This is a genomic window from Variovorax sp. 05L425 (assembly GCF_056397705.1).
Genome location: NZ_JBFTNY010000028.1, coordinates 1 through 56,909 on the forward strand (window position 1 = coordinate 1; position 56,909 = coordinate 56,909).

The following is a 56,909-nucleotide window of genomic DNA, read 5'->3' on the forward strand; positions in this document are numbered from 1 at the left end:
CCTCATGGTCCTCGAATCCATGAAGATGGAAATCCCCGTCGTCGCCCCCGAAGCCGGCCGCGTCGTCGAGATCCTCATCGCCGAAGGCGCTCCCGTGCGTGAAGGCCAGGACATCGCGGTCTTCGAAGAGGAATGAGCGCCGTGAAGAAGGCCGCCGCTGACATGCAGACCAGCTACGGCGCGGAAGGCGAGGCGCTGTCCATGCGCGCTTCATCCGCCGGTCGCCAACTGATGACACTCGCCGAGCAGATTGCCGAGCGCATCTCCCTGTCGATTGCGACCGGCGAATACGCACCCGGCGATCGCATTCGCGAGGAGGCGATTGCCGACCAGCTCGACGTCAGCCGCGGCCCCGTCCGCGAAGCATTGCGCATCCTGGAGCGCGACGCCGTGGTGCGCATCCAGCCCCATCGTGGCGCGCACGTCACGCAGCTCAGCATCAAGGAGGTGGGCGATCTGTTCGAGATTCGCCGTGACCTGATCGGCTCGATGGTCCGTCGACTTGCCGCTCGCGATGACGACCTCATGACCGCGATCGACACCGGCGTGTGCGAACTCGAGGCCGCGGCCAACGGTGCCGTTGGGGCCGACGCCTATCTCGCGATCAGCAATCGACTCGGTCGCCTGCTCGCCGACGCCTCCCGAAATGAGCGCCTCGCGGAGATCCTGGGTTCGCTGGCCCGGCAGACGCGCCGCTACTCGATGCTCGGCCTCGCGAGCGCCGCGCGGCGCGAGGAATCGGCGCGCACTTGGCGCTCGATGGTGAACGCGCTGAAGGCCGGCGACCCGAATGTCGCGGCCGATGCCATCGAGGACCTGATCGAGGCCCTGCGACGCGAAGCCATCAGGCATTTGCAGGCAGCCGACCTTCCAACACACACAAAGGATTGATTTCCATGAGTTCCGAACGAATCGCAGGGCACGCCCTGTCCTGGGCAGCGACCCAGTTCCGCGACCGGCCCGCCGTGGTCTTTCGCGACCGCAGCTACAGCTACACGCAGATCGAGCGGCGCAGCAACCAGCTCGCCAACACGCTCATCGGCCTGGGGCTGATGCCTGGTGAGCGCCTCGCGGTGCTGCTGAACAACTCGGTGGAGAGCATCGAGGCCCAGTTCGGTGCCGAAAAGGCCGCACAGGGCTACGTGGCCCTGAACGCGCGTCACACGGTGCGCGAACAGGCCGGCATCCTCAACGATGCGGGCGCTTCGGTGCTCATCGCGGGCGCAGAGTTCCGCGAATCGGTGCAGAAGGTTCGCTTGCTCGTGCCGTCGCTGCGCGTCGTCATCGGCGTGGGTTGGCAGGACGCCGACGTGCTCGACTACGACTTGCTGCTCGAGCGTGCAGCGGACCGTGCACCATGGCTGAAGGTTCCGGCGAACCTGCTGCTGCGTATCGCCTACACGTCGGGCACGACGGGCCAACCGAAGGGCGTGGCCTACAGCATCGAGCGCTTCGAGGCACGTCTTGCGAACCATTTCGCCGCGATGGAATATGGCCTTGGCATCGACGACGCGATGCTGCATGTCGGCCCGCTCACCCACGCGGCCGGTGTGCACCTGCTGCCGTGCTACCTGCGTGGTGCACGCAACATCGTGGCCGATCGCTTCGATGCCGAAGAAGTGGTGGCACAGATCGCCAGCGATCGCATCAGCCAATTGATGGTCGTGCCCACCATGCTGGGCCGCCTGCTCGAGGTGATCGTCGCCAACCCCGCGGCAGACCTGTCCGCGCTGCGTCGGGTGCACTACGGCACGGCGCCCACGCCGACAAGCATGGTCCATGAGGCCTTGGGCCGGCTGGGCCCGATCCTGCGCCAGCAATACGGCATGACCGAGGCCGTGCAGCCCCTGTGCGTGCTCTATCCGCACGACCACCTGCAGGACGACCAGCCCTCTGAACGCGTCACCTCGTGCGGGCGGCCGACGATGAACGTCGACATCACCGTGCGGGACGCCGATGGCAATCCCCTGAAGGCAGGCGAAGTCGGCGAGATCGCGATCGCGCATCGCGGCATCGGCGAAGTCGCGTTCTGGCGTCGTCCCGACCTGGAGCGTGAATCCATCCGCGACGGCTGGTACTACAGCGGCGACCTGGGTCGCTTCGACGACGAAGGCTTTCTCTACATCGTCGGCCGCAACAAGGACATGATGATCAGCGGCGGCTTCAACGTCTATGCCCGCGAGGTCGAGGACGCCCTGCACACGCACCCGGCCGTGGCCGAAGTGGCAGTGCTCGGCCTGCCGGATTCCGAGTGGGGCGAGGTGATCGCGGCCTTCGTGGTCCGCCGCCCCGGAGAAACGAGCGATGCCGACGCGCTCGCCCGGCACTGCGCCGAGCAGATCGCCGGCTACAAGAAACCGCGCGTGATCGAGTTCGTCGACGCGCTGCCGCGCAACCACGCCGGCAAGGTGACCAAGAACGACCTGCGCGATGCGTGGCTGGCAGGCCATCCCCAAGGTATCCAAGGAGCAACTTCCAAATGAACACCACACAGACGACAAAGACGACACAGACGGCGCAGCCCGCAGCGGGCGAATGGGCCGAGGACCTGGACGAACTGGCGCAGCGCCGCGTCATCGCGCACGCGCTCGGCGGCGAGGAGCAGGTGGCGCGCCATCACGCGCAGGGCAAGCTCACGGCGCGCGAGCGCATCGACCATCTGCTCGACACCGGGAGCTTCAACGAGATCGGCGCGCTCGCCGGATCGGTGAAGTACGGCGCGGATCGCAAGCGCGAGCAGTTCACCCCCAGCAACGCCGTCGTCGGCATCGGCAAGATCGACGCACGGCGCACGGTGGTCGCGGCCGACGACTTCACGATCCGGGGCGGCTCGTCCGAAGGGTCGGTGTCGGAGAAGTGGATCTACGCCGACCGCTACGCCTGGGAATACAAGCTGCCGCTCGTGCGCATGATCGACAGCGCAGGCGGGAGCGTCAAGCTGCTCGACAAGCTCGGCCACACCAAGATCCCGGGCTACCCGATGCTGCCGATGACGCAGCTGCTGGGCGTCGTGCCCGTGGTCGGCATCGCGCTCGGCGCCTGCGCCGGATTGGGCGCCGTGCGGGTCGGCGCGGCGCACCTCGCCATCATGATTCGCGGCAAGAGCCAAGTCTTCGCCGGCGGTCCGCCCGTCGTCAAGCAGGCGCTGGGCATCGACATCGACAAGGAGTCGCTCGGCGGCTACGACGCAATGCACCGCTACAGCGGCGCGGTGAACTTGGCCGTCGATACCGAAGAGGAAGCCCTGCAGGCGACGCGGCGCTTTCTTTCGTACCTGCCTGGCAACGTATGGGAGCAACCGCCGCGCGTGGTTTGCGACGATCCGGCCGATCGCTGCGACCCGTGGCTCAACCAGGCGATTCCGGCGGACAAGCGCAAGGTGTTCCAGGCGCGCAAGATCCTCAAGGCCATCTTCGATCAAGGCTCGCTGTTCGAGATGTCGCCGGATTTCGGCGGCTCGACGATCACTTGCCTGGCCCGGTTGAACGGACACGCGGTCGGCGTGATGACGAACAATCCGATGGTGATGGGCGGCGCGCTGACACGCTCGGCGGCCTTGAAGATGGCGCGCTTCGTCGATTTCTGCGACACCTTCCACCTGCCGATCGTCAATCTGGCCGACCAGCCGGGCGTGATGACTGGCGCCGACGCCGAGCGCGAAGGCACGATCTCGGCGGCGTTGCAGGCGATGCACGCCATCGAGCAGTCGGGCGTGCCTTGGCTTGCGATCGTGCTTCGCCGTTGTGTGGGGTTGGCCGGCGCCATGTTGAGCCCGTTGCACGGGCCTTCGGGCACCTCCTTGCCGAACCGCTATGCGTGGCCCTCGGCGCGCTGGGGCTCGATCCCGGTGGAGGGCGGCGTTGCCGCGGCCTACAAGAAGGACATCGCTGCCGCCGAAGATCCGGTCGCGCATCGGCTCGACCTCGAGGCGCACTATCACGCGATCTCGTCGCCGATGCGCACGGCCGAACGCTTTGGCGTGCTCGACATCATCGAGCCCGCGATGACGCGGCCGCTGCTGTGTTCCTGGGTCGAGGACGCTTACCGGGCGACGAGCCGGCAGCTCGGCCCCGTCGGTCGCACGATGCGCTGAAGCAGCGGCGCACGGTGACGCAGCAGGAGAGCAGGCATGCCGACGCAACTCGACAGCGCAAAGAACCTGCTGCGCTGCGCGGCTGGAGAATCGATCAGCGCGGTTACAGTGCATGGCGTGATTCGATCCGCCCCTGCCAATTTGTTGTCTGCCGGAGGATGTCGATGCTCAAGCCTGGTTCGAGGCGCTTCGCTGTCGGCGTTGTTGCCCTCCTTGTACTCATCGCCGCAATGTTGGCCTACTACGCCTATCAGCAGCGCTGGTCGTTCAGCCCTCAGGACCGGCTCTATGTCGAGGCGCCCGACGCAGCCGGAATGACCGAGGGCATGCAGGTGACGACCCGTGGGGTCGTCATCGGCAGCGTTCGGAGCATCGGGCTGCCCACAACGCAGTCCTCTGAGCAGGGCGCTCGGATCGAACTGCGCATCGGCCGCGACTACATGGCGCACTTACCGAAGGGAACGCGGGCGAGACTGGTTCAGGAGAACGGGATCGGCCAGCCGACGATCGACCTCGTGCCTCCGCGCGGCGGCGCGCAACCGCTGGATCCCGGCGACGTGCTGGCTTTGGAGCGCGGCAAGGATGGCGGCCAGATCTTGCAGGAATTGCAGTCGGCGTTGATGCCTGTCATCGCCGACGCTCGCAAATTGACCGAGAGCCTGACGGATCCGAACGGGTCCTTCCAGCAGACGCTGAAGGCGGGTCAGGACGTTGTCTCGAAGATGCCCGCCATCGCCGAGAAGACGGGCGAGGTGATCGATCAGACGAAGCAGACCGTGAAAACCATCGAGAGCGGAGCCGCGGCGACGCTGCAAAGGGCCGGTCGCACCATCGAGGTCGTGGAGCAAGCAGCGCCTGCGGTGATCGAAAAAGTGCAGCAGGCCGCCGCAACTTCGCAGAAGGCCAGCGCCGACGTGCAGGCCATGGCGGCGCAGGCTTCCGAAAGACTGCCGGCCGTGCTCGATCAGGTTCAGGCCGCGGCGACGCAGACCAACCAGATGGTGAGCAATGCGCGCCAGACCTGGCCGATCAGCATGCTGACCGGCACGGCCACCACGCCGCAGTCACTGCCGATCGACAGCATCGGCGGCCTGCCGCTCCCTGGAGAAGCGCCATGAGGCGCACGCGCCGACTGATCGCTTGCGGCCTGTGCGCCGTCGGAGCGGCCCTGCTCGGGGCGTGCTCGACACCGCCCGTGCGCTCGGCGGCATACGTCCAGGCCCAGGGCTTCAACACGCAGGGAATGGATCGCTTCAAGGCGGGCGACCTGCCGCGTGCCTTGGCGTTTTTCCAGCAAGCACTCGTTGTCGGACAGTCGATAGAGGACGACGACGCGATCGCAGCCGCGCGCCTGAATCTATCCATGGTCTATCTGGGCATGGGTCGCCAGGACGAGGCGCTGAAGCAATTGGATCTGGTCTTGGACGAGCGCCGCCTTGCGTTCAGTGCAGACCGACGCGCCGAAGCTGCATTGAGGCGCGCGATGGCGGTCCAGGCGAGCGACCGTGCGAGCGCCGAACAATCGCTCGATCGGGCTGGCGTGATCTGCGGCAGCAGTTGCAGCGTGAGGGGAAAGATCCTCAATCTGAAGGCATACATGGCGCTGAGCGGCGGGCGCGCCGAGGAGGGGCTGCGATTCGCGCAGCAAGCCCACGGAGCCCTTGCCAAGGACGATGCACTGGAAAAGGCGAACGCGCTGCGTCTGCAATCGAGTGCCTACATCGCCTTGAAGACCCCCGCTGCTGCGGTGCCCCTGCTTCATGAAGCATTGGGGATGGACAAGGCCGCAGGGGCGAGCGAAAAGATCTATCAGGATTTGCTGCTGCTGGGTCAGGCGTCCATGGACAAACCGGAACTCGCCAAGGACTATTGGGCCAGGGCCCACGACGTGGCGGTGGCGGCCAAGAACGATGCTGGTGCCGAGCGCACCGCCAAGTTGCTGGCAACCGCCGCGCCTTAGCCGGCGGCGCGGCGGGCAAGCAACCTAGGGGGAAACCCCGCCTTGCTTTCGCGATCGACGAAAGCTGGCGCTGCGGCTTTGTCGTTCCCTCGGTGAGGCAGCGATTCGAGAATTCATGCACCCCTGGAGACAAAGCATGACCTCAATCACTCAGCCTCGCATCGGCGCCACCAGCGTCGATGCATCACCCAGCGAATCAAGCATCGTGCGCAAGGTCGCGTGGCGAATCATGCCGTTGATCATGATTTGCTACCTGTTCGCTTTCTTCGATCGCATCAACATCAGCTTCGCCAAGTTCGCGCTGCAAAGCGACCTGGGCCTGAGCGATACCGCCTACGGATTCGGCGCCGGCCTGTTTGTCGTGGGCTACGTCTTGTTCGAAGTGCCCAGCAACCTGATGCTCTACAAGGTCGGCGCGCGGCGCTGGATCGCCCGCATCATGATTTCCTGGGGCATCGCCACGGCACTGATGGTGTTCGTGCAGAACGAGTGGCAGTTCTACGTCCTGCGCTTCATCATCGGCGCGATGGAAGCCGGCTTTGCACCGGGCGTGTTGTTCTACCTGACGCTGTGGTTTCCGACTGCCTACCGCGGCCGCATCACCTCGACCTTGTTCCTTGCATCGGCCTTTGCGGGGCTCGCGGGCGCGCCTGTCGCGGGCCTCGTGTTGTCGAATCTGGACGGCGCACTGGGCATGGCGGGTTGGCACTGGCTGTTCCTGGTCGGTGGCCTGCCGTGTGTCGTGCTCGGCATCCTGGTCTTCAATGTGCTCAAAGACCGCATCCAGGACGCCGGTTGGCTCACGCCGGCCGAGCAAACGCTCCTGTCCAGCCGCATCGCCGACCAGAACAAGAGCATCGGCAGTCACTCGTTGCTCGGCGCGCTGAAGACGCCCGGATTCCTCACACTCGCGCTGATCTATTTCCTCATCCAGGTCGCGTCCTACGGCCTCAACTTCTGGGCGCCTCACCTGATTCGCACGTCGGGCAGCACGAATCCGACGGTCATCGGCTTCCTGACGGCCGTGCCGTACCTGTGCGGCGCGATCGCGATGCTGGTCGTCGGCAAGCTCTCGGATGCGACCGGCGAGCGCCGCAAGTTCGTCGCCGGCCTGATCGCGCTGTCGGCCATCGGATTCTTCGCGGCCGGCATGTTCGACAAGAGCACGACCATGGTCGTCGTGGCCCTGGGTGTGATGGGTGCGGGCGTCATCGCATCCATCCCCGCCTTCTGGGCCCTGCCGCCCAAGCTGGTGACCGGTGCGGGTGCTGCCGGCGGCATTGCGCTGATCAACACGCTCGGGCAACTGGGTGGCATCGTCTCCCCGGTGATGGTCGGGCGCATCAAGGACATCACCGGCAGCACCACGCCGGCCCTGTATGTCATCGGTTGCCTGGGCCTCGTCTGTGCGGCGATCCTGCTCTACGGGCTGCCCGCGAGCTTGCGGCGCAGGGAAGAGCACGCGCCATCGTCGCAGCAGGGCCACTCGGCCGCGACCCTAGCCTCACACTGACGCATCTTGAGCCAAGGAACGAGTCAATGAACGAAACCTCCACATCAAACTTGCCGTTGACACCGGCGGCGCTGAAGGGCGTGCGCGTCATCGAGATGGGCCAATTGATCGCCGGCCCCTTCGCCGGAAAGACGCTGGGCGAATTCGGTGCCGACGTGATCAAGATCGAGGCGCCGGGCACCGGTGATCCGCTGCGCAACTGGCGCTTGATCAAGGAGGGCACGTCCGTCTGGTGGCAGGTGCAGTCGCGCAACAAGCGCTCGATCGCGCTCGACCTGCGCAGCACCGAAGGCCAGGACATTGCCCGCCAGCTGATCGCCGAAGCGGATGTGCTGATCGAGAACTTCCGGCCGGGCACGCTGGAAGGCTGGGGCATGGGCTACGGCGTGCTGTCGAAGCTGAACCCGGGCCTCGTGATGCTGCGCATCTCCGGCTATGGCCAGACAGGCCCCTACCGCGACCTGCCGGGCTTCGGCGCGATCGGCGAAGCGATGGGCGGCCTGCGCCACCTGACTGGCGAGCCGGGGCGCGTGCCGGTGCGTTGCGGCATCTCCATCGGCGACACGCTGGCGGCACTGCACGGCACCGTCGGCATCCTCACGGCCCTCTACCACCGCAAGGTCAACGGCGGCCAGGGGCAGGTGATCGACGTGGCGCTGCACGAGGCGGTGTTCAACGTCATGGAGAGCCTGTTGCCCGAGTACAGCGCCTTCGGCGCGGTGCGGGAAGCGGCTGGCAGCGCATTGCCCGGCATCGCGCCATCGAACGCCTACCGCTGCAGCGACGGCTACGTGCTCATCGCGGGCAACGGCGACAGCATCTTCAAGCGGCTGATGCAGGTCATCGGCCGCGACGACCTGGGCACCGATGAAGAGCTGGCGAACAACGCCGGCCGGGTGGCCCGCGTCGCGCAGCTCGACGAGGCGATCGAGGCCTGGACGCAAACGCGCCCGGTGATCGAGGTGCTCGCCACCCTCGGCGAGGCCAAGGTACCGGCCGGCAAGGTCTACACCGCCGAGGACATCGCCGAAGACCCGCATTACAGGGCGCGCGACATGCTCCTGCAGCAGACCACCCGCGACGGCTACGTCGTCGAGGTGCCCGGCGTGGTGCCCAAGCTGCTCGGCACGCCGGGCACGGTGCGCTCTTCCGCACCGCGTCTCGGCGACGACACCGACGCGGTGCTCGGGGAGCTCGGATTCTCAACACAGGACATCGCCGCCCTGCGCGGCAGGAAGGTGGTCGCATGAATGACAAGGACACGCTCTGGAACGGCGCCGGCCGGCGCATCTACATGCAGGAAGTCGGCACGCGCGACGGGCTGCAGGTCGAAGAGGCCTTCGTGCCGACGCAGGAAAAGATCGCGCTGGTCAACATGCTGTCGCACGCGGGCGTGGCGAAGATCGAGGTGACGGCCTTTGTTTCGCCGAAGGCGATTCCCGCCTTGCGCGATGCAGAGATCGTGTTGCGCGAGATCAAGCGGCAGCCGGGCGTGGTCTACAGCGCGCTGGTGCCCAACGTTCGGGGCGCCGAACGCGCCATCGATGCGGACGCCGATGAACTCAATCTCGTGATGTCGGCCAGCGAGAGCCACAACCTGGCCAACCTGCGAATGACGCGCGAGCAATCGTTCGCGGCGCTGTCGGAGGTCAACGCCTTGGCTCGGCAGGCCAAGGTGGCGGTCAACGTCTCGCTCTCGTGCGCCTTCGGTTGCCCGATGGAAGGCGATGTGCCCGTGGCCACCGTGCTCGACTGGTGCGCCCGTTTCGTCGAAGACATGGGCGCGCGCGGCGTCACGCTGTGCGACACCACCGGGATGGCCTACCCCGGGCAGGTCGCGGCCCTCACGGCAGCCTTCCGCGCGCGTTGGCCGAAGACCGAACTCACGCTGCACTTCCACAATACGCGTGGCATGGGCCTGGCGAACGTGATCGCCGCCATCGACGCCGGCGCTGACCGCTTCGATGCCTCGCTTGGAGGCATCGGCGGCTGCCCGTACGCGCCCGGCGCGACCGGCAACGTGTGCAGCGAAGAGATCGTCCACGCGCTCGAACTGATGGGCTACCGCACAGGCGTCGATCTCGCACTGCTGACCCATGCGGCAAGGCGCCTGCCGGGGCTGATCGGTCACGATATTCCGAGCCAGATCGTCAAGGCCGGCCGCCGCCTCGACCTGCATCCGGTGCCTGACGATTTCGCCGCCATTCGTGAACGTGCGATCGCGCGTGTTGCCTGAAATCTCGACGCGTCAGGCGGCTTCCTTGCGACCCTCGAAATAATCGGCCAACCGCATCCGTTCACGCTCGAACACCGGCATGCCGGCGCGCACCGCTCCCCAGTCGTCAGTGCGGCTTGCGCGGTCGATGCTCTCGCATGCGGCTGCAAATGCGAGCGCACCGACCATCTTGCTGGCGCCCGCCATGCGGTGGGCGCACAGGGTGACCTGGGCGACGTCGTCGGCGGCCACCGCCTGCCGAAGTCCGATCGAGTCGTCCTCGCACGTTCGCCGGAAGGCCGAGAGAACCTCGCGCACCATCGTCGCGTCGCCACCGCATTTCGCCTCGAGGAGCGCCTGGTCGATCGGGCCGGTGGAGGATTTGGCCTCCGGGCTCGAGTCGGCGGAAGCGGCGGACGGCGAGGGGGCTCGGGGAAGCGGCAGCCATCGATCGACCTTGTCGATCAGCTGTACCAGTTCCACCGGCTTGACAAGAAAGTCGTCCATGCCGGCGGCGAAGCACGCCTCGGCCTCACCCTGCAGTGCGTTGGCGGTACAGGCGACGATCGGCACTCGCTTCCGCCCGTCTTCGGCTTCCAGCCTGCGGATGCTGCGCGCCAGTTCGTAGCCGTCCATGTGGGGCATGTGGCAGTCGGTGATGACGAGCCCGAAGCGACCCGACTTCCACATCTCCAGGGCCTGGACGCCGTCGTCGGCGGTCTGCGCGGCGTAGCCCAGCGTTCGCACCTGGCGCAGGATCAGCATGCGGTTGACGGGGTGGTCATCCACCAGCAGCACCAGCGTTCCTTCCGTCTCGGCCTGCGCGGTGCTCGGCGCCACGCGGCGCATGGCCGCAGCGGTCGAAATGGCTCGCCCGTGGTCGGCATCGCCGCCCGGCGGGAGCTCGGCGACGGGCAACGTCAAATCCAGGGTGATCGTCGTGCCCGTGCCCGGCGCGCTTTCCATGCGGATGGAACCACCCATCATGTGCGCGAGTTGCCGCGAGATGACCAGCCCCAGCCCGGTGCCGCCCGGCCGCCGCCGCGCCTCGTCACCGACAGCCTGGCTGAAGGGCTGGAACAGCCGCTGCTGGTCCTCGGGAGAGATGCCGATGCCGGTGTCCTTCACCTCGAAGCGCAGTTTTTCCTGTCCCTCCGCGCGCCCCAGCCATTGCGCGTTGATGTCGATCCAGCCCTCGGAGGTGAACTTGATCGCGTTGCTCACGAAGTTGTTGAGGATCTGGCGCAGGCGTACCGGATCGACCCGCAACGCCGGACTGATGCGCGGATCGACCATCCGCCGGACGATGAGGCCCTTGCTGCTGGCATTGCCCAGGTAGATGCTCTGCACCTCCTCGACCAGGCGCTTGACCGACACGACCTCGGGGCGGACCTCCAGCTTGCCGGCCTCGATCTTCGAAAAATCGAGGATGTCGTCGATGATGCGCAGCAACGACCGGCTGGATTCCCGCACGAGCCCAAGCGTCTCGCGCTGCTCGGCGTCCAGCTCGGTCAGGCTCAGGAGTTCCAACATGCCCAGCATGCCGTTCATGGGCGTCCTGATCTCGTGGCTCATGGTGGCGAGGAAAGTGCTCTTGGCGCGGTTGGCTGCTTCCACCTCGGCGCTGCGCTGTGCCAGGGCCGCGTTCAGCCGCTCGATTTCACGCTCTTTCCTCTTCCTCTCCGTCACGTCTTCCGAGATGGTCAAGAGGTAGCGCGGCTTGCCGGTGTCGTCCAGGATCGGGATCTTTTTCGCGTGGAGGATGTGCACGCTGCCATCGTGTGCATGCAGGGTCTCCTCGGGGATGTCCACTTCGCGGCCCAGCGAGAGCGCTTCCTTGTCCTTGGCCGCGAAGAATTCGGCTTCCTCCGGGGAATTGACGAAGTCGTGAATCGTCTTGCCAAGCAACTCGTCCTGGCCGCGCCCCGTCAATTGCTCCATGGCGCGGTTGACACGGACGAGCTTCAGGTCATCGGCGTTCTTGACCATGACCTGGTAGGGGATGGTGTGGATCACGGAGTTCAGGAACGCATTGGCTGTTTCCAGTTCGGCGGTGCGCAGGTGCACGCGCGCTTCCAGGTCGGCGTTCAGGGCTCGTAGGTTCTCTTCCGCGCGGCGCAGCGCCGTCTTCTGCCGTTGTTCCTCGAGCGCTCGCCGCACCGAGAATCCCAGCCGCCGCACCCGCTCCTTGAGGACGTAGTCCGTGGCGCCCGCCCTCATGCAATCCACCGCCTCTTCCTCGGGCATCAGCCTGCTTGAAATCGCGATCAGCAGAAGCTCCGGGTGGTGCTGCCGCACGTGCCGCAGCATCTCCAGGCCGCCGATTTCGTAGTCGGACAGCACGAGGTCGAAAGCTTGCCGCTGCAGGGCGGCGACGAAGTCCTCCCTGGTTCTCACCCACACGACGTCGCAGGCAAGATCCTCGTCCTCCAGCCTCTCCCGGATGCGCTGCGCATCGGCCGGGTCGTCCTCGAGCTGCAGCACTCGGATGGAAGTAGTCATCTCGGCGCGTCCTGTTCGCCACGGAGCGACTCCACGACGTCCTTGAACTCCTCGCGGTTGCGGTCGCTCAGCGCGGAGAGGGCCTCGTGCGCGCGCAGGATCCGCTTCTGCACCGAGGCCTGGTCGCCCTCCGTGCCCAGCGCATAGAGTTCGGGCGCGGCGGGGCTGTCATCCCGCACGGCAGCCAGCACCTGCTGCATGCTCAGTTCCTCGAACAGGGCGCGCACGGCCGGCGTCACGCCCGCGACCACCACGCCGCCTCGGGCGACCAACTCGTGCACGGTGCCGAGGCAGGTGCTGTCCATGTATTCGCAGCCGGAAAGGTCCAGCACCAGGGGGCGTCCCCCGCCCAGTACGGCCACGGCGGTTTCGTGGAAGGCATCGCAATGCATCCAGCTGGCCCGGCCGCGCAGCGCAAGGTAGGCGGCCTGCTCTGTTTCGCCGTAGAAGACCGCCTCACTCTCGCGCCGCGGCGCGCCGGATGCCACGGCGATCGCCGCAGGGAGTTCGGCGCCGTTGTCGAACCACGAGGTGCCGGCGTGCGCGTCGATGAGCAGGATGGTCACGTCATCCCGGTCCGCGCCCGCCGGCGCATCGGCATGCAGGTGAACCATCATTTCCTGCGCGCTGGCGAGCGGTTTGGCGAGAACCTCCTGCAGCAGTTCCAATTCGCGCTCGGACCCGGAGGGCAGGAGCCCGTCGGTGTAGAGGAGGATCCGGTCGCCCGCCAGCAGTTGGAGACGCTCTTGCTGGAAGTGCGCGTCAGGCGCCAGCCCGAGCGCGGGCCCCGTGCGGCGGATCAGGCGCGTTTCGCGACCGTCGCGTGCGTGCAGCACCGGCGGATGGCCCGCCGAAGCCAGGGTGAGGCTCGAGTCGGACGTATCGAGCAAACCGAAGACGGCCGTCAGGAACAGGCCCGGCGCGGCGTGCGCCTCGCAGATCGAGCGATTCACCGTGGCCAATACCTGCGCCGGCGGCAGCGCGAGGCCCGTCACCGGATCCACCAGGACAAGCCGCTGCTTGAACAGCACCGAGAGCATGGCCGACGTCACCCCGTGGCCAGTGGCATCGGCCAGGTAGAAGGCGAGGTGCTGATCGCCCAGCCGGACCACGTCGTAGAGATCGCCGCCCACATGCTGCCCTGGCCGGTAGACCGCCTGGATGCAATAGCCCTCCATGGGGGGCGGGCTGCGCGGTAGCAGGGCACGCTGGATGACCTCCGCGCGCTCGAGATCGCGGCGAAGCACTTCGGAGGTCTGCTCGAGTTCGGTGACCTTGCGCTGCAGTTCCCGGTGAAGGTGCTCGCGTTCCGCCAGCAGTTGCCGTCGCTCGAGCGCATTGCGCACCGCCACCTCCATCTCTTCCGAACGCGGCGACTTCGGAAGGAAGTCGAACGCCCCCAGACGGATCGCGGCCACTGCCGTGTCGAAGGTCTCCAGCCCCGACAGGACGATCCACATGGCATTCGGCGCGGCCTCGCGTCCCCAGCGCAGCAGTTCAAGGCCGTCCATCCGCGGCATCATGATGTCCGTCAGCACCAGGGCGACGTCCGGGCGCTCGCGCAGAACCTGCTGCGCCGCGAACCCGTCGGCGGCCTCCAGGACAGGCGAGCAGCCGAGTCCTTCCAGCGTCAGCTTCACCATCAGGCGGGCCACCGGCTCGTCGTCCACCACCAGCGCAACGGGAGGGACAGGGTCGAGGTTCATCAAATCCTCTGGCAGCTGGAGTGCCGCGCGGGAAAGGAATTCTCCGAGCCGCAGGGCGAGATGGCAAGCCGCTGAGGCGCTTGCACATTTTTGTGACACATCGCCTACAACTTGTCTCATGGCCGCCGATAACGCTGCTATGGACAAACCACACTCAATCGGGTCACCGGAACTGCTGACCCAGATCCCGAAGGAAAGCGTTCTGCAGGACGACGGTGTGCATATGCTCGTGTCGACAAGAGGGGTGGAAGGATCGCGGAGTGACGGCATCCTCCTTCGGCGCTGTGCTTTTTCGCTGGCTGCGCCCCTTGGCTGCGAATTCCTGGGCCAGTACAGGCAGCTTTCGGATGGCCTCTGGCAAGCGTCCATGCGCAGCAGCGCGCGCAGCGATGGCTCCCTGGGTCCTCCCCAGGTGGCGATCTATGCGACGGAACTGGATGCGCTGGTCAATCTCTGGACGAATCGCCGGTGCTTCGACCTGGGCACTCGGGTCTGACCCTGGCCGCATTGACGTACCGACTGGTCAGTCGGTAGACTGTGGCCGGTCGCCCGCGAGCGGACCCACCTCCCGTCGAACCGAAAGACCCAGGATGAGCGAAGACTTTGCCGCCGACCTTCACCGCAGAGCGACCGTCGCCATGCAGGCCGGAAGGGCTGCCGCCGATGCGCACGGCGGCCAGGTCCAGGTGAGCCAGTACACCAGCGAGGCCGTCGCGAGCGAGGAGCTGCGCCTGCTGCGCCGGCACCCGCACCCCGTGGCCGCCAGCTCGTCGCTGCCATCTCCTGGCGCGTGGCTTTCGCTGACGCACTTCGGTGTCCCGCTTCTGCTGGTTCGCCAGGAGAGCGGGCGAGTGCAGGCCTTCGTGAACGTCTGCCGCCATCGGGGCGCGCGCGTGGTGCCCGAGGGCAGTGGCAGCGAAGCGCGTGCGTTCGTCTGTCCCTATCACGCGTGGACCTATCAGCCCGATGGCGCGCTTCGCGGCGTCCCCGAATCCTTCGGCTTTCCCTGCCTCAAGCAGGAAGAGTCCGGCCTGCGCAAGTTGGCAACGGTCGAGCGCGCGGGGCTCGTCTGGGTCATCCTCGATCCGTCGATGTCGCAAAGCGATCCCGGCGAACATCTGGGACCGCTGATGGACAACCTCGAGTCGCTCGCAGGCCTCAGGACGCCCGTCGCGTTCGCGCCGCGATCCTACGAAGTCGAAGCGAACTGGAAGCTGCTGATCGATGGCTCGTTCGAGGCCTATCACTTCAAGGTCGCCCATCGCCAGACCATCGCCCACATGTTCGTGAACAACATGCAGATCGTCGACGAGTTCGACCTTCATCGGCGCCTCTACCTGATCAAGGAGAGGTTCCCGGAAGAGAAGCCCAAGGTCACCGGCTTCGACCCGAGAAGGTACGGCAACCTGATCTACTTCTTCTTCCCGAACACGACCCTCCTGGTCCAGCCCGACCACGCGCAGCTCAGTTGCCTCGAGCCGCTCGGCGCGACCCGCACGCGCGTGCACGAGCTCACCTTGATTCCGGAAGCGCCGGCCTCGGAGAAGGCAACGGCGCACTGGGAGGCCAACGTCGCGTTGTACCGGCGCACCCTCGCGGAAGACTACGCACTGGCAGAGTCGATCCAGTCGGGCCTCGCATCCGGCGCAAACGAAGTGCTCACCTTCGGCACTTTCGAATACAGCGCACCGCGCTTTCATTCACAGCTTCAGCAGCAAATCGCTGCCACGCAGGTCGCGCGCTAGATGCCAGGCAAACCCAAGTCGCGCAAGGAAATCATCCTGGATCGCGCGGAGCAGCACTTTGCCGAGCACGGGTTTCAGGGTGCATCGCTCTCGGCCATCGCGCGCGAATGCGATGTCGGCAATCCGGGGCTTCTCCATCACTTCCCCAGCAAGGAGGTGCTGTATCGCGTGGTCCTCGAAAGGCAAGCCGAGGAACTGACGGCGCGCATGCGCCGGCGCGTCGAATCGGCTGGAAGCCTTGAGGAGCGCTTGCAGGCATTCGTGGAGCTTCAGGTGCAGTGGATGCGGGCCAGGCCGACGGGATTCAAGCTCGTCACGCGCGAGTTGCTCGACAATGCCGAGCGGATCAAGGTCGCGCAAACAAGACCGCTCGAGGGCTTCCTGCTGAGCAGCCTGGCACTTTTGATCGATGCGCAATCGGCCGGACTCGTTCGCCGCGATGTTCCTGCCCTCGTCGTGCTCACCATCATCCTCGGCACGCTGAACTACGCAAAGATCGCGCGTCCCACATTCGGCAAGGCCTTTTCGGAATCGGCGCTGAAGAGCGACACGCAATGGATGAAGGCCATCGCGCGCGATGTTCTGCGCGTGGTGTCCCCCGTGGCAATGGACTGCTTTCAGCGCAGCAATCGATAGACCAGGACACCGATTGCAGCGCCTGCCAACTCGGCCGCCACGAACCCCATTGCGTTCGCGGGTGCAATCCCCGCAAAGGTATCGCTGAACATACGACCGAACACTGCTGCCGGGTTGGCAAACGAGGTGCTCGCCGTGAACCAATAGGCTGCGCCGATGTAGCAGGCCACCAAGGCGGCGACCTTCTGCGCCGGCGCACGCAGGATCACCAGCACCAAGCCTGATGTCGCGACCAGCTCCGCCAGCCATTGCCCCCAGCCGCTGCGCGTCCTGGTGCTCCACTGGAGCACACGCAAGTCGAACATGGCATTGGCCAACCAGGCGCCGAGCATCGCGCCCGCCAACTGGGCTGCGACATAGACACCCAGGCTCGTCGCAGGCAGCTCCCGGCGCAGCGCCATGACGGCGCTGACCGCCGGATTGAAATGCGCACCACTGAGCGGGCCGAACACTTCGATCAGCACATACAGCGCAAACACGGTGGCCAGGGTGTTGGCAAGGAGCGCGATGGCGACGTTACCTCCTGCCAGGCGCTCGGCCATGATGCCCGAGCCCACCACCGCGCACAGCAATCCGGCCGTGCCCAGCAGCTCGGCCAATGCATTGCGCCAGAGGTTCATGGCTTTCGTTCAGCAGGAACAGGCGCTCGCTGCGTCCACGGCGCAGGCTTCGCCCTGGCAGCAGTTCTCGGTGAGATACCCCAGCAGCGCATTCATGCGCTCGAACGAGGCGCGATAGATGAGTTGGCGGCCTTGGCGCTCCTGGGTTACCAGGCCCGCATTCGTCAGTTCCTTGAGATGAAAAGACAGCGTTGCCGGCGGGAGGCCCGAGCCTTCCGCCATGACGCCGGGCGTCATTCCTCGCGGGCCGACGATGACCAGCGCGCGGAACACGCGCAATCGCGCGCCTTGCGCCAATGCGGCGAGCGAGCGAACAACATCAATTTCTTCCATATTTCCATGATACTGGAAATATGGGTAAATTTGGATCAGAAGGCGTGACGGATACCCAGGTCATACCCCCTGGACGTGTTCGGCACCGCATTGCCGATGCTTCCGGGAACCGCACCCGTGTAGAAGAGCGGCGAGCCGGTCACGGCCAGGGCGGCGCCGTTCTTGTTGCTGAGGTACGAGGCCGTCGCGTAGAGCGCGGTGCGCTTCGACAGGTTGTACACGTAGCCGAGCGCAAACTGATCAGCCTTCGGCTGCGAAGCGAAGAAGGCAGCCGGGAGATTGTTGTACCGGACACCCGCGTACGAAGCGCGGATCAAGCTGGCACCGATTGGCACGGTCACGCCGATCAGGGCGCCATTGGCACCCGGCTTGGTGCGGCCGAAAGGATTGAACGCGTTGACAGCCAGTTGGGTGTCTTGCTTGTTGTTCGAATATTCACTGAACAGCTTGGCCACGCCGAAGTCGTACGAGGCGCCGAGATTCCAGGTGTTGAGCGTGGTTGTCGACCCGACGTAGTAGTTCGAGCCAATCGTGCTTTCACCGTAGGCCAGCGCGACGTCCAGCGGCCCGCTGGCGTAGCCGACGCGAGCACCGACGTAGCGTCCGACGCGCAAGTTGTCGGCCGTGGCGGCCAACGTCGGGTTGGCGACGATGGCAGCAGCGCCGGGAGGCGTCAGGGTGCCCGGGTCGTAAGTGTTCTTCTCGTTGAACGCGTACATGACCTGGCCGTAGAAACCACCGAGGTTCGGCGGCAGGAAGTAGCTCACCGAGTTGCTGGCGCGTATGTAGTTCGGATTCAGCTGGAACCCGCTGTTCGGCACGCCGAAGGCGGTGCCGCCGTTGGCGGTTGCGATCAGGTTGGTGCCGACGCCATTGGTCAGGAAGGGATCGAAGATGTTGTCGTTCCAGAAGGTCGGCGAGTAGTCGCGACCGAGGCGCACTTCGCCGAAGACGCCCGACAGGCTCACCGTCGAGCGACGATTGAAGCTCAGGCCGCCGCCGCTCGCAGCGCCGATGCCAGTATCGGTATTGAAGCCGGCCTCGAGCCAGAAATTGGCAGCCAGACCGCCGCCCAGATCTTCCGTGCCGCGAAAGCCCAGGCGACTCCCGGTGTAGCCCGAACTCGTCACGGCCGACTGGGTCTTGGTGACGCTTGCACCGAACGGCGTCTCCGACTGGTTCCTGTAGCCGCTGACCGCAGCGTCGACGATGCCGAAAACCGTGACGGACGACTGCGCCGAAGCGGCGTCGACGGCTGCCAGGGCGGCCAGTGCAAACAGAGTTCTTTTCATTGGAAACCTCGAAATCCGGCGTGGTGTTCAGACAGCCAGGCCACCCTCGGCATGGCGGCCTTGGCAAGGTGGAGGGCTCACTCAGGGGCGATGCTGAGTCCGAGCTTCTTGATGATTGCCCGGTTGTGGGCCAGGGTCTCGGCCAATGTTTGCCGAAGCTGGTCCAACGAGGCCTCTTGCGGGAAATCCAAGCCTTGCGCGGTCAGCGCTTCGCGGAACTTGGGCGAGTGCACGGCCTTGGTCATTTCGCTTTGGATTCGATCAAGAAGCGGCTTGGGCGTACTGCTCAGGACGAAGACACCGACGCTCGCATGAGGAAGGACAAAATCCGGCAATCCCAATTCACTGAAGCTCGGGACGTTGGGAAGATACTGCGAGCGCGTCGGGGAGGCAACTGCAAGTCCCTTGACCTTGCCGCTCTTGATGAGCGGGACGACGTTGCTCACCACCTCGAAGGTCAGTTGAACCTGGTTTCCCATCAGGTCGACCATGGCAGGCGCCGAACCCTTGTACGGAACGATCAGCATGTCATTGCCGCTTTTTTCCTTGAGCATTTCGCCGAGGAGATTGGAACGTGTGCCGATGCTGAGATTCGCCACGCTGACGGACCGAGGATTGCGCTTGGCGTAGTCCAGCACCTCCTTGACATTGTTGGGCGGAAAGGCCGCGTTGGCCACGAGCACGTGGATCATGCTGCTGGCTTCAGCCACATAGGTAAACGTCTTGAGGACGTCGTAAGACGTCTTCACCGTCAAGGGTATGTCGGACATGATGCTCGACGGCCCCACCATCAAGGTGTAGCCGTCGGGGGGCGCTGCCATCACAGCCCGCTCGGCGATCACGGCCGATCCGCCTGGCTTGTTGTCCACCAGCACGGTCTGGCCCAGGTTCGTTCGCAGTTGCTCGGCGAGCATTCGAGCCACCATGTCGGAAATGCCGCCCGGAGGCGCGGGCACGATGAGCCGGATCGGCTTGTCGGGCCATTGTTGTGCGAGCGCAGGCGAGACCGCTGCGAGCCAGGACAGGGCAATGATTGCGAAGAGTCGCAGTCTCAAGAGATTTGGAACCATGGCAATTCACCTTGAAGTGGGGGACGCTCAAATGACGAAGATGGAGGAGCCGGTGGTCTTTCGAGCCTCCAGGTCCTGGTGCGCCTTCACGGCGTCCTGCAATGCATAGCGCTGATTGATCTCGATGCGGATGCGGCCTGCCGCCACGTGGCCGAACAGCTCATCGACCAGTTCCGCCTTTTCGGTCGGATCGGCGATGTAGTCGGCCAGGCCTGGGCGGGTCAGGTACAGCGACCCCTTGCGCGCCAGGATCTGCGGATCGAAGGGCGGGATCGTGCCGGAGGCGGTGCCGACGCAGACCATCAGGCCGCGTCGCTTGAGGGAGTCCAGCGACGACATGAATGTGGTCTTGCCCACACTGTCGAAGACGACGGACACGCCGACCCCGTCCGTCAGTTCGCGCACGCGCTTGGCCACATCCTCATGGCTGTAGTTGATCGTGTGATCGCAGCCATGGGCGCGGGCCACTTCGGCCTTGGCGTCCGTCGACACCGTCCCGATCACCGTCAGCCCGAGCAACTTGGCCCACTGCGAAACGATCAGGCCCACACCGCCTGCGGCGGCATGCAACAGCACCGCATCGCCCGCCTTGAAGGGGTAGATCCGGCGCACCAGGTACGCGGCGGACAGGCCCCGCATGGTCATGGCCGCCGCGGTCTCGCAACTGATGGCTTCCGGCAGCTTGATCAGCAGTGCGGCGGAAATCAGCCGCTCCGTGCTGTAGGCGCCCAGCGTGTTGACGAAACCCGTATAGGTCACGCGGTCGCCGACCGCGAGATGGGTCACGCCGGCTCCGACGGCCTCGACCACACCAGCGCCCTCGTTGCCGATGCCGCTGGGCAATGGAACCGGGTAGGTGCCACGGCGGAAGTAGGTGTCGGCGAAGTTGAGGCCCACGGCCACGTGGCGAATGCGGACTTCTCCCGCTCCGGGTTCACCCACGTCGACGTCTTCGAGACGAAGTACCTCGGGCTCGCCGGTTTCGTGGAATCTGACGATTCTCGTCATGCTGTCTCCAATCATTTACTTGTTCGACGCGGTTCATCGGTCCACACGGGCCGCCTGAACCAGCTCAATCAGTGCATTCTCTGAACTGACGACTGCATCTTCTGGCTTTGCACTTGTTCCCGCTTTACGTTGCGTGCCTTGCACTTTTCTTTTCATGACAGGACCATCGAAGGTCCCGTCATCTGTTCATCGGGACGAAGAAGTGCAACGGCCGACGCTGAGGCAGCGTCGGCCGGCTTGATGAATGAATGGCGAAACCCAGGTGGCGACAAGCGCCACGACGCTCAGTACGGCACGTCGCCGATGATTGCCGTGCGTTCCATCTTGCGGTGGCAAGGCGGGTAGTCCATCACCGCGTAGTGCTGGGTGGAGCGGTTGTCCCAGAACGCGACGCTGTTCTTCTTCCAGCGGAAGCGGACCTGGTACTCGGGGATGCAGGCCTGGCTGACGAGGTAGTTGAGCAGGTGGCTGGCGCCCGGCGCCTTGTCCTGCCCGAAACGCACGTTGTCGGGCGTATTGAAATTGGTGAAATGCGTCGTGAAGCTGCCGTTCACGAAAAGCACCTTCTCACCGGTCTCGGGATGGGTGCGGACCACGGGGTGTTCGGCGTCCGGGTACTGGGCCTTGAGCGCATGGCGCTTCTCGATCGGCATCACAGCCCCGAAGCTGGCCTCGATGCTGTGGCGTGCGCGCAGCGGCTCGATCTTTGCCTTGATGTCCTCGGGCAACTGCCGATAGGCCTCGACCATGTTGACCCACATCGTGTCGCCACCCACGGGGGGACATTCGACGCAGCGCAGCACACAGCCAAGGGGCGGCCTGTCGCGCCAGGTGGCGTCGGTGTGCCAGGAGTTCTCGTTGCGTTCGGGCGGACTGTCCGGCGTCTTGTAGATCTGGACCAACCCCTGATAGTCGGGATGGCTGCCCACCACCGGGTGATCCTCCAGTTCGCCGAAGCGACGCGCAAAGGCGACGTGCTCGGCCCGCGTGATGTCCTGGTCGCGAAAGAAGATGACACGGTGCTTCAGGAGCAGCGCACGGATCTCCGCCATCAGCGAGTCGTCCTCTGCGGCCGCGCCCAGGTTGACGTTGCCAAGCTCGGCGCCGATCGTGCAAGTGAGCGGCTCGACGTGGATCGAGTTGCCTAGAGACGTCGCGCGGACCACGGCGGGCGCCGTTTCGAATTCTTGAATCATGAAGCTTGTCTCCGTTGGTCGAATGGCCGTTGATGCTTCGGAGTGTGGTTGCGCCGGCAATCTCCCGCTTGACATTGCATGACAGCCACTTATCCTTTGGTGCCAAATCCCACCGAGTGTTTCGATGTCGTCGTCACTGGTCCGTGCTGCGAGCCTCACCAACTACAGCGAGGTCGCCCGTGCCGGGGGGCTGGACCCTGACCGGATGCTTTCCCAAGCAGGGCTCAGTCCGAGCATTCTGCGCGAGCCGGACCTCCTGATCCCGGTCGAGCGCGTCGGATACCTGCTGCAGGCGTCCGTCACGGCGTCGGGCAACGAAGCTTTCGGTCTGTGCATGGCCGAGTCACGCCAGTTGTCGAACCTTGGCGCGGTCGGAATGCTGATCCGCGACCAGGCGACCTTGCGCGACTCGCTCGATGTGCTGATTCGCTACCAGACGGTGCTCAATGGTTCGCTGTCGCTCATGATCGAGGAAGGCGAAGGTCTGGTCGTGATTCGCGAGGAGTTGAAGGCTGGCAATGCGCACCAGTCCACCCGTCAAAGAATTGAAATGGCGCTCGGCGTGATGGTGCGGTTGATGCGCCAGATCCTCGGTGCCGGTTGGCACCCGCGACGCGTTTGCTTTGAACATTCGGCACCGCGCGACCTGAGTGCGCATCTGCGGGTGTTTGGTCGGCACGTCGAGTTCGACTACGACTACAACTGCATCGTCTGCGCGAAGGCTGATCTCGACACGCGCAACCCGTCGGCCGATCCGGCGATGGTGCGCTACGCGCAGCAGTTGCTGGATGCATCGGCCAAGCAGCAGGAGGCCGCCATGCTCAGCGACGTGCGGCGCACGATCCTGCTGCTTCTGCCCAGCGGACGTTGCACCATCGAGCAGGTGGCCGAGCATCTGGGCGTCGTTTGCCGCACGCTTCAGCGCCGGCTGACGGAGCAGGACGAGAACTTCTCATCGATGGTCAACGAGATCCGCAAGGAGCTTGCCAAGCGTCACGTTCTCGAGAGCGATCGGCCGTTGACCGAAGTCGCGATGCTGCTCGGCTTTTCCGCGCCGAGCGCACTTTCGCGCTGGTACCAGGCGCAATTCGGTTGCAGCGCCAAGGAAAGCAGGGCCGCACGCGGCGCCCTCCGCCAACAAGCAGCATCCCCGCCCTCAGTGCGATAGGGACGCCTGGGACCGGCCGGGAGACCGCGCAGCGGACTATCAACAGCGGCTTGCCAGTCTTTCAAGGTTGCACGGTCTAGTCGCCGCCATGTTCGCGGCCTAAAGTCCGTTTCATGAAATCCCTCGCAATGACTGCCATTTCCCTTTCGATGGCTGCTTCGGCAGTCGCGCAGAACGAGCAGAGCGAAAACGCCCTGCAAATCGCACGCAATGGTTCCCAGGCCTCTGGCAAAGGGCCGGCCGACTATTTCACGGGAACAGTCCGGGTCGACCCGCTGTTTCCAAAGCCGAACGGACCGACCCACGCCACCGGCTCCTACGTGACCTTCGAGCCTGGCGCTCGGACGGCCTGGCATACCCATCCTGTGGGCCAGACGCTGGTCGTGACCGCAGGGGCGGGGCGCGTTCAACGCTGGGGCGATCCGGTGCAGGAAATCCGGCCCGGCGACGTGGTCTGGATTCCGCCGGGCCAGAAGCATTGGCATGGCGCATCGCCGACCACCGCCATGACGCACATGGCCATCACCGAGTTGTCGGACGGCAAGGCGGTCGACTGGCTCGAGCAAGTCAGTGACACGCAGTACGGGAGCCAGTCATGAAGCATCGGCAACTCGGAAATAGTGGCCTGGAGGTCTCCGCCCTCGGCCTCGGATGCATGGGCCTGAGCTACGGCTACGGTCCTGCCACCGATACGGCGGACGCCGTCAAGCTCATCCACGCCGCCTTCGATCGCGGGATCACGTTCTTCGACACGGCGGAGGCCTACGGCCCCTTCATCAACGAAGGTGTGGTCGGCGAAGCGCTGCAGCCGATGCGCGACAAGGTCGTGATCGCGACCAAGTTCGGCTTTCGCGACGGCGAGACCGGCAAGGGCCTCGACAGCCGGCCGGAACGCATCCGGCACGTTGCCGACGAAGCGTTGAAGCGGCTTCGGACGGACCGCATCGATCTGTTCTACCAGCACCGCGTCGATCCGCAGGTCGCCATTGAAGAGGTCGCCGGAACCGTGAAGGACCTGATCCGTGAGGGCAAGGTGAAGCACTTCGGTCTCTCGGAAGCCGGCGTCGACAGCATCCGCCGTGCGCACGCCGTGCAGCCTGTCGCTGCGCTCCAAAGCGAGTATTCGTTGTGGTGGCGCGAGCCCGAGAAGGAGATTCTCCCGGTGCTCGAGGAACTGGGCATCGGCTTTGTACCGTTCAGCCCGCTTGGAAAGGGATTCCTCACCGGCGCGATCGACGCGCAGACGTCGTTCAGCGCGAACGACTTTCGCAACACGGTGCCGCGCTTTGCGCCGGAGGCGCGCCAGGCGAACCGTGCGCTGGTCGACGTCCTGGCCGGCATCGCATCGCGCAAGCAGGTCACGCCTGCCCAGCTTGCGCTCGCATGGTTGCTCGCTCAAAAGCCGTGGATCGTGCCTATCCCCGGCACGACCAAGCTTCAGCGCCTCGAAGAAAACACAGGCGCCGCATCGGTTGTCTTGTCGCCGGAAGATCTGACGGAGATCGAGGCGGCAGTGTCGACGGTCCCGGTCCAGGGTGCCCGTTACTCGGCTGACCGGCAGAAGCTTGTCGGCCGATGAGTAATTGATGCGATGATCAAACTAATTTGCAACGTAATGCGAATGCAGAGCGGCCTGGTGAGGATTGAGCATCGCATGCAGGACATAAGCAGCACCGCCAACGGCGGTTGCCAGGTCGGAGTACCGCGCCGTCTTCACCAGCGGGGCCGTCAGGCCGGCCCTTAGAGCGTATCGGGAAAGCACCTCGGTGGCCGCATCGAGCAGCGTGTCACCGCCGAGGGTCACCGTCTCCCCGCCCAGGACGATCACCTGCGGGTTGAAGGTCGTCCAGGCGTTCTGGAGCAGCACACCAAGATAGGTGCCAGCTCGCGCGAAAGCGGCCCGTGTGGCCGGATCGCGGGTGCTCATGCGCGCACGCAGCGCACGCCGGTCAATGGCGTCGTCCTGAAAGCAGCCTGCTGCTGCTGCGACGGCCTTGAGCCCGATGTAAGCCTCTGCGCAACCGAGACGACCGCATGAGCAGGGCTGTCCATCGATCACAAGGGTCGTATGGCCGATTTCGCCTGCCGAACCGCTGGCGCCCGTGAACAGCGCGTGGTTGAGGATGATGCCTGCGCCGACGCCAACGCCGCAGCTGACGTAGACCAGGGGATCGTCGACCGGTCGCTCACAAAACTCGGTCTCGCCGACCGCGGCCAGGTCGGCTTCGTTGTGATAGTAGACCGGGACGTCTGCCAGACCTGCCTGTGCGAGTTCCGCGCCAAGTCGGCGGCCAATCTCGACATGGCGCCAGCCAATGTTCGGCGCAAATTCCAGCATGCCCGAACGCTTGTCGACCGGGCCATGCAGCCCGACGCCGATGCCCAGGAGGCGCGAACCGCCGCGTGCCATCTTCGCGGAGAGGGCGGTGGCCATCTCGACGAGTTGGTGGCACGCCTCGTCCGGATCCTTCGATCGAAGGGCCGCCTGGCTCGCCTCGAGAATTTCCCCATGGATCGATGTCGCCACGACCTGGACTGCGTCGGGTCCAAGATCGACGCCGAGCAAGACCATGTCCTTCCCGGCGAGGCTCAAGGGCGTAGGCCGGCGTCCGACGGTGCCGGTCACGAATGCGTCCGCCTCGGCCAGCCACCCTTCGTCAATGAGTTCCTTGGTGAGCAGGCTGACCGTCGATCGCGTCAAGCCGCTGCGCTCGGACAGGTCGGCGCGCGAGATGCCAGCGTGCTCGCGAAGCAGGCGAAGCAGGGCGATGCGATTGATGCTCTTGACGAGCGCCTGGTCTCCCTTGACCGGCGTTGGCGACGACATCTGCTCTTTCGGCGTGCTCGCGCGCCTTACGGCTGCTGGTCGAATCAATGCTCTCTCGTTTCGATTTTTCAGATGGTTCATGGCGATCCTTGGCCGTCATCGGCTAGGCGGAAACAGATGGAAGCGTAACGCCAACCAGGAAATCTAGCACTGTCAGCGTATTCCCTAGTGACCTCGCCTCTGTCCGATGGCACATTTGTTTGGCCATCAAACAAATAGGAGACACTATGAGAAACATCAAGTTGGTTTCTTCTGCGGTGCTTGCCGCGGGGATGTGGTTGTCCTCTGCCGGTGTCTTTGCCGCCGACACGACCGTTCGTCTGATCCACGTGGACCAGAACCCCGACGTCGGCGCCTTCTACAACGACGTTGCGCGCCGTTTTGAATCTACGCACCCCGGTGTCAAGGTCGAGATCCAGTACCTCGAGAACGAGTCATACAAGAAGAAGCTGACAACGCTCCTGCAATCGCCCGATCGGCCCAACATCCTGTACAGCTGGGGTGGGGGAACGATGAGAGATCAGATCAAGGCCGGCGTCGTCGAGGACATATCGGCGCCCATGGACGCAAAGTGGCGCGAGAGCTTCATGCCAGCCGCCATGCAGGCCTATACCGTCAACGGCAAGGTCTACGGTGTGCCGCTTCAGCTGGGCCAGGTTGGGTTTTTCTACAACAAGGACCTCTTTGCAAAGGCCGGTGTAGACGCAGGGTCGATCAAGACCTGGGACGACCTGCTCGGCGCAGTGAAGAGGATCAAGGACTCGGGAACCACGCCGATCATCGTCGGCGGCGGGGACAAGTGGCCGCTGCATTTCTATTGGTCGCATCTCGCCCTGCGACTCGGAGGCAAGGGCGCGTTCGACGCTGCCATGCAAGGCGAGGGCAAGGGCTTTGCGAGCGATACCTTCGTGCAGGCGGGCACGTTGTTCCAGCAACTCACGGATCTGAAGCCCTTTCAGCCGGGCTACCTCGGCAGCACTTTTCCGCAGTCGTCCGGTCAGTTCGGCGACGGCAAGGGTGCCATGGTCCTGATGCTGAACGCGATGCTCGGCTCGATGAAGGCGAACTCTGCAAACAAGCTCGGCATTCCCGAGGACAAGCTGGGATGGTTTCCGTTCCCGGTCGTTGCGGGAGGCAAGGGCGACCCGAGCGACACGTTGGGTGGAATGAACGGCTGGCTTGTCACCAAGGGCTCTCCGAAGGAGGCCGTCGAATTCCTGCGCTTCTTCTCGGAGGCAAAGAATCAGCGGGTGCCGGCTGAACGCGGCTCCTACATCCCCGTGGTGACTGGAACGCAGGATGCCATCGCCAACCCCATTCTTCGCCAATTGGCAGACAACGTCGCGAAGTCCCATTACCACCAGATCTATTACGACCAGATGCTTGGCCCGTCGGTCGGTGCGGTCGTCAATGACGTGTCGGTCGACCTCGCCACGGGGAAGATGAAGCCGGCAGATGCAGCGGCTGCCGTGCAAGCCGCCTGGCAGCGCGCCAACAGCACCAACTGATCGATCCACACGACCGCGACTCAGGCGCCGGCACTCGATACGCGTAGACAGGGAAGGAGCAATCGTGACGACGATCGATCACAGTGCAGGTGCCGTGGCGGCCGCCCCGACAGGCTGGTCGCGGGCCTGGCGCCGCAAGCCATCCAAACGAGTCGGCGGCACAACGACGGTGGTGCTGTTCTTTCTGCCGCCGGCGATCTTGTTGTTCACCTTGTTCGTCGCCTTCCCGATGGGGGCTGCCGGCTGGTACAGCTTCTTCAGTTGGAACGGCTACGGTGTCCCCACGAATTTCGTCGGCTTGCGGAATTTCGTGGACCTCTTCAAGAACCCTGCGTTCCACACGGCCCTCGGCAACAACCTGCTGATCATCGTGGGGTCCTTGGCCGTGCAGTTGCCATTGGCGCTGGCGATGGCGGTATTGCTCGCCGATCGGGTGCGCGGCACGACCACGTTCAGGTTGATCTTCTTCCTGCCGTACATCCTGGCGGAGATCGCGGCCGGCCTGATCTGGCGCTTTGTCTACGACGGCGACTACGGCTTGCTGGCCAAGATCTGGGAGTCGTTCGGAGCGACGGCGCCTTACGTGCTGTCCGAGCCCGACCTCGCCATGTACGCCATCATGGTTGTCGTGATCTGGAAGTACTTCGGCTTCCACATGATCCTCTACATCGCCGGATTGCAGCAGATCGATCGCAGCCTTTACGAGGCCGCACGCATCGACGGCGCGTCACGCTGGCAAATCTTCAGCCGAATCACGGTTCCGTTGCTTGGTTCGACGATCAGGCTGTCGGTGTTCTTCGCGATCCTCGGGTCGATCCAGTTGTTCGATCTCATCATGCCGCTGACGAAGGGTGGCCCGTCCGACAGCACGCAGACCATGGTGACCTTCCTCTACAACTACGGTGTCACGCGCATGGAGATCGGATTCGGCAGTGCCGTCGGCGTTGTCCTGTTCCTGATCTGCGTGGTCTTCGCCTTTGGCTACAAGCGGGTTCTGATGCGCCATGACTAGTCACGATTCATCCGCGCCGAAGTCTGCGTCCATGTCGCCGGTCGTTCGCTACGCAGCGCTGTTCCTCGTCGCCGGCCTGGTGCTGATCCCACTGATCGCCACCGTCCTGGGCGGATTCAAGACCCTCGGCGACCTGCGCGTCAATCCCTTCGGGTTTCCGGCGCAATGGGAGTGGCGAAACTACTGGGACATCCTGGGCGGGAGTCGCTACTGGCAACTGATGGGTAACTCCGCGGTGATCGCGGTGCTGACAGTCATCTTGACGGTCATGGTCTCGGCGATGGCGGCCTTCGTGTTCGTGCACATCCAGTTCTTCGGCTCGACCTTCCTCGTCAACTACCTCCTTCTCGGATTGATGTTCCCCGCGGCGACCGCGATCCTGCCGCTGTTCATCCAGATCCGGGACCTGGGCCTGCTCGACAACTACTGGGGCGTCGTCTTGCCCCAGGTTGCTTTCGGACTGGCGTCCAGCATCCTGCTGTTCCGCAACTACTTCAAGCAACTGCCGGCGGAATTGTTCGAGGCGGCATTGATTGACGGGTGCGGCTACTTCAGGTTTTTCTGGCACATCGTGCTGCCCCTGTCGAGGCCCATCCTCGCGACGGTGTCGGTGATCGTCTTCGTGCACAGCTGGAACTCCTACCTGCTGCCCTTGGTGGTCTTCAACCGCGAGACGCTCTATACGTGGCCTCTCGGAATCATGGCGTACCAGGGCGAGTACTCGACCGACTGGAACCTTGTGCTGGCATTCATCACGCTCACGATTCTTCCCGCCGTGATCATGTTCTTTGCCGCGCAAAAGCACATCGTGGCCGGCCTGACGTCCGGCTCTGTCAAAGGATAAGGATCAATCATGTCTTCGGTCAGTATCAGAAAAGTCCAGAAGGACTATGGCCCGGTGTCCGTCATCCGCGGCGTCGATGTCGAAATCGATGACGGCGAGTTCGTGATCCTCGTCGGCCCCTCGGGCTGCGGAAAGTCGACGTTGCTGCGGATGATTGCCGGGCTCGAGGATATTTCGGGTGGCGAGATCCGCATCGGCGAGAAGGTGGTCAACGATGTCGCACCGAAGGAACGCGACATCGCGATGGTGTTCCAGAGCTACGCGCTCTATCCGCACATGACGGTCGAGCAGAACATGGCCTTCTCGCTCAAGATGGGCGGCGCGAAGAAGAGCGAGATTGAACCGAAGGTGGCGCGTGCGGCGAAGATCCTCAGTCTGGAGCCGTTGCTGGGTCGCCTGCCGAAGGAACTCTCCGGTGGCCAGCGTCAGCGCGTCGCAATGGGCCGGGCGATTGTTCGCGACCCCAAGGTGTTTCTGTTCGACGAGCCGCTGTCCAACCTCGACGCCAAGCTGCGGGTGCAAATGCGCACCGAGATCAAGGCGCTGCACCAGCGCCTGGGAACCACCATCGTCTACGTGACCCACGACCAGGTCGAGGCGATGACCATGGCCGACAAGATCGTGGTCTTGCACGACGGTGTCGTGGAGCAGGTGGGCGCCCCACTGGACTTGTACGACCGTCCGAGCAACTTGTTCGTTGCCGGCTTCATCGGCAGTCCTGCGATGAACCTCATCAAGGGCAAGGTGGAGCGAGAGGGCTTTGTGGTCGATGGGTCCGGCGGCCTGACCTTGCCTTTCTCGAATGCACCGACAGCGACGCCGGGACTGCCGGCGGTCTACGGCATCCGGCCCGAGCACTTTGCGCTCGACAGCGCAGGTTTCCCGATCACTGTGGAGGTGGTCGAGCCGACCGGCTCCGAGACCCAGGTGATGGCACAGCTTGGTGGACAGGCGATCACCGCGGTCTTCCGCGAGCGCATCACCGCGGGCCCCGGCGAAGTCATCCGGATCGCCGCACAGAGCGAACACGCGCATCTGTTCGACGCGGCGACCGAGCAACGAATCAATTGATGCAACAGGAGCAGGGCAATGGATTTTCTAAGCGTAAAGGCCAACCAGATCGTCGACGCGCGAGGCAAGAGCGTGCGGCTCAGGGGTACTTGTGTCGGCGGCTGGATGAACATGGAGGACTTCATCAATGGGTTCTCCGGCGCGGAGCACACGCTACGCGTCGAGATGGCCGAGGTTCTGGGGAAATCGAAGGCCGAATTCTTCTTCGAGCGATTTCACGACCACTTCTTCAATGAGGCGGACATCGAATACCTCAAGAGCCTTGGCACCACGGTTGTCAGGCTCCCCCTGAACTACAGGCATTTCGAAGACGACCATCAATCCTTCGCCTACAAGGAGGCTGGCTTCCAGCGACTGACGCAGGTGCTCCGGTGGTGCGAGAAGCACGGCCTCTACGCCATCCTCGACCTTCACGCTGTTCAGGGTTGGCAGAACGTGCATTGGCATTCGGACAACGCCAACAGGCACAGCCTGTTCTGGCACAACCCGCACTACCAGGACAGGTTCATTGCCCTGTGGAAGGAGATCGCCAGGCGATACAAGGATGAAGCCGTCGTCGCGGGATTCAACCTGATGAACGAGCCTTGCGTGAACAACCAGTTTGGCGACGTGCCCTGGAATGTCCAGAAGAACTATCGTCCGGACTGGGATCTGATGAACGTCGTCTATCGACGGGCCGTTGCCGCAGTGAGGGAGATCGATCCCAAGCACATCATTTTTCTGGAAGGCGATCGATATTCCTACCTGTTCGCTGGGCTGGAAGCGCCGTTCGCGGAGAACCTTGTCTACAGCAGCCACAACTACACCATCGCGGGCTTCGGTCCAGGTCAGTATCCCGGAACGATCAACGCGGGACCCCTTCGAAGCGATGGCCCGGAGCACTGGGACCTGGCGAAGCAAGAGGCCGTGTTCCAGAGTCACGAAGGGACCGTGTTCACGAAGAAGCACGGCGTCCCCTTGTGGGTCGGAGAGTTCGGGTCGGTCTACAACGGAGGGCCGGAGGGCGTGCCGGACCGCCTTCGTGCCATGGACGACCAGATCGGCATCTTCGAGCGCCATGGCGCGCATTGGACCACCTGGACCTACAAGGACGTCGGCGTCATGGGCCTGGTCACTCTCGACCCCGAGTCGGAGTACAGGCAGCGGGTCGGGGACTTCATCAGGAAGAAGGAGCAGTTGGGCGCTGACGACTGGATGGCGTGGATGCCTCCGACGCCCGTCAAGCAGGAAACCGCAAGGTTGGCGGAGCAGATCTACGAGGTCATCGGCGACGACAGCATCACGAAGAACTACAACCGTACGTGCTTCAGTTCGGCGGTGCTTTGCTTCTACACGAGCGCCCTGATGCAGCGGACCTACGCCAGTCTGTTCAAGGACTTGTCGGAGTCGCAGATTGATCAGGTCCTCTCTTCGTTCTCGCTGAAACAGTGCAAGGTGAACGATGAACTCGCCGGCATCGTGAGGAAGTATTCGTCCTTCCCGACGTCTTCAGCCCACTGACAGATTCACTGAAAGTTCATTCATGGACAAGGTAGGTATTGGCTTCATCGGCTGCGGGAACATCAGCGAGGCTTACTTGAAAGCCGCAACGAAGTTTCCGATCCTCGATATCCGAGGCGTTGCCGACATGAAGCCAGAGGCAGCGCAGGCGCGTGCTTCACAGTTCGGGCTCAAGGCTTTCTCGGTCGATGAACTGTTGCGCGACCCCGCGATCGAGATCATTGTCAACCTGACGATTCCAGCGGCGCACGTCGAGGTCGGCCTGATGGCGCTGGCCGCTGGGAAGCATGTCCATTCCGAGAAGCCGTTGGCTCTCACGACATCCCACGCACGAACGCTGCTCGAAGCTGCCGACAAGCGGGGCCTTCGCGTGGGTTGTGCGCCTGACACCTTTCTGGGCGGGGCGCATCAGACCTGTCGCAAGCTTGTCGACGAAGGGGCGATCGGCCAGCCCGTGGCTGGCACGGCGACTTTCATGTGTCCCGGTCACGAGCGTTGGCATCCGAATCCCGCCTTCTACTACGCCGCGGGTGGCGGTCCGATGCTCGACATGGGGCCGTACTACATCACGGCGTTGGTCAACCTCATCGGGCCTGTCGCGCGCGTCTCCGGGTCGACCTCGCGTGTGCGCAGCGAGCGCCTCATCACCAGCGAGCCGCTCAAGGGCACCAGGATCGACGTTGAAGTGGCCACCCATGTCGCCGGCACCATGGAATTTGCGTCAGGCGCCATCGTTTCGATCGCCACCAGCTTCGACGTGCCGAAGCACCGCCATGTACCCATCGAGCTTTACGGCACCGAGGCCAGCATGATCGTGCCGGATCCGAACTACTTCGGCGGCACGATCCAGCTCGCCCAAGCCGGACAGGAGTGGGCTGACCAACCCATCGGACATGCCTACGGAGACGGGAACTATCGAAGCATCGGAGTGGCCGACATGGCGCATGCCATTCGAACCAACCGTCCGCACCGTGCGTCAGGCCAACTGGCCCTGCATGTCCTCGAAGTGATGGAGGCGTTCGAGACTTCGTCCCGGCTCGGCCGCCACGTGAGCATCGAGACCCGGCCCGAGCGGCCGCAAATCTTGCCGACCGCATTCTCGGCCGGCGCCCTGGGCTGAACGCCTCAGTGAATTGAAAAGGTAAATCAAATGCGTGAAGCCATGATCGTGTGGGGCGGCTGGAGTGGGCACGAGCCCGAGCAGGGCGCGAAGATCGTCTCGGACATGCTGGCGGCGCACGGTTTCAGGGTCCGTGTCGAAACGTCGACGAAGGCCTTTGCGGACCCTGCCATCGCAGACCTGAGCTTGATCGTTCCGATCATCACGATGGCCAAGGTCGAAAAGGACGAACTCGCCAACCTGACCGGTGCAGTGCGCGAAGGCGTCGGCCTCGCGGGCTTTCATGGCGGGATGTGCGACGCCTTTCGCGAGGCGGTCGACTACCAGTTCATGACAGGGGGTCAATGGGTCGCCCATCCCGGAAACGTCATCGACTTCCGCGTCAACATCACCAAGCCGGACGATCCGGTGATGAAGGGTATCGGCGACTTTGACTACCACTCGGAGCAGTACTACATGCACGTCGACCCCTCGAACGAGGTGCTGGCGACGACGACGTTCACCGGCGAACACGCGCCATGGATCGATGGCGTGGTGATGCCGGTGGCATGGAAACGCCGACACGGAGAAGGGCGGGTGTTCTATAGCGCGCTCGGCCATGTCGCCAAGGAGTTCGAGGTGCCGCAGATGCGCACGATCTTCGAGCGCGGCATGCTCTGGGCGGCGCGCTGACACCACGGGTTCCTGTCGCTGATTCCGAGTTTTCGAATGCCATCAACTTTCACTTCCTCATTTCTTCCCGCTGACGTTTCTCGCGCCTTGTTGGTCGGCCGCGTCTGGCGTGAAGCCAACGTCAACGGCCCTTGCGTCGTCGTGGTTCGCGCCGGCCAGGTCTTTGACATCACCAGCTCGGCGCCCACGGTGTCGGATCTGCTGGAGCGAGAAGACCTTCTGGATTTCGCCCGCACCTGTCCGGGTGAACCCCTGGGCGATGCCGCCAGTTGGTTGGACCCCGGCGCCGAGAGAGTCCTGGCCCCATGTGACCTGCAGGCCATCAAGGCATGTGGCGTCACCTTCGCCGTGAGCCTGCTGGAGCGCGTCATCGAGGAGCAGGCCGACGGCGATGCCGCGAGAGCCGCGCAGATTCGTGACGACATTCAGCGCACCATCGGATCGGACTTGTCGGCCATTCGACCAGGCTCGCCAGAAGCGGAAACACTCAAGCGTGAACTCATGCGCCAGGGCACTTGGTCGCAGTACATGGAGGTCGGAATCGGCCCGGATGCCGAAGTGTTCTCGAAGGCGCAACCCATGTCGGCGGTCGGGTTCGGCGAAGACGTCGGATTGCACCCGAGTTCGTCGTGGAACAACCCTGAGCCCGAGATCGTGCTGGCGGTCAACAGCCACGCGCAAATCGTCGGCGCGACGCTGGGCAACGATGTCAATCTTCGGGACATCGAAGGCCGCAGTGCCCTGCTGCTGGGCAAGGCCAAGGACAACAACGGCTCCTGCGCCATCGGACCGTTCCTGCGTCTCTTCGACGAGAACTTCACGCTGGACACGATCCGCGCGGCCACCGTGAGCCTGACCATCGAAGGGCAGGACGACGGCTTCAAGCTGGAAGGATCCAGCCGCATGGCCGAGATCAGCCGCGACCCCGCTGATCTGGTGCGGCAGACATGCGGTGGTCACCACCAGTATCCGGACGGCTTCTTCCTGTTCCTCGGCACGATGTTCTCCCCCATCCAGGACCGAGGCGCCAAGGGCAAGGGCTTCACCCACCGCCTCGGGGACCGCGTGACGATCTCCACGCCGTCGCTGGGCGCGTTGATCAATCACGTGCAACGCTCCGACGCCATCGCGCCCTGGACCTTCGGGGTCCGGGCGCTTTACCGGAATCTGTCCTCCCGCGGCATTGCCGTTTCCTGAGGCACGACCCGAATCAACAAAAAGGACTCATCAATGTCTGCCATCTATCCGAGCCTCGCCGGCAAGCGAGTCGTCATCACCGGCGGGGGTTCCGGCATCGGTGCGGCCATGGTCGAGGCCTTCGCTCGGCAAGGTGCCCAAGTGTTCTTTCTGGACATTGCCGACTCGGAAGGCCGTGCGCTTCAATCGAGACTCGGCGACGCCGCGCATCCGCCTGTCTTTCACCGATGTGATCTGACCGACATCCAGGCCGTCCAGGCGACCTTCGCGGCGATCGAGGCCTCGGGGGGACCCATCAACGTCCTCATCAACAATGCGGCGAATGACGACCGGCACGAAATCGACGGCGTCACGACGGACTACTGGGACCAGCGGATCGCCGTCAACTTGCGGCACCAGTTCTTCTGCGCGCAGGCTGTCTCGAGCGGAATGCGTGCAGCGGGCGGCGGCGTGATCCTGAACCTCGGCTCGATCTCGTGGCACCTCGCGCTGGCCAGTCTGTCGATCTACATGACCGCCAAGGCGGGCATCGAGGGACTGACCAAGGGGTTGGCACGCGATCTGGGCAGCTTCAACATCCGCGTCAACTGCATTGTTCCGGGTGCAGTGCGCACGCCCCGTCAGATGAAGCTTTGGCAATCGCCGGAAAGTGAGGCGAAGGTCGTGGCGGCGCAGTGTCTGCAGCAAAGAGTCGACCCTAGGCACGTTGCGGCGATGGCGCTCTTTCTTGCGTCGGACGATGCGGCCCGATGCTCCGGCCGCGAGTACTACGTGGACGCAGGCTGGCACGGCGCATGACAGAAGGTACCCGCCCCACTCGCCGGTTTCGATCGCAAGACTGGTTCGCCAATCCCGATCACATCGACATGACGGCGCTCTATCTCGAGCGCTTCATGAACTACGGCGTCACGCCGGCAGAACTGCGCTCCGGCAGGCCCATTGTCGGAATCGCGCAATCCGGAAGCGATCTGAATCCGTGCAACCGCGTTCATCTGGAACTGGCAAGGCGCGTGCGTGACGGCATCCGCGACGCCGGAGGCATTCCGATGGAATTTCCCGTCCATCCGACCTTCGAGAATTGCAGGCGGCCGACGGCGGCCATCGACCGCAACCTGGCCTACATGGCGTTGGTCGAGATCCTGCACGGCTACCCGATCGATGCCGTCGTGCTGACGACGGGTTGCGACAAGTCGACGCCGTCGCAGGTCATGGCCGCGGCAACCGTGGACATTCCCACGATCGTGCTGTCCGGCGGCCCGATGCTGGACGGCTGGTTCGAAGGAGAACTCGTGGGCTCCGGGGCGGCGATCTGGAAGAGTCGAAGACTGCTGGCCGCCGGCCAGATCGACGAGGCCAAGTTCATGGACATCGCCACAGCGTCGGCGCCTTCGGTGGGGCACTGCAACACCATGGGAACCGCCTCGACCATGAATGCGCTGGCGGAGGCGCTTGGCCTGTCATTGACGGGCTGCGCCGCGATTCCCGCGCCGTACCGGGAACGAGGGCAAATCGCCTATGAAACCGGGCGCCGCATTGTCGAGCTGGCTTTCGAGGACAAGCGGCCCTCGTCGATCCTCACGCGGGATGCATTTCTCGATGCGATCGTTGTCAACTCCGCGATCGGCGGCTCCACCAACGCGCAGCCGCATCTCATGGCCATGGCGCGTCATGCGGGCGTGGAACTGCGTCCGAGTGACTGGACCGAGTTCGGCTTCGATGTGCCGCTGCTGTTGAACATGCAACCGGCGGGCAAGTACCTGGGCGAGGCCTTTCATCGCGCGGGAGGCGTCCCGGCCGTGATGTGGGAACTCCAGCAGGCGGGCATGTTGCGCGGCGCGCGTCCGACTGTCACAGGCAAGACGATGGAACAGAATCTCGAAGGTCGACAGAGCGCGAATCGGGAGGTGATTCGCGAGTTCGCGCGTCCTCTCAAGAATCAGGCAGGCTTTCTCGTGCTCGGCGGCAATCTGTTCGACTTTGCGATCATGAAGACCAGCGTGATTTCCGAAGAGTTTCGCGCACGCTACCTGAGCCGTCCGGGCGCGGAGGGAAAGTTCGAATGCCGGGCCATCGTGTTCGAGGACTCGGACGACTATCACACACGAATCAATGACCCTGCGCTCGCCGTCGATGAGAACTGCATCCTCGTGATACGCGGTGCAGGGCCCGTCGGCTGGCCTGGGTCGGCTGAAGTCGTGAACATGCAGCCGCCGGATGCGCTGCTCAAGCGCGGAATCACCAGCCTTCCCACGTTGGGAGACGGGAGGCAGTCGGGGACTTCGGACAGTCCGTCGATTCTCAACGCTTCGCCCGAGAGTGCCGTCGGCGGCGGGCTGGCGTACTTGCGCACGGGAGATGTCGTCCGCATCGACCTCTCCGCCGGACAATGCAACATGCTGGTGTCCGCCGAGGAGATCGCGCGCCGCAAGGGCGAAGGGATACCGTCGATCCGGTCGAGCCAGACGCCATGGCAGGAGATCTATCGCGCGACAGTCGGGCAGCTCGACTCGGGCGCCTGCATGGAGTTGGCGGTCAAGTATCGCGGTGTGGCCGACACTCAGCCCCGTCACAATCATTGATGCTGACGAGGTGCTGCCTTTGTTCAGTACTGCAGCTTCGGATACCAATCCGTGCCACGCCCGCCCGGCGTCAAGTCCAGGATCAACCAGAGCGGAGCGATGTCGGGTGCGCCGCGCGGATCCTGGCCGGGGTCGGCCATCTCGCCCGTCATCTCACCTGCCCAGAACAGCCGGACCTTGTCGCCGTCACGCTTGAACACGATCAGCGCCGGGTATTCGCTTCCATCCGGCTGCAGGACGCCAATGTCCTTCGCATAGTCGTCGCCCACGGTCTGCACAAAGTTCAGGTCACGCCAGCCGCGCTCTTGCGCGAAGGCGTACTGCCGCTCGACCGGTGAACGCCCGAGCACCTTCAGTGCCACGCGCTGCTTGATGTCGGCCGCATTGCCGTTCAGCGGGCCGAGCAAGTTGGTGCACATCGGACACGGGCGCTCGCGCTGCGGTCCGAACATCCAGAAGTAAGTGACGAGCGTGTCCTTGTCGCCGAAGAGATCGATCAGCCCCACCTCAAAGGCCTGTTCGTCCTTGAAGCGGTAGTTCTTCTCGATCACGGGCCCAGGCGGCAGCGCCTGGCGTTGCTCGACCATGCGTGTCATGTGGCGACGAAACTCGATCTCTTCCGCCAACAGCGCCTGCCGCGCGGCGTCGTATTCGGCTGACGAACCTGGGAACGGCCTCTTCGCCTTCTTCGCCAGCTCTGTGGCGGGGGTGAGTCCTTCTTTCATGCCTTTGCTCCTTTTTTGCTCAGCTCGCCAGCGAAGGCATCCGCCCAAGCAGCTTGTCGAGCGTGACCGGGTAGTCGCGCACGCGCACACCGGTCGCGTTGTAGATCGCATTGGCAACCGCAGCGCCCACGCCGCAGATGCCGAGTTCGCCCACGCCCTTGGCTTTCATCGGCGAGGAGACAGGGTCCGTCTCGTCCAGAAAGATCACTTCCTGGTGCGGAATGTCCGCATGCACCGGCACCTCATAGCCGGCCAGGTCGTGGTTGACGAAGTAGCCCTGCCGCTTGTCCACTGCCAGCTCTTCCATGAGCGCGCCGCCCACGCCCATGGTCATGGCGCCGATCACCTGGCTTCGCGCCGTCTTGGGGTTGAGGATGCGGCCCGATGCGCACACGGCCAGCATCCGCCGCACGCGGACTTCCGCGGTGTAGGCGTCCACGGTCACTTCGACGAAGTGCGCGCCGAAGGTGGATTGCTGGTAGCGCTTGTTCAGCTCGGCGAATTCGATCGAATCCTCCGCCACGATGCCGCTCTCACCGGCCACCTCCGCGAGCGGCACGCTGCGCCCGCCCGCTTGCACCATGCCGTCCGCAAAAGTGGCGCTCGCCGCGTCGAGGCCCGCGCGCTGAGCCATGGCTTCGCGCAGCTTGACGCAGGCAGCATACACGCCGGCGGTGGAGCAGTTGGCACCCCATTGCCCGCCGGAGCCCGACGACACCGGAAAGGAGGAGTCGCCGAGACGCACGACCACCCGGTCGAGCGACACGCCCATCATCTCCGCCGCGGTCTGCGCAATGATCGTGTAGCTGCCCGTGCCGATGTCGGTCATGTCGGTGTCCACGGTCACGATGCCGCGTCCATCGACGCGCACTCGCGCGCCCGACTTCGTGACCTGGTTGTTGCGAAAGGCCGCCGCCATCCCGACGCCGATCCACCAGCGGCCTTCGCGCCTCTGCGCCGGCCTCACGCTACGCTGTGCCCAGCCGAACCGCTGCGCGCCGGTGCGCATGCACTCGATCAAATGTCGTTGCGAAAACCGCCGGTCCGCGTTGGCAGGATCGACCTGTGTGTCGTTCAGCGCACGGAAGTCCACCGGGTCCATGTTGAGCCGCTCGGCCATCTCGTCGATTGCGATCTCCAGCGCCATCAGCCCCGGCGCTTCGCCCGGCGCGCGCATCGCATTGCCTTCGGGCAGATCGAGCAACGCGAGCCGGGTCCCGGTCAGGCGGTTCTCGCCCGCATAGAGCAACTGGGTCTGTTGCACCGCGTTCTCGGGCTTGCCGCCGGTCAGGTTGCCGGACCAGCTCTCGTGGCCAATGGCCGTGAACTTGCCTTCCCGTGTGGCGCCGAGCCGGATGCGCTGGATCGTCGCCGGGCGATGGGTGGTGTTGTTCGCCATGAGCGGCCGTTGCAAGGCAACCTTCACGGGGCGGTGGGCGGCGCGCGCGCCGAGGGCGGCCAGCACCGTGTCGGCACGCAGGAACAGCTTCGAGCCGAACCCGCCGCCGATGTACGGCGACATGAGGTGGATGTTTTCCCTGGGGATGCCTAGCGTCGTCGCCAAGTCGGCCGTGGTCCACGCGATCATCTGGTTCGATGTCCAGATGGTGAGCCTGTCTCCGCTCCATGACGCGGTCGTCGCGTGCGGCTCCATCATGGCGTGCGATTGGTCGGGCGTGGAGTAGGTCTCGTCCAATTGCACTTCGGCCTTGGCGAATGCGCCTGCGAAGTCGCCGACAGTGCTGTTGCGATCCGCAGTCCGGCGGTCGGTCGATACCTTCGCCGCGGCGAGATCGAAAGCGCCGTCGCCGCGGTCGTATTCGACGCGCAGCAATTGCGCGGCCGCGCGCGCTTGCTCGAAGGTCTCGGCGACCACGAGCGCAATGGCCTGGTGGTAGTGCTCGACGGTCGGGCCGCCGAGCAGTTTGGCGGTGTTGAAGTTGCCCTTGCCCAGCTTGCCGGCGTTCTCGGCCGTGATGATGGCGATCACGCCGGGCGCCGCCTTGGCACGGCTCTGGTCGATCGACGTGATGCGGCCCTTCGAGATGCCGGCGCCGAGGATGTAGCCGTACGCCGCGTTCGGCGCAACGTCATGGCGCTCGTAGGCGTAGGGCGCGGTGCCCGTGGTCTTCAGGGGTCCGTCGATACGGTCCGTGGGCCGGCCGACCACCTTCAGCTGGTCGATCGGATTCGTGGTGGCGGGTGTGTCGAATCTCATCGCTCAGCTCCTCGCATCGATCGGCACCGCTTCGAGCGTGCGCTCGACCAGCGTCACCTTGAACGCGTTCTGTTCAGTGGGTTTGGCGTCGGCAAGCAGCACGGTCGTGGTCGCCTTGGCGCCGCGGGGCAGCTCGCGCTCGGCCGCTTCGACGCGCCAGGGCTTGTGGGCGACCCCGCCCAGCGCCACGCGGCCGGTGCCGTCCCGGTGCACGATGGCGGCGACCGACACCAGCGCAAACGCATACGACGCCCGGTCGCGCACCTTGTGATAAATGTGCCGGCCGCCCACGGGGCTCGGCAGCTTGACCGCCGTGATCAACTCGCCCGGCAGAAGGGCGGTCTCGACATGCGGCGTCGCACCAGGGAGCTTGTGGAAGTCCGCGATCGGAATGACCCGGCGCGAACCGTTCGGGCGCATCGTCTCTACGCTTGCATCGAGCGCGCGCATGGCGACGGCCATGTCGCTGGGATGCGTCGCAATGCATGCGTCGCTGGCACCGACCACTGCATGCTGTCGGCTGAATCCGTCGATCGCCGCGCAGCCGCTGCCGGGCTGGCGCTTGTTGCAGGCCTGGTTGGTGTCGTAGAAGTAGGGGCAGCGTGTTCTCTGCAGCAGATTGCCGGCGGTCGTCGCCTTGTTGCGCAACTGACCGGACGCGCCCGCGAGCAATGCGCGCGACAGCAGGCCGTAGTCGCGCCTCACGCGGGCGTCGGCGGCAAGGTCCGTGTTGCGCACCAGCGCACCGATGCGCAGTCCGCCGTCGGGTGTGCTCTCGATCTTGTCGAAGCCGAGGCCATTCACGTCGATCAGATGGCCGGGTGTCTCGATCTCCAGCTTCATGAGATCCAGCAGGTTGGTGCCGCCGGCGATGAAGCGTGCGTCGGGCGTGCGCGCGGCGGCTGCGACGGCCTGCGCGGGCGATGTCGCGCGTTCGAAGGTGAAGGCCTTCATGTCTTCACCTCCGCTACTTCGGAGATCGCTTCGACGATGTTGCTGTAGGCGCCGCAGCGGCAGATGTTGCCGCTCATGCGTTCGCGGAGTTCGGCGGGCGTGAGCCGGGGTGTGCCCGTCAGATCGGCGGTGACATGGCTCGGCACGCCGTGGGCGACCTCGTCGAGCATGCCGACTGCCGAGCAGATCTGTCCCGGCGTGCAGTAGCCGCACTGGAAGCCGTCATGCTTCACGAACGCTGCCTGCAGCGGGTGGAGGTTGCCGGGCGTTCCAAGACCTTCGATCGTGGTCACCTTGGCCCCTTCATGCATGACCGCGAGCGTCAGGCACGAATTGATCCGCCGGCCGTCGACGATCACCGTGCACGCGCCGCATTGCCCGTGGTCGCAACCCTTCTTGGTGCCGGTAAGGTGCAGATGCTCGCGCAACGCATCGAGCAATGTCGTGCGAGTGTCGAGCACGAGGCGGTGGGTCTTGCCGTTGACGCTCAGCGTCACGGTCGAGGGCCCCGGCCCTTTCGAGGCGTGGGTCGGCGTGGCGGCCGACGCGGCGGCCATTGCCGGCACCGATGCGGATGCCGCACCTGCCTTCAACAGGCCGCGTCGGGAAATCGTGAATTCATCGGGCGTTGTCATGTTGCGTTCCGCTCCTTGATCGCTTCATTGCAGGGAATAGCCGGCTCGAAGAGCCCATCTTCCACAGAACTTTATGGCTGCGTGTTAGCGCCGAATAGACCCTTCAGGCTTGAAGGACTGTCAAGCTGCTGTTGATAATCGATGGAGAAAAGGGGGCCCCCATGCCGATCAACGAACTGCGTTCCATCGCGACGTTTGCCAAGACTGCCGAACTGGGCAGCCTGCGGCAGGCTGCAGCCGCACAGGGCATGACGCCGCAGGCGGCGAGCCAGGCGTTGGCACAACTGGAGCAGCACCTCGGCGTGCGGCTGTTTCACCGCACGACGCGCAGCCTGTCGCTCACCGATGAAGGGCGACAGTTTCTCGAAGCCGCGCAACCTTCGCTCTTCGGGCTGCAACGTGCGCTCCACATGGCGCGCCAGGCCAAGGACGAGATCGCGGGGCCGCTGCGCATCGTCGGACCGCGTTCGACCTTTGCGCCGGTGCTGTGGCCCGTGCTCGACGAGTTCTGCCGCATGCATCCGGAAGTGCAGCCTGACGTGCAACTGGACGACCGGATCGGCAACTGGGTGGAAGACCGCGTCGATGTGGGATTTCGTGTCGGGCCTTCGCCGGCCGAGGGCGTCATCGCACGCAAGCTGTTTCCCTTGCAACTCATCATCTGTGGAGCGCCAGCCTACCTTTCCCGTCATGGGGCGCCGGACAACCTCAACGCGCTCGCCGCGCATCGCTGCAGCGCCTTTCGCCATTCGAGCACGGGCCGGGTTCTTCCCTGGTTTGTGAAGGTCGACGACGGCATGGTCGAGTACCCGGTGGTTCCCGCGTTGTGCGTCAACGATGAAGCACTGGAGACCGAGGCCGTGCTGGCCGGGCATGTCCTCGGGTTGGTGACCGGCGTCACGGCCGCATCGCACATTCGAGCCGGGCGCCTGGTGCCGTTGTTGACCGCGCACGTGGCCGACTACTCCAGCACCTTCGTCTACTACGGAAGCCGCACCGCCCAGCCCGCGCGTGTCAAGGCCTTCATCGACCTGGCTGTTCGTCGGCTGGTCAACAACACGGCTTACGTCATGACGGCGAAGGAACTGCAGGTTGCGGAGGCGAGGGGTCGCAAAGCCTATCCGCGGCAGTGAGAGAACCAGAAAACAAGCTAGAGCGCCGACCCTTGCCGGTGGATGGCGCGCTGAGGCTCCAGGGCACGTTCCTGGGCTTGTTGCTGAATTTGCGCCGATGCGTGCTCCCAAGCTTGGGAACTTTGCGCGATGGGCGTGTTGAGGGCTTCCACTGTCGGCACACCGGCGATCCGCTTGAGGGCGGAATCCAACGCACCCTGGACGGCGAACACCTTCGAGGCGTCGGTGCTCAGAACCACGTGGTCGATTCGGTTCATGCCATTCGTGCGAGCTGCTACGACGAGGGCAGAAGCCAACTGATCGCTTTGCTGATCGGGCGTGCGCCCCACCTTGGCATCGAGCAGATGCACGCCGGCTCGGGCTTGGCTGAACAGCGTGTGGTCCGGATGCGTCGGATGGTCGAGTCGCGCGACCGCTGAACCTCGATTCAATCCGGGCGACAGCTGCGTCGGCGCGGGCAGGCCATGGATCGGTACGTGCCGGTGGCTATCGGCAGTATGGTCGAAATGCCCTGCGATCTCCGGAGCGCGGATGTCGTGGTAGGCGCAGCGCGCACTGGGCCTGCCGAGCGAAATGCCGTTTTGCTCCAACAGCGCTTCTTGCAGCCTGAGCCCACGCATGTCCAGTTGCACCTTGCCGGCCAGGGTCGGATTGAGGATTTCATACTGACAGACGGAACTAACCAGAGGAGCGCCGTAGTAGTTCGCGTAATCTGAATTGCCGTGGTGGCCCAGCCGAGTCGTCTTCGGCGACTTGTCGAAATAGTGCTTTCCGGCGGCCTCGATGTTGCGAGAGTCCGGCGTGATGGAAAGATCGGCGTTGAGGACGAAGCCATCCTTCGCGACGAGTTGTTCGCGACCCGCTATTTCCTTTCTTTCGACAAAGTCGTTGACGTAGCCAACGTCGCCCGCCAGTTTCTCAATGTCGGTCAAGTCGGCTCCAGGATTGCCACGCTTCACTCGACTGACCAGCGCGTTCCAACCGGCAATGTGCGCGCTGGCCTCATCGCTGCGGTTGATCGAGAGCATCTGGTCCAAGGCCGGGCTGTAGTCGTGGACCGGTTGGCCGCTTTCGAGCACACGCCGAACGTTTTGGTCGAACTGTTGCAGACCTTGCCTGGTGCGCTCACGGTTGATGCCATGCCGGAGTTCATGGCCCATGAGGAAGGTGAGCGCATTGCGCTTCTTGAAATCCAGAAGATCGTCGTGCTTCAGGTTGACGGTTTGTGTTTCGGGGCTGTAGCTGGCTCCGGCGTTCTCGCTTGAGGGCATCGGCGCGAAATGCTTCAGATGTCCTTGCTCGACCGCGTCATGCATCTGCTGCATCAGCGCCGGCGATTCCTCGATGACTGCACGCAGATTTCGATAGGCCGCCGAGGTCGGGTCACCGACCTCGCGAATCACCTGATCGAGCCGAGGACTGATGACCTTCATTGCGGTGACCCCAGGTCCATGTATTCCACGCGGAAACCGACGGAGACTCTGCTGATGCAATCGTGCGAAATCTTGTCAAGGCTTTCGCCGCTCTCGCCGACGATCCCGATTTCCACTTCGACCAAACCGCGCTGGAACTGCCGGGCGGGACTCTCGCGACGCGTATTGCCGACATGCCGATACCCCATCTTGAGCAGTGCCTCGTGAAACTGCGCCACGTCGAGTTGGCAGATTCCCGTCATGGGTGGATCTTGACTGCGATATTTCTCGGTCTCGTAGAACCCAAAGCCCAGGCCCGGAAGATGCGTCGTGTTGTTCAGCGCCCAGATGTATCGATACTTCCACATCTCTGTGAGCGGTTGATATATCGCGTAGGCGTCGTTGGTTGGCTTGTCAGAAAACGGAGTCATGGCGATTCCGCTGAAATGCGCCACCCGTTCAATCGTCAAGTCCCCCGGTTGATGCAAGGTGTCAATCAGCGCCAACAACCGACGCAGCACCTCGGGCGCATCAGGGCGTAGTGCCGCCGCGGGACCTGGACTGGACATGATCTTTTCCTCCAAATGAACATGGGGTGGTGCGCGGGTCGTCGACGAGCAAGCGCTGAGCGCAAGTCCGGCCCACAAACAAGGAAGACCGCGAGCGAGCAGGCTCCACGACGATCCTTGTGAATTGTCAAAATTGATTGAGTCAACAGGCGCCGCGAATTCCGTCGTTCGCGGGCTGCGTTGGAACGCTGATCGAAGCTTCGATAGAAGCTTCCGGCCAGCCATGCCATGTCCGATGGCGAAGTGCTGAATCACCTATTTCTCCCTGTGCGCAGAATTTTTTTGCATTCTATGCACGCCTCGGAGATCACTCGCCTGTCTAACTGGCAAGTCCGATTTGCCATCACAATGGGCCGCATCGCGGATCCACGCCGAGGACATAAAGAGGAGTTCTTCAGATGATGCGACGAGTCCTGGCCTCGAGCCGATACATCATGATCATTCCCGTCATCGGAACGTTTCTGGGCTCACTCGCGCTGATCCTGTACGAAGCGGTCGCGCTTTGCGCGACTTTCGTCGAGGCCACCCACAACGGTTCGGTCTCGGCCAAGGCGGTCAAGATCTTCGCGGTGGGCATCGTCGAGGCCGTTGATGTCTTCCTCATCGGGATCGCGGTCTACCTCATCAGCATCGGCCTTTATTCATTGTTCATCGATGACAAGCTGCCGCTGCCGAAATGGCTCGAAGTCCACAACCTCGAGGACCTCAAGGGAAACCTGGTGAGCGTCGTCATCGCCGTCCTGTCGGTTCTGTTCTTGCGCGAGGTCGTCGCTTGGGAAGGCGGCAGCGACATCGCTGCGTTCGGCGCAGGGCTGGCGCTCGTGATCGCTGCGCTGACCTTCTTCCTGATGAAGAACAACGCGCGAAGGCAGTAACCGCTCAAAGCTTCGCGAGCGGCACCCCGGTGTCTGCAAGTCGATCGACATCGACGCTGGTGCGCCGCTCGATCAGGCGCCGCGCAAATCGCAAGTCCTTGGCCGCATTGGGCCCCAGGGCCGCGACAACCTTGTCCCCATCGAGGAAGAACATCACGAAGCTCTTCGAGCCTTGATCGCCACGCACCACCACGCGGTGAGCAGGCGAAGGCATGCCGAAGATCTGGAGATTGATGTCGTACTGGTCCGACCAGAACCAGGGCAGGGGCTGGTGATTCACCGCGATGCCGAGTGCGGATCGTGCGGCGGCGATGCCTTGTTCCTGGGCGTTCTGCCATGACTCGAGCCGCATCCGTCGGCCGGCCCATTCGCAATGCCATGTCGCGACGTCGCCCGCAGCGAGGATGTCGGCATCCGACGAACGGCATTGTGAATCGACCAGCACGCCGCCGTCGCAGTCCAATCCTGCTTCGCGCGCGAGTTCGTCATTGGCGATCAGGCCGACGCCGATCAGGACCGCGTCGCACACGAGCTGGCGCCCCTCGGTGAACGTGGCCGTCAGGCCGCCTTGCGGCGCGGGCGCCAACTGTTCGATGCCGGTGCCGAGTTCGATATCGACGCCGTGATCGGTATGCAGTTGATGCAGGTAGTTCGAGATTTCCGGCGGAACGGTGCGCTCGGACAGGCGGCCCATCGCTTCGACCACGGTCACGTCCATGCCCTTCTTCCTCGCGGTCGCAGCGACTTCGAGCCCGATCCAGCCGCCGCCCACCACGAGCAGGTGCTTGCCTGCCGACAGCGCAGCGCCGAGTGCCTTTGCATCCTCGATGCTGCGCAGAGTGAAGACGCCGGCCAGGTCCACGCCGGGAATGTTCAACCGCCGCGCCCGACCGCCGTTGCACAGGATCAGCTTGTCGTAGTGAACGGACTCACCCTGCGACAGGTGAAGCAGCTTCGTGGCCTTGTCGATGAAGGTTGCGCTGACGTTCGGCCGCCAGTCGATATCGAGACCATCGAAGGCCTCCGCCTTCGCCAGGTAGGTGCTGTCCGCGGGCGCTTCTCCCGAGAGCACCGCCTTGGACAAGGGTGGGCGTTCGTAGGGCCGATGCGACTCGTTGCCGATCAGGACCACATTGCCCTTGAAGCCCTCGTTGCGCAGCGTCTGCGCCGCCCAGCCACCGGCCTGGCCTGCGCCCACGATGGCGATGGTCTCGGTGGTCATGTCAGCGAAAGGAACACCCGTCCGGCTTCGATCTTGACCGGGTAGGACCGGATCGCTTCGGTCACCGGCGCGCACGTTGGCTGCCCGTTGCGGACGTCGAACTTGCCTTGATGCAAGGGGCACTCGATCTCGTGCCCCTCGAGAAAGCCTTCGCACAAACGCGCATGGCCGTGCGTGCAGACGTTGTCGGTCGCGTAGATCTCGCCATCCACGCTGTAGAGCGCGATGTCGCGCCCGTCGATCACCATGCCGACGACGTCGTCGGCCGGCACATCGTCGACGAGTGCGGCGTCGGTCCAAAGCTGTTCGTTCATGTCTGTTCTCAAAGTGGGTAGATGACGGAGTTCGGGATCATTTCGCTGTCGTAGATGACAAGCCGCGACGCAAACTTCAGCCCCTGTTCCGTGCGCACGACGACATCGATGTATCGCCCCACATTGAAGACTGTCGACAACTCCGAAAGCTTCGTCCGGAACACCGCGTAGTTGGCCTCGCATTCGAAGCGGCCGGGCTCCGACTTGCGGATGACCGGCGCGCCGACGACATGGCGCTGGTAGTAGGGGTCGTGGAACAGCGTTTCCCGAATACCGTAGACGCGGTCCTTGAGCATGCCCTTGCTCTCGAAGGACAACGTGGCCAGCGGAAAGCCCCGCTCGAAGTTCTCGCGCGGCTGCAGGCGGTAGGTGCAGTCTTCGGTGAAGAATTCAGGCCATAGATCCCACTGCCCGGAACTGACGGCGCTGGCGTAGTCGGCGTAGAGCTGGCTCAGCTCGAAGTAGTCTTGAAACTCCATCTCAGGCCTCCATGACCTTGCGCCAGTACTCGTACATGCCGCGGATCAATGTCTCGGTGACCATGTGGTCGGTGTCACCGACCTCGCGCCCGCCCAATTCGGCCAGCGTGCGATGGAAGGGCTTCTGCTCGAAGCCCTTCTGCGAAAGCTCGATCACTTCGCCGTCGTCCGCCGACACGAATCCCGCGGGCCCGAAGAGATTGGCCTGGCGAAGTCGCCGCCGCGTCATGACTTCGTCGTCGTCCTCGAATCCGAAATGTGTCCAGACGAAGTCGAAGTTTCCGGGGCCGCTCGGCTGGATGTGCCTCGTCGAGACGCTGTTGACCTGCTGCTGCAGGATCACGCTCGGGAACAGCGTCATCATCACCGCCGTCGGGCCGCCCCACCAGGGCTCGGGGACGATGTCGAGGAAGCGGTCGTCGTTGAGCTGCATGCTCTCCTTGAAGCTCGAAACCTGGGTGACCTGGTCGGCCTTGCCGCTCGCGCCGCGCGTCGAGATCATCGCGGCGTGCCGGTGGTGGTCGTCCATCTTCAGTTCCGACTTGTTGTCCGCACGCCAGAGCCCGAAAGTCACGAACCAGGTGTGCAGCAGGCCGGGATGGTAGGGGTCCTTGATGTTCTCCTGCATCAGCTTCCAGTTGCCCGGAATGCGCTGCCGGTTGTAGCCGAGGATCTTCAGCTTGCGACCGTCGAACAGGCGGTCGAAGTAGCCGAGGATCGTCGGCCCCATGAAGTCTTCGAACGATTCGACTTCGGGATCGAAGGACGCGAAAACGACGCCGCCGCGCGTCGCGACCTTCAGCTTGTTGAGGCCATGCTCCGCGGTCTTGAAGTCGGCCGGCATCCCGCCGTTGACCTTGCCGTCCTGCTTGACGCCACGGCGGAAGGGCACGCCCTGCAGGTCGCCAGTGAGCGTGTAGTTCCACTGGTGATAGGGGCAGGTGAATCCACCGTCCTTCTTGTTGCCGTGCCGCTCGCGACAGAACTGCATGCCGCGATGCGCGCACACGTTCTCGACGACGTTGATGGCGCCCTCTGCATCGCGGACCATGATGACGGAGCGCTCGCCGACGACGGTGCGCTTGAAGTCACCGGCGTTCGGGATCTCGGCTTCCAGGCCCACATAGCACCAGTGGCCGCGATAGAAGAAGCGCTCAAGTTCGCGTCGATGCTGGTCGGCCTCCGTGTAGGCCATGAAGGGGATGCGGCTCGTGCCTTGGTCTTCCCAATGGATCTGCCGGGGAAAAACGGCTGACGTGTCGTCCATGCATGTCTCCTTGTTGAGCCAATGATCGTCATCCTGGCGTCATCGTTCAATAGAATATGAGGAATAGTTTTTATTGATTTCGCGAATGTGAGGCGCTGTGGAGCTCAAGGACATCGATCTCAACCTCCTGGTGGTCTTCAATCAACTGCTCATCGATCGCCGGGTCTCGAAGGTTGCGACCAGCCTGGGGCTTTCGCAACCCGGCGTGAGCAATGCGCTGGCGCGCCTGCGAAAGCTCACGGACGATCCACTGTTCCTGCGAACGCCCAAGGGCATGGAGCCGACGCCGTTCGCTCAACAACTCGCCGAACCCACGGCACGCGCGCTGCAGGTGATTCACACGGCGATCAATCAGCGGGCCACCTTCGACCCGGCCACTTCGACCCGCGCCTTCACCGTCGGGATGACGGACATCGGCGAGATCTACTTCCTGCCCAAGCTGATGAAGGAGCTGTCGCGCGTCGCCCCGGGCGTTTCGCTCAGCACGGTGCGCAACACGGCAGTCAACCTGCAGGACGAGATGGAAGCCGGCCACGTCAACCTCGCGATCGGATTGCTGCCGCAACTCAAGGCGGGCTACTTTCAGCGGCGGCTGTTCAAGCAGCACTACGTCTGCATGTTCCGGCGCGGCCACGCGCTCGACAAGCGCTCGATTTCCCTCGGCGAGTTTTCTGCGGCCGAACACGTCGTCGTGGTGTCGGAGGGAACCGGCCACGGCAAGGCGGACGAGCTGTTGAGGCGCAAGAACATTGCGCGCAAGGTCGTCCTGACGGTGCCGCACTACGTGGCGGTCGGGCACATCCTGCATGACTCCGACCTGGTCGCGACCGTGCCGGAACGGCTCGCGCAGGCCCTGGTAGAGCCCTTCGGGCTGTCATACGTCCGCAATCCGGCCAAGCTGCCGGAGATCGCGATCAGCTTGTTCTGGCATGGCCGCTATCACAAGGATCCGGCGATCACATGGCTGCGGTCTCTGATCGTGCGGCTGCATGGCGAAGGTGCGCCCGGCTGAATCGAAGAAGTGAAGCGTCGTCGAGGTCGAGCAACCCAATGTGCAGGAGACCATCGAGCGCGCGGATGCGCTCGAAGGGGTGGCAACCAGAGGCCCTTTAGTTCAACTGGGCCAAATGGTTTCCCAAGGTCCTGCGTCAGACTGCACGAGGGTGAAAATGGGCTTTCCATAGAGGTCGTAGTGATGCTCGATCTGGTTCCATGACTGGCTGTTGTCCTGGTCGTAGTCGACCACCATGGAAAGGCCGCTGTCATATGCGACCATGGCCCAGTCTTCACGACCCCAAGCGTCGAAGTTGGACACGACTTGAATCCAATCCTTTGTACTGTCCTGGTCGTGGTCGATCCGTTGACGGGTGCCGTCATCAAAGTAGATATTGGTGTAGTCCTCGCGCCCCCAGGCGTCGAAGTTGGACTCGACCCTGCTCCAACCCTGACTGCCGTCCTGATCGTAGTCGATCCGTTGGCGGCCGCCACCATCCCAGTAGACATCGGCGTAGTCCTCACGACCCCAGGCGTCGAACTTCGATTCGATGCGCGACCAACTTTGGGAGCCGTCCTGGTCGAAGTCGGTCCAATCGCGGGTGCCATCATCTTGCGTGACGGAGCGCCAGTCTTCACGTCCCCAAGCATCGGTCAAGTTCGACCAGATGCGGTCACCACGCTCGTTGGCCTGGTCGTAGTCGATCCACTCGACACCGCCGTTGTCGTGGGTGATCTGGCGCCAGTCTTCGCGGCCCCAGGCGTCGGTGTAGTTTTGCCAGATGCGGTCACCGCGCTCATTGGCCTGGTCGTAGTCGGTCCACTTGACACTGCCGTCATCGAAACGGACTCGCTCGAAGTCATAGCGGCCCGAGGCATCCCATCCGTCCTCAACCGTTTGCCAGTTGAAGGCGTTGGTCTCATCAAAATCGGTCTGGTTGATGCTGCCGTCGTCGTAGTAGACGACTTTGAAGTCTTGGCGACCCCAAGAATCCCATCTCTCTTCGATCCTTTGCCAGTTGAAGGCGTTGGCCTGATCAAAATCGATCTGGTCAATGCTGCCGTCGTCGTAGTGGACGACTTTGTAGTCTTGGCTACCCGCGGCATCCCATTTCGCTTCAACAGTGCGCCAGTCATACGCATTGGATTGATCAAAATCCGTCTTGATGAGGGTGCGGTCGTCGTAGAAAACCATTAGGTAGTCCTGACGGCCCCAGTCATCCCATCGGCTCTCCTTGCTGTTCCAGTTCTGCGAGTTGGCTGCATCAAAGGAGGTCTGGATGATGCTGAAATCGTCGTTGTAGACAGTCTGAAATTCCTGGCGCCCCATGGCATCCCATTTCCATTCAATGGTCTGCCAGCCAAGCGCATTGGCTGCGTCAATGTCGGTCCGCTCGATACTGCCATCATCCAGGTAGCGCACTTGATAGCTGAGGCGACCAAGCTCATCCGACCTCGTCTCCGTGACGCGCCACTCCAACTGCTCGCGTTCGTCAAAGTCCGTCATGACGCGGCTGCCATCATCGTTGGTCACGGTTTCGTAGTCTTGGCGGCCCAATGCATCCCATCGGCTCTCCTTGCTGCTCCAGCTTTGGGAGTTGTCTACATCGAAGTCGCTACGACTGATGCTGCCATCGGATTGATACTCGATCTGGTAACGCCCCTGCGCATCGTGGATTGTCGTACTGATCAAATTGCCGTTGAGATCGAACGCCTTGTTTGTAAGGTCACCATTGGCATCTATGGCCTCGTAGGCAGTCACTTGCCCATTGACGGTGGTGACGGTGCCCGACTTGCCGATGTACTGAGCGACGCCACTGGGAGAAGTAATCTGGACCGAGTACGGAACCCAATCCGAACCCACCTTGATAGCCCCGTACTCGATCGCGTCATAGATATGGGTGCTCGTTTCCACCTTCACTCCATTGGCGTAGTACCTCGTCTGTATGTCTCCATCAACGATGGTGACTGCCGTTGCCTCAATGAGCGCATCCCAAGCAACGTCGAGCGTGCGGCCCCATTGCGCAAGGTTGGCGACACCCGGCGTCTGGTCCATCCACTGTTGCGCGGGACCGCTGATCGTGGGGTCGGGATTGAAAGCGAGCGCGCCCATTTTCTCGGCCAATATCATGTTGACGATCACAGCGTCCGGCCCATCGCCGCCTGTTTCGCGAATTCGGACCCAAAGGGCCTCGACGGCTTCTTGTCCTTCGGTGCGGGCAATCAGATCCATTGGCGTCGTGAGCGTCCAATTGGCAAGGGAAAGCCCATATTTTTCAAACGCCACTCCGTGGAAGTTCTCTGTTTCATCGAACCTCAAATCCCGGCTGATGGAGCCTCCCTCGCGCCCAGCAACTGTCGCAAGTGCTCCGAGATAGCCGAGCGCCATGTCCAAGCGCAAGGCATCGAGTTGCAGAGGGTTCAGGGTCTGCCCGGCTTCGCCGGATAGGCCCATGGCCGCAGTGCTCTGCATGAATTGCAATGCGGCCTGACCGGAAATGGAGTCGCCGCGCGCAACGCCATGCGCCCAGCCTGCATAGTTGTAGCCGCTGGCATAGAGGCTGTCATAAACCTGGAGGACGGCATTGATGCCGCCCTGCTCAATTTGCGTTTGGTACTGGGTGATTTCAGCCAGAGTTAAGGTTTGAGGCATGCGTGCTTCTTCTTGATTGCTTGTGTGAATCGGGTCGAAAGGGACGCCTACCGATTCACTGTGGAAGGATTGGCGTCCTTTGTTCTAAAGCTCAGGAGCTGATCGGTGACCGCCGTTTGGATCTCCCGCCATTGCGACAGGTGGCCCCGCCTGTAGCGCATCGAAATGTCCGCGTGCACTTGCGGCCCCAGGCTGAAGAAGTGCTGACAGGGGGCCGCTTCGTGAGGTACGTTGCTGCACGAGATATAGGCATCGACCTTTCCGTCCTTGACCCGGTGGATGAACACATCGCGAGCGTTGCGGTTCTCCCGATATGGTCGGTCGGTCTTCGGGTCGATGCCGGCAGGTGCATAGACGGTCAGGCCGTACTCGGCCTGCGGAAGCACTTCATATTTTTCGTAGCTGAGCACCCCAGGGCGCGATAGCGCGGCGGTCAAGCGATCCAAGGAGCCGTCACCCGGATAGATTTCTCCAGTCTGCACACCGACGTGAATCCAGGGCGTGTCAAAAACCGTATAGCGCTGCCTGTCCTTCCATATCTCCGCACTGGACATGCCGGCCATGTCGGGGAGGCGCACGTCATATCCGAAACTCATGAGTCTTGACTGCTGGGTCCGCTCCGGTGTTGGACCTTTGCGCTTCTCGCCAAATCCGGGGTCGCCGTCGTACTCCACGTAGTTGGCGAAATGCCTCGGGATCGTGACGGGCATCCCCCCAAGGTCGCCCACCACGTCGCTGGAAGAGAACTGCGCAGCCGCCATTTCAGGCGGTTGAAAGCCGTTCATGCTGTAGCCGACCACTCGCAGAGTGAACCACGCAGCGAGAGCCGAAATCACGAAGAAGGCCAATAGCAAGAGGATGACCCAACGCCCCCGGTGGCGCGGACGCGTGCTGGCCTCCTCTTCGGCAGAAGACGGCGGAGCAGGTGTGTTCACGGATGGAGGCGGTTGGGTCATCAATAGCTCTTTGTCGTTGTCTTGGTCATGTAGTGCTCCGGCTCATCAGCGCTCACGCAAGCTGTGTCGGATGCCATCCAGCACCGGATCGAACAGGTAGCGCCACGCGCTGCGCTCGGCGGTCGGGATGAAGACCTCGGCCTGCATGCCCGGTGACAGCACCAGCGGCTGACCGGCAAGCCTGCTGGCGGTGTCCAGTGCTTCGGGGCTGACATTGACGTGCGCGACGTAATACGGCGCATTCGGGGTCTGAGGGTCGACTTGGCGGTCCGCCCCGACGTAGGTCACGCGCCCATCCACCTTGGGCGTGGCGCGCGTGCGATAGGCAGGCAGCATCACATGCGCGAGCGCCCCGTGCGCCAAGGCCTTCTGCGCATCGCGGATGTCAGTCGGAGCGATGCGCGCTTCGATCACAAGCTCGGAGTTCGTCGGCACGATGTCCAGCAGGGGCTCGCGCGGGCCGATGGCCGCGCCCACCGTATGCACCTTCAGGCCCACCACTTCACCATCCACCGGGGCCACCACCTGCTGCCGCGTCTGCGCATCGAGCGCGGGGCGCAGTGCCTGCGTCGTCTGCGCGAGCTGCGCGGTGATCTCCTTCAGCTCATCAGCCGCCGCACGCGCGAACTCGGTGCGCTGCGCCGAGAGCTTCAGGCGCGTGTCGGCCTCCTTCTGGCGGGCCTGCGAGAGCTGGCTCTGCCCGCCTTGCACCCGCGCGCGGTAGTCCGCCACGACCCGCTGCAGTTCGGCCAATCTGGCGGCGCTGATGAAGCCGTCAGCCTTGAGCCTCTCATTCATCGCAAGGTCTTGCTGCGCGAGCCGGAGGGCTGATTCGGTGGTGGCGATCAGTTCGGTCTGCGTCTTGGTCTCGCTCTGGATTTGCGACAGTTGTTCGCTCAACCACCGGGCCTGTTCGGCCTGCTGGCGGGCGCGCGCGGTGAATAGCTCCAGCTCGCGCTGCGCGAGGAGCGCAACCTGCGCTTCGTCCGCCTCATCCGTTCCGCTCGTCTCGTTGTGGCCCGCGTGGTCATCCTGCTGCTCAAGTGCGCGGATGTCGGGCGTGAAGGCCGCGCCGCGCGTCTCGGCGCTCAGGCGTTGCACCTTCAGGCTGTTCACGATCCACTGCTCGCGCAGCGACTGAGCGCCTGCGGCCACGCGCGCGTCGGCCAGCGTGATGAGGGGCTGGCCCTGCTTCACCCGGTCACCGTCCTTCACGTGAATGGCCGCGACGATGCCGCCCTCGGCGTGCTGCACGGTCTTGCGGTTGCCGACCGACTTGACAGTTCCCTCCGCGATGACGGCGGCGGCCAGCGGCGCAAGCGCGGCCCATGCACTCAGGGCCACGAGCCCGAGCACCGTACCGCAGACCCCGGCACGCAATGCGCGGCGCATCTCCTGCTGCCAAGCGGGCGAAGGATCGGCGGCGGGATCGTTCGCGGCAGGTTGATCGATGACGTTCATGTGCTGGCCGCCCGGCTTGCGATCCTGGCTTGATTGCGCTTGACCATCCATTGCCGTACCTGCTCGCGCGGGCCGAATTGTTCGACCGTCCCCTGCGCGAGCGCCAGTACGTGGCTCGCGAGGCCGATCAGGTGCGGGCGGTGGGTGATGACGACGACGGTGCGCCTGCGCTCGCGCAGGCCATGCAGGCAGCGCTCCAGCGCGGCTTCGCCTTCGGCGTCGAGCTGGCTGTTGGGTTCATCCAGCACCACGAGGCTTGGCTCACCGACGCCTGGTGTCGCATAGATCGCGCGGGCCAGAGCGATGCGCTGGCGCTGCCCGCCCGAGAGGACGTGCGCGCCGGGCTCCTGGCCGATCAGGGTGTCGTATCCCTTCGGCAGGGCGGCAATCAGCTCATGCGCGCCCGCACGCTGCGCTGCGAGCACGACGGCATCGCTTTGCTCCTGCGTCAGCTTCCCGGTCGGTCGCCACAGGCGCGCGATGTTGTGGGCAACCGTGCCCGAGTGCAACAGGACTTCCTGTGGAAGAAAGCCGGTGCTCTGCCCACGGGCCTGCGCCCCGTACTGATGCAGCGCCGCGCAGTCGATGGCAACCTCTCCCTGGGTCGGCGCCTGCACGCCAGCCAGCACGCGGGCGAGCGTGCTCTTGCCGCTGCCGCTGGAGCCGAGCACCGCGAGCATCCCCCCTGCGGGCAGATCAAAGCTGACGTTGTGCAGGATGGCGGCCTCGGTCGGCAATGGCCGCACCGCCAGATGGCTCACGTTCAATTCGCCCCTGGTCGGCGGCAGGATCGTCTCGGGCGTTCGACTCGCGCCACGGGCTTCGGACGCCAGGGCCTGCCGCAGGCGGGCGAGCGCCTCGCGCGCCTGCAGTTGCTGCTTCCAACCGCCGATCAGCACCTCCAGCGGCGCGAGGGCCTTGCCGAGCAAGATGCTGCCCGCGATCATCACGCCGCCCGTGGCCTGCCCCTGCAGCACCAGCCACGCGCCCGTGGCGAGCATCGCGATCTGCAGCACCTGCCGCGCGAGCTTGCCGAACCCCTTCAAGCCGTGGCCCGGCAGGTCGGCATTCATCCGCGCGATGGAGGCCTCGCCCCTGATCGCGATCAGTGCGTTACCGACCTGATGCTGCTGGCCGTGCGCCTGCAGCACGTCGGTGAAGGCGGCGACCTCGCCACTCATGCGATGCGCCTGCATATGGGCCTTTTCCGCCGCGCCGACCGCGCCGTGCAATCGCCATTCGGTGAGCCACGCGAGTCCGATCAGGGTCAGCATGCCCGCGAGCGCCACCGCGCCCAGCAGCGGATGGAAGCCCGCGAGGACCAGCAGGTAGACCACGCACCATGGGAGATCGATCAACGCGAGTAATGCGGGGCCGCCGACGAATGCGCGCAGCGTGCCGATGTCCCGAAAGAGTTGCTGCGCCACTGAACTCGCCTGAATGGCAGGAACATGGAGCGTCAACGGCATCAGCGCGCGCGTGAGCTGATCCTCCAATCCAGCCGCACGCGCCGCATGCCAGCGGACGCGGGAGGTGTCGACTACCCACCATGCCGCGAGCGACAAGGCTGCGGCGGCGAGCAGCATGAGCAGGGTCTCGGTGCTACGACTGGACAGAACGCGGTCGTAGATTTGCAGCGTGATTAGCGTGGGGATC

At 63.9% G+C, this 56,909-nt stretch carries 51 protein-coding genes (1 of these 51 running past the window's edge); 28 read left to right on the top strand and 23 right to left on the bottom strand.

Going from position 1 to position 56,909, the window contains the following annotated elements; all coding sequences use genetic code 11:
• Window positions 1–4 precede the first annotated feature (4 nt).
• From AC1DN9_RS25165 to AC1DN9_RS25205, 9 genes are all read left to right on the top strand, one after another.
• The gene (locus AC1DN9_RS25165) at window positions 5–136 is read left to right on the top strand and encodes an acyl-CoA carboxylase biotin carboxyl carrier protein subunit (RefSeq protein WP_478104654.1); all 132 of its coding nucleotides are present in this window, start codon (window positions 5–7) and stop codon (window positions 134–136) included.
• A gap of 5 nt (window positions 137–141) precedes the next feature.
• Window positions 142–891, top strand: coding sequence for a GntR family transcriptional regulator (locus AC1DN9_RS25170; RefSeq protein WP_478104552.1), 750 nt, complete (start codon window positions 142–144; stop codon window positions 889–891).
• Between the two features lie 5 nt (window positions 892–896).
• Complete coding sequence (locus AC1DN9_RS25175) at window positions 897–2,483, top strand: class I adenylate-forming enzyme family protein (protein WP_478104553.1); 1,587 nt, start codon at window positions 897–899, stop codon at window positions 2,481–2,483.
• Window positions 2,480–4,093, top strand: coding sequence for an acyl-CoA carboxylase subunit beta (locus AC1DN9_RS25180; RefSeq protein ID WP_478104555.1), 1,614 nt, complete (start codon window positions 2,480–2,482; stop codon window positions 4,091–4,093). The genes AC1DN9_RS25175 and AC1DN9_RS25180 overlap by 4 nt, the downstream gene beginning before the upstream one ends.
• A gap of 230 nt (window positions 4,094–4,323) precedes the next feature.
• On the top strand, window positions 4,324–5,211 hold the full coding sequence (locus tag AC1DN9_RS25185) for an MlaD family protein (protein WP_478104557.1): 888 nt from the start codon (window positions 4,324–4,326) through the stop codon (window positions 5,209–5,211).
• A complete protein-coding gene (locus AC1DN9_RS25190) occupies window positions 5,208–6,053 on the top strand; it encodes a tetratricopeptide repeat protein (protein WP_478104559.1) in 846 nt (281 codons plus the stop codon). Before AC1DN9_RS25185 ends, AC1DN9_RS25190 begins: the two co-directional genes overlap by 4 nt.
• A 136-nt stretch (window positions 6,054–6,189) precedes the next feature.
• Entirely contained in the window at window positions 6,190–7,566 is a 1,377-nt protein-coding gene (locus tag AC1DN9_RS25195; RefSeq protein ID WP_478104560.1) for an MFS transporter, read from the top strand.
• Between the two features lie 26 nt (window positions 7,567–7,592).
• On the top strand, window positions 7,593–8,816 hold the full coding sequence (locus tag AC1DN9_RS25200) for a CaiB/BaiF CoA transferase family protein (RefSeq protein ID WP_478104561.1): 1,224 nt from the start codon (window positions 7,593–7,595) through the stop codon (window positions 8,814–8,816).
• The gene (locus AC1DN9_RS25205; RefSeq protein ID WP_478104563.1) at window positions 8,813–9,802 is read left to right on the top strand and encodes a hydroxymethylglutaryl-CoA lyase; all 990 of its coding nucleotides are present in this window, start codon (window positions 8,813–8,815) and stop codon (window positions 9,800–9,802) included. The genes AC1DN9_RS25200 and AC1DN9_RS25205 overlap by 4 nt, the downstream gene beginning before the upstream one ends.
• Before the next feature lie 12 nt (window positions 9,803–9,814).
• On the opposite strand, the gene AC1DN9_RS25210 is transcribed toward AC1DN9_RS25205, so the two are convergent.
• Window positions 9,815–12,283, bottom strand: a complete 2,469-nt coding sequence (locus AC1DN9_RS25210) for a PAS domain-containing hybrid sensor histidine kinase/response regulator (protein ID WP_478104564.1) — start codon at window positions 12,281–12,283, stop codon at window positions 9,815–9,817.
• A complete protein-coding gene (locus AC1DN9_RS25215) occupies window positions 12,280–13,989 on the bottom strand; it encodes a SpoIIE family protein phosphatase (protein ID WP_478104565.1) in 1,710 nt (569 codons plus the stop codon). The genes AC1DN9_RS25210 and AC1DN9_RS25215 overlap by 4 nt, the downstream gene beginning before the upstream one ends.
• Window positions 13,990–14,107: 118 nt before the next feature.
• Between AC1DN9_RS25215 and AC1DN9_RS25220 the strand changes: the two genes are divergently transcribed.
• The 3 genes from AC1DN9_RS25220 (at window position 14,108) to AC1DN9_RS25230 (ending at window position 16,370) form a co-directional block, all read left to right on the top strand.
• Complete coding sequence (locus tag AC1DN9_RS25220) at window positions 14,108–14,485, top strand: hypothetical protein (RefSeq protein WP_478104567.1); 378 nt, start codon at window positions 14,108–14,110, stop codon at window positions 14,483–14,485.
• Window positions 14,486–14,579: 94 nt separating this feature from the next.
• Complete coding sequence (locus tag AC1DN9_RS25225; protein WP_478104568.1) at window positions 14,580–15,734, top strand: aromatic ring-hydroxylating oxygenase subunit alpha; 1,155 nt, start codon at window positions 14,580–14,582, stop codon at window positions 15,732–15,734.
• Complete coding sequence (locus AC1DN9_RS25230; RefSeq protein ID WP_478104570.1) at window positions 15,735–16,370, top strand: TetR/AcrR family transcriptional regulator; 636 nt, start codon at window positions 15,735–15,737, stop codon at window positions 16,368–16,370.
• Here the strand turns inward: AC1DN9_RS25230 and AC1DN9_RS25235 are convergent.
• The 6 genes from AC1DN9_RS25235 to AC1DN9_RS25260 all read right to left on the bottom strand — a co-directional run bounded on the left by AC1DN9_RS25235 (window position 16,352) and on the right by AC1DN9_RS25260 (window position 21,889).
• The gene (locus AC1DN9_RS25235; protein ID WP_478104571.1) at window positions 16,352–16,990 is read right to left on the bottom strand and encodes an aquaporin; all 639 of its coding nucleotides are present in this window, start codon (window positions 16,988–16,990) and stop codon (window positions 16,352–16,354) included. The two genes, AC1DN9_RS25230 and AC1DN9_RS25235, sit on opposite strands and share 19 nt — an antisense overlap.
• 9 nt (window positions 16,991–16,999) lie before the next feature.
• Window positions 17,000–17,323 (bottom strand): ArsR/SmtB family transcription factor, encoded by a 324-nt coding sequence (locus AC1DN9_RS25240; RefSeq protein ID WP_478104573.1) that lies wholly within the window; start codon window positions 17,321–17,323, stop codon window positions 17,000–17,002.
• Window positions 17,324–17,358: 35 nt separating this feature from the next.
• Window positions 17,359–18,615: a porin gene (locus tag AC1DN9_RS25245; protein WP_478104575.1), complete on the bottom strand. Its 1,257-nt coding sequence runs from the start codon at window positions 18,613–18,615 to the stop codon at window positions 17,359–17,361.
• Window positions 18,616–18,692: 77 nt separating this feature from the next.
• Complete coding sequence (locus AC1DN9_RS25250) at window positions 18,693–19,685, bottom strand: Bug family tripartite tricarboxylate transporter substrate binding protein (RefSeq protein WP_478104577.1); 993 nt, start codon at window positions 19,683–19,685, stop codon at window positions 18,693–18,695.
• A 27-nt stretch (window positions 19,686–19,712) separates the two neighbouring features.
• Window positions 19,713–20,693, bottom strand: a complete 981-nt coding sequence (locus AC1DN9_RS25255) for a quinone oxidoreductase family protein (protein ID WP_478104579.1) — start codon at window positions 20,691–20,693, stop codon at window positions 19,713–19,715.
• Window positions 20,694–20,977: 284 nt separating this feature from the next.
• Window positions 20,978–21,889: a TauD/TfdA dioxygenase family protein gene (locus AC1DN9_RS25260; RefSeq protein WP_478104581.1), complete on the bottom strand. Its 912-nt coding sequence runs from the start codon at window positions 21,887–21,889 to the stop codon at window positions 20,978–20,980.
• Window positions 21,890–22,013: 124 nt separating this feature from the next.
• Here AC1DN9_RS25260 and AC1DN9_RS25265 point away from each other — a divergent pair, with 124 nt between their 5' ends.
• The 3 genes from AC1DN9_RS25265 to AC1DN9_RS25275 all read left to right on the top strand — a co-directional run bounded on the left by AC1DN9_RS25265 (window position 22,014) and on the right by AC1DN9_RS25275 (window position 24,636).
• A complete protein-coding gene (locus AC1DN9_RS25265) occupies window positions 22,014–23,057 on the top strand; it encodes an AraC family transcriptional regulator (protein WP_478104583.1) in 1,044 nt (347 codons plus the stop codon).
• Window positions 23,058–23,170: 113 nt separating this feature from the next.
• A complete protein-coding gene (locus AC1DN9_RS25270; protein WP_478104586.1) occupies window positions 23,171–23,656 on the top strand; it encodes a (R)-mandelonitrile lyase in 486 nt (161 codons plus the stop codon).
• On the top strand, window positions 23,653–24,636 hold the full coding sequence (locus AC1DN9_RS25275; protein ID WP_478104587.1) for an aldo/keto reductase: 984 nt from the start codon (window positions 23,653–23,655) through the stop codon (window positions 24,634–24,636). The genes AC1DN9_RS25270 and AC1DN9_RS25275 overlap by 4 nt, the downstream gene beginning before the upstream one ends.
• 21 nt (window positions 24,637–24,657) lie before the next feature.
• Here the strand turns inward: AC1DN9_RS25275 and AC1DN9_RS25280 are convergent, their stop codons facing one another.
• The gene (locus AC1DN9_RS25280) at window positions 24,658–25,884 is read right to left on the bottom strand and encodes an ROK family protein (protein WP_478104588.1); all 1,227 of its coding nucleotides are present in this window, start codon (window positions 25,882–25,884) and stop codon (window positions 24,658–24,660) included.
• 227 nt (window positions 25,885–26,111) lie between these two features.
• Here AC1DN9_RS25280 and AC1DN9_RS25285 point away from each other — a divergent pair, with 227 nt between their 5' ends.
• The 10 genes from AC1DN9_RS25285 (at window position 26,112) to AC1DN9_RS25330 (ending at window position 37,387) form a co-directional block, all read left to right on the top strand.
• On the top strand, window positions 26,112–27,392 hold the full coding sequence (locus tag AC1DN9_RS25285) for an ABC transporter substrate-binding protein (protein WP_478104590.1): 1,281 nt from the start codon (window positions 26,112–26,114) through the stop codon (window positions 27,390–27,392).
• 64 nt (window positions 27,393–27,456) lie between these two features.
• A complete protein-coding gene (locus tag AC1DN9_RS25290; RefSeq protein ID WP_478104591.1) occupies window positions 27,457–28,404 on the top strand; it encodes a carbohydrate ABC transporter permease in 948 nt (315 codons plus the stop codon).
• Between the two features lie 31 nt (window positions 28,405–28,435).
• Window positions 28,436–29,248 carry a carbohydrate ABC transporter permease gene (locus tag AC1DN9_RS25295; RefSeq protein ID WP_478104592.1) on the top strand — a complete coding sequence of 271 codons (813 nt, stop codon included), beginning with the start codon at window positions 28,436–28,438 and terminating at the stop codon, window positions 29,246–29,248.
• Between the two features lie 9 nt (window positions 29,249–29,257).
• Window positions 29,258–30,319, top strand: coding sequence for an ABC transporter ATP-binding protein (locus tag AC1DN9_RS25300; protein ID WP_478104594.1), 1,062 nt, complete (start codon window positions 29,258–29,260; stop codon window positions 30,317–30,319).
• An 18-nt stretch (window positions 30,320–30,337) separates the two neighbouring features.
• Window positions 30,338–31,819, top strand: a complete 1,482-nt coding sequence (locus AC1DN9_RS25305) for a glycoside hydrolase family 5 protein (RefSeq protein WP_478104595.1) — start codon at window positions 30,338–30,340, stop codon at window positions 31,817–31,819.
• 22 nt (window positions 31,820–31,841) lie between these two features.
• The gene (locus AC1DN9_RS25310) at window positions 31,842–32,939 is read left to right on the top strand and encodes a Gfo/Idh/MocA family protein (RefSeq protein WP_478104596.1); all 1,098 of its coding nucleotides are present in this window, start codon (window positions 31,842–31,844) and stop codon (window positions 32,937–32,939) included.
• A 30-nt stretch (window positions 32,940–32,969) separates the two neighbouring features.
• Window positions 32,970–33,611, top strand: a complete 642-nt coding sequence (locus tag AC1DN9_RS25315; RefSeq protein WP_478104598.1) for a ThuA domain-containing protein — start codon at window positions 32,970–32,972, stop codon at window positions 33,609–33,611.
• Between the two features lie 36 nt (window positions 33,612–33,647).
• Entirely contained in the window at window positions 33,648–34,808 is a 1,161-nt protein-coding gene (locus tag AC1DN9_RS25320) for a fumarylacetoacetate hydrolase family protein (protein ID WP_478104599.1), read from the top strand.
• Between the two features lie 33 nt (window positions 34,809–34,841).
• Window positions 34,842–35,606 carry a D-xylose 1-dehydrogenase gene (xylB, locus tag AC1DN9_RS25325; protein WP_478104601.1) on the top strand — a complete coding sequence of 255 codons (765 nt, stop codon included), beginning with the start codon at window positions 34,842–34,844 and terminating at the stop codon, window positions 35,604–35,606.
• A complete protein-coding gene (locus AC1DN9_RS25330) occupies window positions 35,603–37,387 on the top strand; it encodes an IlvD/Edd family dehydratase (RefSeq protein WP_478104602.1) in 1,785 nt (594 codons plus the stop codon). The genes xylB and AC1DN9_RS25330 overlap by 4 nt, the downstream gene beginning before the upstream one ends.
• Window positions 37,388–37,410: 23 nt before the next feature.
• On the opposite strand, the gene AC1DN9_RS25335 is transcribed toward AC1DN9_RS25330, so the two are convergent.
• From AC1DN9_RS25335 to paoA, 4 genes are read right to left on the bottom strand one after another with little or no spacing between them, the layout of a single operon-like run.
• Window positions 37,411–38,112 carry a DUF899 family protein gene (locus tag AC1DN9_RS25335; protein ID WP_478104603.1) on the bottom strand — a complete coding sequence of 234 codons (702 nt, stop codon included), beginning with the start codon at window positions 38,110–38,112 and terminating at the stop codon, window positions 37,411–37,413.
• 19 nt (window positions 38,113–38,131) lie between these two features.
• Window positions 38,132–40,330 carry an aldehyde oxidoreductase molybdenum-binding subunit PaoC gene (gene paoC, locus AC1DN9_RS25340; protein WP_478104605.1) on the bottom strand — a complete coding sequence of 733 codons (2,199 nt, stop codon included), beginning with the start codon at window positions 40,328–40,330 and terminating at the stop codon, window positions 38,132–38,134.
• Between the two features lie 3 nt (window positions 40,331–40,333).
• Window positions 40,334–41,284, bottom strand: coding sequence for an FAD binding domain-containing protein (locus AC1DN9_RS25345; RefSeq protein WP_478104606.1), 951 nt, complete (start codon window positions 41,282–41,284; stop codon window positions 40,334–40,336).
• Window positions 41,281–41,919: an aldehyde dehydrogenase iron-sulfur subunit PaoA gene (paoA, locus tag AC1DN9_RS25350; RefSeq protein ID WP_478104607.1), complete on the bottom strand. Its 639-nt coding sequence runs from the start codon at window positions 41,917–41,919 to the stop codon at window positions 41,281–41,283. Before paoA ends, AC1DN9_RS25345 begins: the two co-directional genes overlap by 4 nt.
• 161 nt (window positions 41,920–42,080) lie before the next feature.
• Here paoA and AC1DN9_RS25355 point away from each other — a divergent pair, with 161 nt between their 5' ends.
• On the top strand, window positions 42,081–43,052 hold the full coding sequence (locus AC1DN9_RS25355; RefSeq protein WP_478104609.1) for a LysR family transcriptional regulator: 972 nt from the start codon (window positions 42,081–42,083) through the stop codon (window positions 43,050–43,052).
• A 17-nt stretch (window positions 43,053–43,069) separates the two neighbouring features.
• On the opposite strand, the gene AC1DN9_RS25360 is transcribed toward AC1DN9_RS25355, so the two are convergent.
• Window positions 43,070–44,485 carry an XVIPCD domain-containing protein gene (locus AC1DN9_RS25360; RefSeq protein WP_478104611.1) on the bottom strand — a complete coding sequence of 472 codons (1,416 nt, stop codon included), beginning with the start codon at window positions 44,483–44,485 and terminating at the stop codon, window positions 43,070–43,072.
• Window positions 44,482–45,288, bottom strand: a complete 807-nt coding sequence (locus tag AC1DN9_RS25365; RefSeq protein WP_478104613.1) for a hypothetical protein — start codon at window positions 45,286–45,288, stop codon at window positions 44,482–44,484. The genes AC1DN9_RS25360 and AC1DN9_RS25365 overlap by 4 nt, the downstream gene beginning before the upstream one ends.
• A 143-nt stretch (window positions 45,289–45,431) precedes the next feature.
• Here AC1DN9_RS25365 and AC1DN9_RS25370 point away from each other — a divergent pair, with 143 nt between their 5' ends.
• Window positions 45,432–45,908 carry a YqhA family protein gene (locus AC1DN9_RS25370; protein ID WP_478104614.1) on the top strand — a complete coding sequence of 159 codons (477 nt, stop codon included), beginning with the start codon at window positions 45,432–45,434 and terminating at the stop codon, window positions 45,906–45,908.
• A 4-nt stretch (window positions 45,909–45,912) separates the two neighbouring features.
• Here AC1DN9_RS25370 and AC1DN9_RS25375 read toward each other — a convergent pair whose 3' ends face one another.
• The 4 genes from AC1DN9_RS25375 to AC1DN9_RS25390 are packed head-to-tail and all read right to left on the bottom strand — an operon-like array spanning window position 45,913 to window position 49,190.
• Window positions 45,913–47,130, bottom strand: coding sequence for an NAD(P)/FAD-dependent oxidoreductase (locus tag AC1DN9_RS25375; RefSeq protein ID WP_478104616.1), 1,218 nt, complete (start codon window positions 47,128–47,130; stop codon window positions 45,913–45,915).
• On the bottom strand, window positions 47,127–47,444 hold the full coding sequence (locus AC1DN9_RS25380; RefSeq protein WP_478104617.1) for a non-heme iron oxygenase ferredoxin subunit: 318 nt from the start codon (window positions 47,442–47,444) through the stop codon (window positions 47,127–47,129). The genes AC1DN9_RS25375 and AC1DN9_RS25380 overlap by 4 nt, the downstream gene beginning before the upstream one ends.
• 8 nt (window positions 47,445–47,452) lie before the next feature.
• Window positions 47,453–47,923 (bottom strand): aromatic-ring-hydroxylating dioxygenase subunit beta, encoded by a 471-nt coding sequence (locus tag AC1DN9_RS25385; RefSeq protein WP_478104618.1) that lies wholly within the window; start codon window positions 47,921–47,923, stop codon window positions 47,453–47,455.
• A gap of 1 nt (window position 47,924) precedes the next feature.
• On the bottom strand, window positions 47,925–49,190 hold the full coding sequence (locus tag AC1DN9_RS25390) for an aromatic ring-hydroxylating dioxygenase subunit alpha (RefSeq protein ID WP_478104620.1): 1,266 nt from the start codon (window positions 49,188–49,190) through the stop codon (window positions 47,925–47,927).
• A 97-nt stretch (window positions 49,191–49,287) separates the two neighbouring features.
• Here AC1DN9_RS25390 and AC1DN9_RS25395 point away from each other — a divergent pair, with 97 nt between their 5' ends.
• A complete protein-coding gene (locus AC1DN9_RS25395) occupies window positions 49,288–50,202 on the top strand; it encodes a LysR family transcriptional regulator (RefSeq protein ID WP_478104621.1) in 915 nt (304 codons plus the stop codon).
• Between the two features lie 102 nt (window positions 50,203–50,304).
• Here the strand turns inward: AC1DN9_RS25395 and AC1DN9_RS25400 are convergent, their stop codons facing one another.
• The 4 genes from AC1DN9_RS25400 to AC1DN9_RS25415 all read right to left on the bottom strand — a co-directional run.
• Entirely contained in the window at window positions 50,305–52,836 is a 2,532-nt protein-coding gene (locus AC1DN9_RS25400; protein WP_478104623.1) for an RHS repeat domain-containing protein, read from the bottom strand.
• Between the two features lie 47 nt (window positions 52,837–52,883).
• Complete coding sequence (locus AC1DN9_RS25405; RefSeq protein WP_478104625.1) at window positions 52,884–53,684, bottom strand: hypothetical protein; 801 nt, start codon at window positions 53,682–53,684, stop codon at window positions 52,884–52,886.
• Between the two features lie 153 nt (window positions 53,685–53,837).
• The gene (locus AC1DN9_RS25410; protein WP_478104627.1) at window positions 53,838–55,253 is read right to left on the bottom strand and encodes an HlyD family type I secretion periplasmic adaptor subunit; all 1,416 of its coding nucleotides are present in this window, start codon (window positions 55,251–55,253) and stop codon (window positions 53,838–53,840) included.
• Window positions 55,250–56,909 carry the 3' portion of a type I secretion system permease/ATPase gene (locus AC1DN9_RS25415; protein ID WP_478104629.1) on the bottom strand. It continues 98 nt past the right edge of the window, so only the last 1,660 of its 1,758 coding nucleotides appear in the window; its start codon lies beyond the right edge, outside the window; its stop codon occupies window positions 55,250–55,252. Before AC1DN9_RS25415 ends, AC1DN9_RS25410 begins: the two co-directional genes overlap by 4 nt.

Coding starts and splice junctions, on each gene's coding strand:
- AC1DN9_RS25220 (WP_478104567.1), top strand. CDS start 14,108: ATGGCCGCCGATAACGCTGCTATGGACAAACCACACTCAATCGGGTCA.
- paoA (WP_478104607.1), bottom strand. CDS start 41,919: ATGACAACGCCCGATGAATTCACGATTTCCCGACGCGGCCTGTTGAAG.
- AC1DN9_RS25335 (WP_478104603.1), bottom strand. CDS start 38,112: ATGAAAGAAGGACTCACCCCCGCCACAGAGCTGGCGAAGAAGGCGAAG.
- AC1DN9_RS25195 (WP_478104560.1), top strand. CDS start 6,190: ATGACCTCAATCACTCAGCCTCGCATCGGCGCCACCAGCGTCGATGCA.
- AC1DN9_RS25310 (WP_478104596.1), top strand. CDS start 31,842: ATGGACAAGGTAGGTATTGGCTTCATCGGCTGCGGGAACATCAGCGAG.
- AC1DN9_RS25285 (WP_478104590.1), top strand. CDS start 26,112: ATGAGAAACATCAAGTTGGTTTCTTCTGCGGTGCTTGCCGCGGGGATG.
- AC1DN9_RS25400 (WP_478104623.1), bottom strand. CDS start 52,836: ATGCCTCAAACCTTAACTCTGGCTGAAATCACCCAGTACCAAACGCAA.
- AC1DN9_RS25360 (WP_478104611.1), bottom strand. CDS start 44,485: ATGAAGGTCATCAGTCCTCGGCTCGATCAGGTGATTCGCGAGGTCGGT.
- AC1DN9_RS25215 (WP_478104565.1), bottom strand. CDS start 13,989: ATGAACCTCGACCCTGTCCCTCCCGTTGCGCTGGTGGTGGACGACGAG.
- AC1DN9_RS25375 (WP_478104616.1), bottom strand. CDS start 47,130: ATGACCACCGAGACCATCGCCATCGTGGGCGCAGGCCAGGCCGGTGGC.
- AC1DN9_RS25305 (WP_478104595.1), top strand. CDS start 30,338: ATGGATTTTCTAAGCGTAAAGGCCAACCAGATCGTCGACGCGCGAGGC.
- AC1DN9_RS25240 (WP_478104573.1), bottom strand. CDS start 17,323: ATGGAAGAAATTGATGTTGTTCGCTCGCTCGCCGCATTGGCGCAAGGC.
- AC1DN9_RS25175 (WP_478104553.1), top strand. CDS start 897: ATGAGTTCCGAACGAATCGCAGGGCACGCCCTGTCCTGGGCAGCGACC.
- AC1DN9_RS25245 (WP_478104575.1), bottom strand. CDS start 18,615: ATGAAAAGAACTCTGTTTGCACTGGCCGCCCTGGCAGCCGTCGACGCC.
- AC1DN9_RS25185 (WP_478104557.1), top strand. CDS start 4,324: ATGTTGGCCTACTACGCCTATCAGCAGCGCTGGTCGTTCAGCCCTCAG.
- AC1DN9_RS25295 (WP_478104592.1), top strand. CDS start 28,436: ATGTCGCCGGTCGTTCGCTACGCAGCGCTGTTCCTCGTCGCCGGCCTG.
- AC1DN9_RS25235 (WP_478104571.1), bottom strand. CDS start 16,990: ATGAACCTCTGGCGCAATGCATTGGCCGAGCTGCTGGGCACGGCCGGA.
- AC1DN9_RS25320 (WP_478104599.1), top strand. CDS start 33,648: ATGCCATCAACTTTCACTTCCTCATTTCTTCCCGCTGACGTTTCTCGC.
- xylB (WP_478104601.1), top strand. CDS start 34,842: ATGTCTGCCATCTATCCGAGCCTCGCCGGCAAGCGAGTCGTCATCACC.
- AC1DN9_RS25260 (WP_478104581.1), bottom strand. CDS start 21,889: ATGATTCAAGAATTCGAAACGGCGCCCGCCGTGGTCCGCGCGACGTCT.
- paoC (WP_478104605.1), bottom strand. CDS start 40,330: ATGAGATTCGACACACCCGCCACCACGAATCCGATCGACCAGCTGAAG.
- AC1DN9_RS25225 (WP_478104568.1), top strand. CDS start 14,580: ATGAGCGAAGACTTTGCCGCCGACCTTCACCGCAGAGCGACCGTCGCC.
- AC1DN9_RS25315 (WP_478104598.1), top strand. CDS start 32,970: ATGCGTGAAGCCATGATCGTGTGGGGCGGCTGGAGTGGGCACGAGCCC.
- AC1DN9_RS25210 (WP_478104564.1), bottom strand. CDS start 12,283: ATGACTACTTCCATCCGAGTGCTGCAGCTCGAGGACGACCCGGCCGAT.
- AC1DN9_RS25200 (WP_478104561.1), top strand. CDS start 7,593: ATGAACGAAACCTCCACATCAAACTTGCCGTTGACACCGGCGGCGCTG.
- AC1DN9_RS25355 (WP_478104609.1), top strand. CDS start 42,081: ATGCCGATCAACGAACTGCGTTCCATCGCGACGTTTGCCAAGACTGCC.
- AC1DN9_RS25380 (WP_478104617.1), bottom strand. CDS start 47,444: ATGAACGAACAGCTTTGGACCGACGCCGCACTCGTCGACGATGTGCCG.
- AC1DN9_RS25410 (WP_478104627.1), bottom strand. CDS start 55,253: ATGAACGTCATCGATCAACCTGCCGCGAACGATCCCGCCGCCGATCCT.
- AC1DN9_RS25300 (WP_478104594.1), top strand. CDS start 29,258: ATGTCTTCGGTCAGTATCAGAAAAGTCCAGAAGGACTATGGCCCGGTG.
- AC1DN9_RS25280 (WP_478104588.1), bottom strand. CDS start 25,884: ATGTCGTCGCCAACGCCGGTCAAGGGAGACCAGGCGCTCGTCAAGAGC.
- AC1DN9_RS25205 (WP_478104563.1), top strand. CDS start 8,813: ATGAATGACAAGGACACGCTCTGGAACGGCGCCGGCCGGCGCATCTAC.
- AC1DN9_RS25345 (WP_478104606.1), bottom strand. CDS start 41,284: ATGAAGGCCTTCACCTTCGAACGCGCGACATCGCCCGCGCAGGCCGTC.
- AC1DN9_RS25265 (WP_478104583.1), top strand. CDS start 22,014: ATGTCGTCGTCACTGGTCCGTGCTGCGAGCCTCACCAACTACAGCGAG.
- AC1DN9_RS25230 (WP_478104570.1), top strand. CDS start 15,735: ATGCCAGGCAAACCCAAGTCGCGCAAGGAAATCATCCTGGATCGCGCG.
- AC1DN9_RS25180 (WP_478104555.1), top strand. CDS start 2,480: ATGAACACCACACAGACGACAAAGACGACACAGACGGCGCAGCCCGCA.
- AC1DN9_RS25190 (WP_478104559.1), top strand. CDS start 5,208: ATGAGGCGCACGCGCCGACTGATCGCTTGCGGCCTGTGCGCCGTCGGA.
- AC1DN9_RS25255 (WP_478104579.1), bottom strand. CDS start 20,693: ATGACGAGAATCGTCAGATTCCACGAAACCGGCGAGCCCGAGGTACTT.
- AC1DN9_RS25275 (WP_478104587.1), top strand. CDS start 23,653: ATGAAGCATCGGCAACTCGGAAATAGTGGCCTGGAGGTCTCCGCCCTC.
- AC1DN9_RS25390 (WP_478104620.1), bottom strand. CDS start 49,190: ATGGACGACACGTCAGCCGTTTTTCCCCGGCAGATCCATTGGGAAGAC.
- AC1DN9_RS25270 (WP_478104586.1), top strand. CDS start 23,171: ATGAAATCCCTCGCAATGACTGCCATTTCCCTTTCGATGGCTGCTTCG.
- AC1DN9_RS25330 (WP_478104602.1), top strand. CDS start 35,603: ATGACAGAAGGTACCCGCCCCACTCGCCGGTTTCGATCGCAAGACTGG.
- AC1DN9_RS25385 (WP_478104618.1), bottom strand. CDS start 47,923: ATGGAGTTTCAAGACTACTTCGAGCTGAGCCAGCTCTACGCCGACTAC.
- AC1DN9_RS25165 (WP_478104654.1), top strand. CDS start 5: ATGGTCCTCGAATCCATGAAGATGGAAATCCCCGTCGTCGCCCCCGAA.
- AC1DN9_RS25250 (WP_478104577.1), bottom strand. CDS start 19,685: ATGGTTCCAAATCTCTTGAGACTGCGACTCTTCGCAATCATTGCCCTG.
- AC1DN9_RS25370 (WP_478104614.1), top strand. CDS start 45,432: ATGATGCGACGAGTCCTGGCCTCGAGCCGATACATCATGATCATTCCC.